Raw genomic sequence first — 55,320 nt, 5'->3', positions numbered from 1 at the left:
CAGATCACCTGCTCGGCGCCCAGGCGCGGTGTGAGCCGTGCCCCGCCGATGTAGCCGAAAGCGCCCGTGGTCATTGCAATGAGGAGATAGATGTTGGCCGCGCCCAGGTACAGCCCCCCTGCACGCCACACCATGAAGCCCAGCACCAGGCCGCTGCCCAGTACCGCGCACGCCCAGAACCCCGCGGAGGGCCGCTGGCGGAACCACAGCGCGCCGAGCACGGCGGTGGACAGGGGCAGCAGCGCCGTGACCACCGCGCCGTGGGTGCTGGGCACGTGGCGCAGCGCCAGCGCGAGGAAGAGCGGAAACCCCACGATCACGCCAAAGGCCGTGATGGCGAGCAGCGGCCACTCCGTGCGGCGCGGCACGTTGAGCCGCCCGCGGCCGTGCTGCCATGCCAGGTAGGCCACGGACAGGAGCCCGGCCACCGCCGCGCGGCCGAAGGTGACGAACCAGGGCGAAAGCTGGGGGGCGTCCACGGGGCCCACCGCCAGGCGGGTCATCGGCAGGGTGGCGGCAAACAAGGTGACGCCCACCAGGCCCCAGACCAGCGCTTCGCGTTCCTGTGCGCGGTTCATAGGGTGAGCATCCACACGGCCGTGGCCACCAGCACCAGGGCCAGCGCGCGGTTGAACCAGAGCAGGCGGCTGCCCTGCGCCAGCCACTGGCGCAGCAGCGAGCCGACCAGCGCATAGACGAAATTGCTCGTGAACGCGAACACCATCATCACGGCGCAGATGATCGCCAGGCGCTCGCCGGGGTTGGCCGCCGGCTGCCCGGCCGCATTCACCACCCAGCCCGCGCTGAGCGTGAGCGCCAGCATCCAGGCCTTGATGTTCACGAACTGCAGGCCCACGCCCTGCCAGAAGGTCACGGAGAGGCGGGTGCTGTCCACTTCGGCCAGCTGGCCTGCGCGGCTGAGCTTCCAGGCCAGCCAGAGCATGTAGGCCACGCCCAGCAGGGTCACCGCCCAGCGCAAGGCCGGCACGCCCGTGATCAGCGCGCCCAGGCCCAGGCCGCTGCCCAGCATCAGCAGCGTCCAGCCCGCCGGAACCGCCAGGCAAAAGCGCAGGGCGCGCCGCAGGCCCAGGTTGGCGGCCAGCGCGGTGGACAAGGTGGTGTTGGGCCCCGGCGAGAAACTCATCGCGGTGCAGAACAGCAGCAGGGCAGTCAGTTCGGGGGCGCTCATGGTGCGGGGATAGGCGGGGCTCAGTGGGGGGAACTTGTCAACGCTGAGGCTTCAATGTAATCTTCCAGCCCAGTACACAACCAATACAGTTCAGCAGCGCAGTTCCTGATCTGTATTGGCCGCGATAACAGTACACAAGGACACCGCCATGCTGATGAAAACCTCCACCCAGTCGCTGACCGAGCAGCTGTCGGCGCGTTTTGGCGAGCGCATCCGCAACCGGCTGCTGGCGCCGGGCGCGCGCCTGCCGTCGGTGCGGCAGTGCGCGCAGCAGCACGGCGTGAGCCCCTCCACCGTGGTGGCCGCCTATGACCAGCTGCTGGCGCAGGGCCTGGTGGAGGCGCGCAAGAACCGGGGTTTCTTCGTGCGGGAGATGGCCACCGCGCTGCTGGAGCGGGCGCCGGAGGACGACGCGGCCGCGCAAGAGGTCGAGCGCGGCATGGGCAACTGGAGCACGGCGCACTGGTTCGCGGCCCGGGGCGCTGGGCGCGGCGCGGCGCGCGGGGCGCCGCCCGTCAATGCCACGGCGCTCATCCGCGGCATGTTCCACAAGGTGAGCGACAAGCCGCAGCCCGGCATGGGCGTGTTTCCGCCCGACTGGCTGGAGTCCACCTTCATGCCCGCCGCCGTGCGCAAGGTGACCAACACGCGCGCGCTGCAGGACTTCTCGCTGCAATACGGCGAGCCGCTGGGCGACACGGGGCTGCGCCGGGTGTTGTCCAAGAAGCTGGCCACGCTCAGCGTGCACGCGGCGCCCGAGAACATCATCACCACCGTGGGCGCCACGCACGCGCTCGACATCGTGAGCCGCACGCTGCTGCGCCCGGGGGACCCGGTGATGGTGGAGGAGCCGGGCTGGGCCGTGGAGTTCGCGCGCCTGGCCGCCCTGGGCATGCACATCCTGCCGGTGCCGCGCCGCGCCGACGGGCCCGACCTGGAGGTCATGGCGAAGTACTGCGAGGTGCACCAGCCCAAGCTCTACGTGAGCGTGAGCGTGTTCCACAACCCCACGGGCTACTGCCTGTCGCCCGGCAGCGCCCACCGCATCCTGCAGCTGGCCAACCAGTACAACTTCCACGTGGTGGAGGATGACACCTACAGCCACATCGCGCCCGAGCATGCCACGCGGCTCACGGCGCTGGACGGGCTGCAGCGCACCATCTACGTGAGCGGCTTCGCCAAGATCCTCGCTCCCAACTGGCGCATCGGCTTCCTCGCAGCGCACCCCTCGTTGATCGAGCAGCTGCTGGACACCAAGCTGCTCGCGACCCTCACCACGCCCGCGCTGCTGGAGAAGGCGCTGGCGCTGTGCATCGAGCAGGGCCAGCTGCGCCGCCACGCCGAGCGCATCCGCACGCGGCTCGACGCGGCACGCGCGCGCAGCGTGAAGCTGGCGCTCGGGGCCGGCTGCACCTTCGCGGCCGAGCCCGTGGGACTGTTCGGCTGGGTGGAGACGGGCGTGGACACCGACGCGCTGGCGCAGCGCATGCTGGACGAGGGCTATCTGCTGGCGCCCGGGGCGCTGTTCCACGCCGAGCGCAAGCCCAGCACCCTCATGCGCATCAACTTCGCCACCACGCAGGAGGCGGCGTTCTGGAAGACTTTCGCGCGCGTGCGCGATGAGCAAGGGCGGTAGGCGGACGCGTCTTCATCGCGCCATCAGCGGCCTCTGCGACCCCCGCGCACCTTCACCCCGGCTGGCCGTTGCGCACAGTGCGCGGCCCCGCCAGCGCCACCGTGGAGCCGGCTTTGCCGGGCCACGGGTGGCGCCCCCTGGGGGGAAGACGCGCAGCGGCTCTGGGGGCTTCCGTTGGAGGTTTACTTCCTGTCGACCACCAAGTCTGACAGCACGCGCAGCAGGGCGCGGTTGACCTCTTCCAGGTCGAGCTCATAGGTCTCGCACAGCTGGCGGATGGCGCTGGCGTCGTCCGTCTCCAGCGCGCAGGCCATCTGCAGGCCTTCGGTGTAGGGCCCGGTGCGCAGCACCGTGGCATCGTAGATGCGCTCGGACAGGGGCAGGCGCCGCAAGATCGTGCCCAGGGATTCACCCAGCAGCTCGTCGATCTGCGAGAGCAGGCCGCACAGGTAGATCTCGCGGCGCAAATCGTTTTCCACGCCCGCGTCCAGCAACTGCGCGGTCAGGCGGGCGCGCATCACCATGGCCTCGCGCACCGGGTGCATGTTGGGGTCCGTGCTCGCGTGGGGCAGCTGGTCGGACAGCCAGCGCTTGATGGAGCCGTAGCCCATCATCACCAGGCCCCGGCGCAGCGAGTCGATTCCGGTGCGCAGGCCGAGCGCGGCCGAGTTGGTGTACACCATGAAGCGGTAGGCCAGCAGCGGGTCCTCGCCCATGATGGCCTCGAAGGTCTCGAGCGATTGCTCGTCGTCGATGGCCTTCATGAGCTTGAAGATCACCGCGTGCGAGGGCTGCTGGGGGTGGTGGCGCAGGCTGTAGAGCACGTCCTCCGACGGCCAGCCGGCCAGCGCCAGCGCGTTGTTCTGGTCCAGGCAATGCTCCATGAGCGCGCGGCTGGCGACGTTTTCGTACATCTGCCCGGCCAGCACCGGGCTGGCGGCGCGCAGCGGCTGCGCGGGCGCGCCGGGACGGGCGGGCGCGGCCTGCAGCGCCGCCACGGCGTCTTCGGGGCGCAGGGTGAGCAGGCTGTTGTCGAAGCACTGGGCTATGTCGGGTTCTGGCAGCTTGCCCAGTTCACCCCGCCACACCAGCTTGAGGCCCCGCTGGTGCGCGGACCTGACGCGCGTGTAGATGGCGGAATCGGCCAGCCAGCCGCCCCGCACCTCGATCCACGGGGTGCCGCGCGGCGCGTGCTCGAGCATGTCGCACAGCAGCTGGCGGCTCTGGGGCGACAGCAGGATCGGCGGGGAACTGGCCGACCAGAGCTCCTGCAGCGTGCGCAGCAGATGGGCGGCATCGACCAGGGCCGTTGCCTCGCTGTGCACGTAGAGCTGGATGCCGGCGAGTTTGCGGGCGCGGCTCCACAAGGGGCGATAGCCCAGAATCAGGCTGCCAAGGACAGATTGGACCATGTGCTCTCAGGCAAATGTACGGGGGCCTGTTCCCGGGTGGGGGCATCCCCTCCACCGCGTGAGCAGGTCCTAGCTAATGAAGTTGAACAGAGACAGCTTCTGGACCTGGGCATAGGACTTGAGCGCAGCCTCATAGCCCACCTGCTGGTTCTGGAAGTCCGAAATTCCCTGGATCATATCGAGATCCTCGGCGCGTGAGCGGTCGCTTTCGAGCTGGATGGAGCGCTTTTCCTGGTCGCCCGTGATGCGGTCCGCGCGGTTGAGCAATTCACCCGCATAGCCGCGCATGTTGTGCATGCGCTCCAGGCCGATGTCCATGTTGCCCAGCGCCTGCCCCACGGCCTGCGCCGCCGCATTGCTGTTGGGTGCGTTTCGGATGCCGTTGATCGCGCTGTCCATGGTGCTGAACATGCTGGGGCTGGGCTGCAGGGTGATGGTGTCCCCGTTGGCCGGATTGCCCTTGATGTCGAAGGTCAGCCCCGGAATGCCGGTGACGGCAATGGTCACCGGCTTGTCCGATGGAAAGTCGGGCACCACCACGGCAGGGGAGACGGCGCCGGTGGTGGTGTTGGTGAGGGTGTAGGTGGCGGTCGTGGTGCCGGGCGTGGCTCCGGGGCCGACGGCGCTGAACGTGATGGTGTAGTTGTCGCCGGTCACCAGGCTCGGGTCCACGGGCGTGATGGCCGTGGTGTTGAGGATGCGCCCGGTGGGAATGGCGCTGATGCCGGCGGTGTAGACGCCGTCGCGCTGCGGATCGAACATGAAGGCGGCTTCGCCGTCCAGCGCGCCGGGAATGGTCACGCCGGAGCTGGCCGCCTGCCCGGGCAGCCCGTCGAAGCTGTAGTCCGGCGAGCTGCTCAGCGGGCCGAGGAACGGCGCGAGCGCGCTGCCCAGCGCGCCCAGCAGCGGAATGCCGTTGGTGTCCTTGCGGTTGGCCACTTCCACCAGCTGTTCGCGCAGGCCCTGCAGCTGGTTGGCGATGGTGGTGCGCTCGTTGGGGGTGAGGGCGGCATTGCCGGCGCTCACCACCAGTTCGCGGAAGTTCTGTACCAGATTCACGGCATCGCCCAGGGCCGATTCGGCCTGCGCGATGGCGTTGCGCTGGGTTTCCAGCGCGCGCTGCTCGGTCTGGATGCGGGCCAGGCGGTTGATGGCGCGCTCGGCCTGCGCGGCCGACACCGGGTCGTCGCTCGCCCGCACCACGCGCTTGCCCGAGGTCAGGTTTTCCTGCAGGTTCGACAGGCTGGTCTGCCGCGTGCCCAGATTGCGCAGGGCGTTGTCATACATGTTGGCGGTGCCAAGGCGGTAGATGCTATTGCTCATGTCGAACTCCTAACTCCTGTCCGCATTCAGCGGCCCAGGCCCTGCAGCAGCGAGTCAAAGATGTTTTGCGCGATCTGGATCATCTTGGAAGATGCCTGGTAGGCCTGCTGGTATTGGATCAGCCTTGCGGCCTCTTCGTCCAGATTCACCCCCGAGATCGCGGTGCGGTCCCGCTCCAGGTTGGACGCGATGGTGGTGGACAGCTCGGCGGCGAACAGCGCGCTCTGCGTGCGGGTGCCCACCTGGGCGATGGCGCCCGCGTAGCCGTCGCTGAGCGTGGAGTCGTCGAACATCTTCACGTCGCGCAGGCTCATGAGGGCGCTGGCGTTGCCCGAGTTGCGGGTGAACGTGTCGCCGTACTGGGGGTCGGCGGCGTTGCCGATGACGACCGTGTCGCCGGTGTTCGGCGAGCCCTGCAGCTTGATCTCCCAGCCGTTGATGGAGATGGCCGCGCCGGGCGTGTAGGGCTGTGCGGCGGCGATCGTCGTGGGGGGCGCCGTGCCGCGGTCCAGCACGTCGTAGGTGGTCGGCGGGCCGGCGGTGAAGCGCAGCTGCACCCCGCCCAGGATCGGCGGCACCGCGGCCGGGTTCGCATTGGCCGGCAGCACCAGCCCCGGCGGGTTGGGCAGGCCCGTGGCCTTGAGCCCCGACAGCTGCAGCGTTCCGCCGTTGGACGTGCCCATGGCCGCGTTGACCGGATTGGCCACCGCCAGGTCGCGTGGCGAGTACACCAGGGACTGGATGTTGGCCGCCGCCGTGCTGAACGGCTTGAACAGCATGCGCTCGCCGGGGTTGCCGGGCGTGGTCAGGTTGAAGTTCAGGCCGTCGATCTGCAGCGTGGCGAGGTTGGCCGCGTCGGTGAAGGGGGTGGACTTGCCGTCCGACAGCCGCACCACCTGCCCGGCCGTGCCGGTGGTGAAGCGGATCTCGTAGTCCGACGCCGCGAACTGCGTGGGGCCGGTGAACGACACCGTGCCGACGCCCGCGCCATTGGTGTGGCCCGGCATGCTGGTGGGTACCGCGAACAGGTCCTTGCCCAGCGCGCCGTCGAGCGTGAGGCCCAGGTTGTGCTGGTCGTTCATGGTCATGCCGATGGCCATCGCCATGCGGCCCAGCAGGTTGCGGCCTTCGCTCAGGTCGTTGTTGTTGAAGCGCAGCAGGCCGGACATCGACCCGCCGCCCAGCACGTTCTCGTCCATTTCCACGGCCGGTGCGCCGGGCCGGTTGAAGAACAGCTTGAGCTGACCGCTGCCGGGAAAGGCCGTCGCATCCCCGACCGACAGGCTGGTCGCCGTGGTGCCCAGCACCAGGGGCTGGCTGCCCGCCACGAACAGGCCCACGGTGCCGTCGTCGGCCGGGATCTGCGTGGTCTGCACGTACTGGTTGATGTCGCGGATGATCTGGTCGCGCTGGTCCAGCAGGTCGTTGGGCGTCTGGCCGTTGCCCTTGGCGCGCGCGATCTGCTCGTTCACGCTGGCCATCTGCTGGGCCAGGCTGTTGACGGCCGTCACGCTGCTCTGCAGCTGTTCGGTGACGGTGTACTGGATCTCGTTGATGCGGTCGGCGGCCGAGCGCATGCGCGAGGCCGTTTCGTCCATGCGCGTGAGCACCACGGTGCGCGCCGTGATGTCGGTGGGGGCGCTCACCACGTCCGAGAACGCATTCATCATGTCGTTGATGGCGGCACCCAGGCCTGCCGTGCCGCCGCTGAAGACCTCCTGCAACTGGCGCAGGCGCTCGGCCCGCACGATGTCGGAAGACTGCACCGAGCCCGCCGTGGCCGACTGGCGCGTGAGCAGCTCGCTCTGGTTGCGCAGGATGGTCTGCACGTCCACGCCCTGGCCGATGTAGCCGCCGCCGGTGAACTGGCCCTGCACGGTCTGCAGCACCACCGTCTGGCGCGAATAGCCAGGCGTATTGACGTTGGCGATGTTGTGGCCCGCCGTCTGCAGGGCCACCTGGTTGGCCAGCAGGGCGCGGGCGCCGACGTTGAGAAGACTCATGGCTTACCTCGGCTTTCTCATCACGCCTGGGCGCGCTGTACGCGCAATGCGCTGTTGATGGCGCCGCTGAGCTTTCGGGCGTATTCGGGGTCGGTGGCGTAGCCCGCCTTTTGCAGTTCGGCCGCGTAGGCCACGGCGGAGCCGCTCTTGGCGGTGGCCTGCGCCTTTTCGTAGCGGGGGTTGTCCGTGATCAGGCGGGCGTAGTCCCGGAACGAATCCTCGTACGAGTCGTAGGCGCGGAATTTGGCCGTCACCTTCTGGGGCTTGCCGTTGATGTACTCGGTGGTGGTGATCTCGGCCACCTTGCCGGTCCAGCCCTTGCCGGCCTTGATGCCGAACAGGTTGAACGAGTTGGAGCCGTCCTTGTTCCGGATCTCGCTCTTGCCCCAGCCGGTTTCATGGCCGGCCTGGCCCAGCATGAAGCTGGCGGGAATGCCGCTGTCCTGGGCCACGCGCTCGGCGGTGCCCGAGAGGTGCTGCACGAAACCCTCGCGGCCCTTGGGGGCCTGCAGGGTGGCCTCCGCGGGGGCTGCCGTGGCCGGCGCGGCGGCGCGGGGCAGCGCCTGCTGCTGCAGGCTCAGGGTGGAGGGCACGGAGAAGTTGGCGTCGGCGCCCCCCATCTGGCGCGACAGCTGGCGGGCGATCGCCTCGGACAGCCCGCCCTGCATGCCGGACATGCTCACGGACAGTTGCTGGTCGAGCATGTCCTGCCCCAGGTTGGCCTGCTCTCCCTCCATGAGACCGGATTTCATCGTGGCGTCGCGCATGCTCTTGATCAGTTCGCGCATGAACAGCGACTCGAACTGCTTGGCCACCTCGCGCGTGGTCTGGGCGCTGCTGGCCGTGCCCGCGTCGTACTTGAGGGAATTGAGCGAGCGGATGTCCACCGCCAGCGCATTGGATGTGCTGGTGGTGCTGGACGAAGGGAGTGTGAGGGCCATGGTCAAGCCTCCTGCGCTGGGCTACCCACAGACAGTGAATTTGGCGCTGCCCAGGCCAGTGCACCCGTGGAACTGGCTTCGCCAGGCCACCGGGTGCGTCCCCCTTTGGGGGAAGGCGCGAAGCGACTCAGGGGGAGCATTTAGATCACTTCCAGCTCGGCGTTGAGCGCGCCGGCAGCCTTGATGGCCTGCAGGATGGCCAGCAGGTCCTGCGGCGTGGCGCCCAGCGTATTGAGCGCCTTCACCACGTCCGCGAGCTGGGGCGAGGGCGGCATCTGGATGATGTTGCCCGGCTCCTGGTTGATGCGGATGTCGCTTTGCTGCGCCACCACGGTCTGCCCTTGCGAGAGAGGGGCAGGCTGGCTGATGATGGGCGTGGAGCTGATGGTGATCGAGAGGTTGCCGTGCGCGATGGCGCAGGGGCCCAGCGTGACCGCCTGGTTGAGCACCACCGAGCCGGTGCGCGCATTGATGACGACCTTGGCCGAGGGCGTGGACGACTCCAGCGCCAGCTCTTCCAGGTCGGCGATGAAGCCCACGCGGGCGCCGGGGTCGAGCGGCGCGCGCACCTGTACCGTGCGGCCGTCCAGCGCCGTGGCCAGGCCGCTGCCCAGCTTGGTGTTGATGGCCTGCGCCACGCGCCGCGCGGTCTGGAAGTCGGAGGCGTTGAGCCCGAGGTTGATGGTGTCGCCCTCGTTGAGCGGCGTGGGCACGGCGCGCTCGACCTGCGCGCCCTGGGGAATGCGGCCCGCGCTCAGGTGGTTGATCTGGACCTTGCTGCCGCCGGCCGAGGCACCCGCGCCGCCCACCACCACGTTGCCCTGGGCGAGTGCGTAGATCTCGCCATCGGCGCCGCGCAGCGGCGTGACGATCAGCGTGCCGCCCTTGAGCGACTTGGCGTTGCCCATGGAAGAGACGTTGATGTCGATCATCTGGCCGGGCTGGGCGAACGCGGGCAACTGCGCCGTGACGATCACGGCCGCCACGTTCTTGAGCTGCAGCTGATTGGCCGAGCCGGGTGGCAGGCTGATGCCCATCTGCTGCAGGTAGTTGGACATGGCCTGCGTGGTGTAGGGCATCTGCGTGGTCTGGTCGCCCGTCCCGTCCAGTCCCACCACCAGGCCGTAGCCCGTGAGCTGGTTGGTGCGCACGCCCTGCACCGCCGCCACTTCCTTGATGCGCAACGCGTGCACGGGCATGGCCAGGCAGGCGGCCACGAGGGCCAGCAGCAGCCACAGCGCGCGCGCGGAGCGTGGCAGGAGGGAATGGGACAAGGCTTTCATGGCATCCATTGTGGGCGGCCCCGCCAGGAACTAAAACCCAAAAAGAAGCGGGTTCACCGGCTTATTGCATGGGTTCCCGGGCGGGTGGGGAACGGCCAGTGGTGCGCGGAAAACCAGGCAGGCGCTGGTGCCGCGCTACCGGAGAAAGTATGAATGAAAACAGCCTCTACCGCTTTATGGGTAAGCGCTAGAAGCTATAAATTATGTAGCAAACTGGGGCGAGGATTTTTCACAACGGTCAGACATCCCGAAGCCTCAAAACCCCAGGCTTTGTGCCCCCGGCGCATCCAGAAACCACACCCGTAAAAACTGGCGCGGCCAAAGGCCAGCGCCACCGCGGATCCGGCTTTGCCGGGCCGGGGGTGGCGTTCCCCCTCAGGGGGGAAGGCGTGCAGCGACTCAGGGGGAATCTAGAACGGCGTGATGGTATTGAAGAACCGCCCCATCCAGCCCATGGCCTGGGCCTCGCCCTGCGCGCCACGGCCACGGGATTCCACCCGCACGTTGGCCACCTGGGTCGAGTTGACGATGCTGCCCGGCTGCAGCGCGCGCGGATCGATGGTGCCCGAGAAGCGCAGCACGTCCACGTTCTGGTTGACGCCGATCTGCTTCTCGCCCGTCACGACCAGGTGGCCGTTGGGCAGCACGTCCACCACCGTGGTGGTGATCGACCCCGTGAAGGTATTGGCGCTTTCGGTGCCGCCCTTGCCGGAGAAGGTGTTTTCCGAGGCCGCGCCCAGCGTGGTGCGGTCGGCCAGCGATTTCTTCACGAAGGGCAGGTTGGTGATGCCGGCCGAGGCCTCGGAGGTGCGGTCCACCGTGGAGGAGGATTTCTGGCTGGCCGTCACGTTCTCGACGATCATGACCGTCACGTTGTCGCCCACCATGCGCGCGCGGCGGTCTTCGAAGGCGGGGCGGTAGCTGGCCTGGTGGAACAGGCCGCCCGTGACCGGTGGCGGCGTGCGCGGGGCGGCGGCCAGCGGAGGGGGCGTGGTGGGAAGGATGTCCACCGGCGGGGGCGGCGACATGGTGGCGCAGCCCGTGAGCAGCAGGGCGCCCGCGGCGGCGGCGGCCAGGGCTGGGAGGCGTGTGGAGTGCAGCATGGCGAAAGGTCCTGTCGTCGTCACAGCTGGCTGAGCTTGGCCAGCATCTGGTCCGAGGTCTGGATGGCCTTGGAATTCATTTCGTAGGCGCGCTGGGTCTGGATCATGGTGACCAGCTCTTCCACCACGTTGACGTTCGAGGCTTCCAGGAAGCCCTGCTTGAGAATGCCCAGCCCGTTGGTGCCCGGCGTGCCCTGCTGCGGCTGGCCGGAGGCTGCCGATTCCTTGAACAGGTTCTGTCCGATGGGCTCCAGGCCAGCCGGGTTCACGAAGGCCGACATGGCCAGGTTCCCCAGCGGCTGGGGCTGGGTGTTGCCCTGCACCGTGGCGGACACCACGCCGTCGGCGCTGATGCTCACGCTCGTGGCGTTGGGAGGCACGGTGATGCCGTTGGCCACAGGCAGGCCGCTGGAGGTGACGAGGCGGCCCTGCGCATCCACCTGGAACGAGCCATCGCGTGTGTAGCCCAGGGTGCCGTCCGGCATGGTCACTTCAAAGAAGCCGTTGCCGTTGATGGCCACGTCCAGGTTGTTCTTGGACTCCTGCAGGCTGCCCTGCACGAAGTTGCGGCTGGTGGCCACCGTGCGCACGCCCAGGCCCAGGTGCAGGCCGGTGGGCAACTGGTTCTGTTCGGTGGTGTTGGCGCCCACCTGGCGCAGGTTCTGGTAGATCAGGTCCTCGAACACCGCGTTGTTGCGCTTGTAGCCGGTGGTGGAGACGTTGGCCAGGTTGTGCGAGATGACGTCAAGCTGGGTCTGCTGGGCAGACATGCCGGTCTTGGCGATCCAGAGGGAGTTGATCATGGTGTGCTTCCTTCCTTAGGCGACGCGGGCGTGGGTGGTGCCGCGTCAACCGTTCATGCCCAGCAGCTGGCTGGCGGTCTTGTCATTGGTCTCGGCCGTCTGCAGCAGGCGCATCTGCTGCTCGAACTGGCGCGATGCGGCGATCATCCCGACCATGCTCTCGACCGGGTTCACGTTGGAGCCTTCGACGGCCCCCGCGAGCATGCGGGCGTTGGCATCGTTCGCGATGGGATCGCCGGACGTGGTGCGAAACAGGCCGTCATCGCCGCGCTTGAGCGGGTCTTCCAGCGTGGGGGTGGCGAGCTTGAGCCGGCCGATGGCCTGCGCGGGCTGGCCCGCGGCCTTGGCGGTGACCGTGCCGTCCGAGCCCAGCGTGACCTCGGCGCCCGGCGGGACGTCAATGGGCGCTCCGCCATCGGAGAGCACCGGCAGCCCGGTGGGCGTGAGCAGCTGGCCCGTGGCCGACAGCTCGAAGGTGCCCGCGCGGGTGTAGGCCTCGGTGCCGTCCAGGCCCTGCACGGCAAACCAGGCGTTGCCCGCGGCCATGGCATCGAGATTGCGGCCGGTGCGCTGCACGGGCCCGGGCGTGTTCACATGGCCGGAGGTGGCTTCGAGCGCGAACACGCGGGTCTTGGAGCCGTCGCCCTGCAGCGGCACCGAGCGGAAGGTGGAAAGCTCCGCGCGAAACCCCTGGGTGGACGCGTTGGCGAGGTTGTTGGACAGCACGGCCTGCCGGTGGGCGGCGGCGTTCGCGCCCGTCATCGAGGTGTAGATGATGCGGTCCATGGTGCGATGCTCCTTTCAGTACCCTGCAGTGCTGCGTGCCGTGCGCAGCGTGTGCAACCGGCGCGGCCCAGGCGCGGGCAGCCGCGCAAGGGCCGCCCCGCCGCGCTGGCTGCGTCCCCCTTCCGGAGCGCACAGCGCGCCGAGAGAGGGGGAAGGCGCGAAGCGACTCAGGGGGTGTTTCATCTCAGGTTCACCAGGGTGGACATCACCTGGTCTTGCGTCTTGATCGTCTGGGCGTTGGCCTGGTAGGCACGCTGCGCGGTCATCATGTTCACGAGTTCGGCCGTGAGATCGACGTTGGAGTCTTCCAGGGCGCCCGAGCGCAGGGCGCCGAAGTTGCCGTCCGTCGCGGTGCCCACCACGGGCTGGCCGGATTCAAAGGTGGCCACCCAGTTGTTGCCGCCCACCGATGCCAGGCCCTGCGTGTTGCGGAAGCTCGACAGCGCGAGCTGCCCTTCCGCGCGGGTCACGCCGTTGGAGTAACGGGTCATGATCATCCCGTTGTTCTCGATGTTGATGCCGGTGAGCTCGCCCGTCGTGTAGCCGTCCTGGCTCAGGTTCGAGACCGCGAACTTGCTGCCGCTCTGGGAGACCTTGTCCAGGCTCACGTCAACGGTGAACGTGGGCAGGTTGTTCGGGTTGGGCGGCGTCGGATTGACGGTGAGCGGCAGCGAAAAGCCCGTGGCGGGTGGCGTGGCGGTGGGGCCGGTGATGACGCCGTTGTTGTCGAACGTGATCTGGCCGATGGGGGTGGCCACCACGGGCGGGGTGGCCGTGGGATCGTCGAGCGCGTCGTACACGTCCCAGGTGTTGTCCGTCGCGGTCTTCTGGAAGTACAGGCTCACCGGCTTGGCCACGCCCTGGCTGTCGAACACGTTGATGGAGGTGCCGTAGGTGGCGCGCGGCGTGGCCGGGATGGGTGGCGTGGCGGCGGGGTCGCCTGCCGCGTCGGTGGCGGTGGCGGGCAGGTTGAAGGCCGCGGTGATCTTCGTCGTCTGCTTGGCCGGGATCGGCTCGGAGGTGGGGAAGACCATGGGGATGGGGTCGGTGCCCGAGCGCAGGCCGGTCACGGGGTCCACGGGGTAGCCCATCACGTTCGCGTTGTCGTTCGTGATCATGTTGCCCTCCTTGTCCAGCTTGAAGTTGCCGGAGCGGGTGTAGGCGGGCGTGCCGTCGGGCAGGGTCAGCGTGAAGAAGCCATTGCCGTTGATGGCCACGTCCAGGCTGTTGCCCGTGATCGTGAGGTTGCCCTGGGTGAACTGCTGCGAGACGGCGCCGACCTCGACGCCGATGCCCGCGTTGGTGCCGCCGGCCGAGCCGATGGCGGAAGCGACCATTTCAGCGAATTCCGCCCGTGAGGCCTTGAACCCGACGGTGTTGGAGTTGGCAATGTTGTGTCCGATGACGTCGAGGTTCTTGCTGGCGGCATTCAAGCCCGAGAGGCCTTGCTGAAAACTCATGGTGTTCTCCTGATAGAGGCGAAGAAAGGGTTTGGGCCGGCGTTAGACCAGGGCCTTGATCTGGCTGTAGCTGATGGTCTTGCCGTTCGCGAGCGTCAGCTTGAGCTGGCCGTCCTCGGCGCCCGCGGCGGTGACCTTGGACAGGGACAGCGGCGTGCTCGACAGCTTGGCCGAGCCGTTGACGGCGCTGACGCGGAACTGCAGCGCATCGGTGGCGCCGGTGTATTTGCTGGCGTCCCACTCGAACGTGTGGCGGCCCGCGGCCTTGGCGCCCAGGTCGATGGTGTCCACCACCTGGCCGCCCGCGGTGGTGACCTCGATCTTCACGTTCGTGGCGGCCGAGGGCAGCTCGAAGCCGCCCTTGCCGACCTTGTCGGCCACGGCGACGCTCGAGCCTTCGGTCATCACGTTGCGGCCGATCAGCGCCGTGCCCTGCATCACCTGCAGCGAGTTGAACTGCTCGGACATGCTCTGCATGGTCTGGTTGAGCTGCTGGATGCCGGTCACCGTGTTGATCTGCGCGATCTGCGAGGTCATCTGCGCGTTGTCCAGCGGGTTCATCGGGTCCTGGTTGTTCAGCTGCGCGACGAGCAGCTTCAGGAACCGGTCCTGCGCGGCGGCGGGGTCGGTGGCGGCGTTGGCTTTCGTGCCGGTCGCATCCGTCACGGAAGGGGCGTTGGTGGCGCTGAGGATCATGGTGGGGTCTCCCGGAAATTACTGGCCCATCTGCAGGGTCTTGAGAAGCAGCGACTTGGCCGTGTTCATGACTTCGACGTTGTTCTGGTACGAACGGGAGGCGGAAATCATGTTGACCATTTCCTCCACGGCGTTGACGTTGGAGTGCGTCACGTAGCCCTGCTCGTCGGCCGAGGGGTGGGCGGGGTCGTGCACGCGGCGCCCGGGGGTGTTGCTTTCGCTGATGGCGCTCACCCGCACGCCGGCCGAGCTGTCGGCGCCCATCGGCGCGGTCTGGAACACCACCTGGCGCGCCTTGTACGCCTGGCCGTCGGGGCCGGCCACCGCATCGACGTTGGCCAGATTGCTGGCCACCACGTTGAGCCGCTGCGACTGCGCGCTGACGGCGCTGCCCGACACGCTGAAGATGGAGAACATGGACATGGGGTGACTCGCTTTCTGCGCTGCAATGCGGTGGGCTTTACTGGCCCTGGATCGCGCTGAGCATGGTTTTGGCGTTGCCGTTGATGAAGCGCAGCGTGGCTTCGTAGCGCACCGCGTTGTCGACAAAGTTCGCGCGTTCCCGGTCCAGGTCCACCGTGTTGTTGTCCAGGCTCGGCTGCGCCTGCACGGAATAGCCCAGTGCGCCGGGTGCGCCAGTGCCCGTGCTGGCCGCGGGCAGTGGAATGTGGCGGGGGTCCGTGGCGCCCTTGGCCCCCAGGTTGCCCGTGGTGCCCACGGAGCCTGCGGTGGCGAGGCGGGTTACGCCCGATCCGGACCCCGTGGCTTCGCGCATCGCGTCGCCAAAGCTGAAATCGCGCGCCACGTAGCCCGGGGTGTCGGCGTTGGCGATGTTGCTGGCGATGGCGCGCTGGCGCTCGGCACGCAGCATCAGCGCGTTGCCGTGAAAGTCCAGCCGGTTGGTCATCTTGTCAAGCATGGTTGCCTCACACCCTGGGTTGCAATGGCGCCGGGCAGGGGGCTTTCCGGCGTGGCTTGATTATGGAAACCGTGGCTTTTTTCTAAAGCGCGAAGAACGAGGAAATGGGCGCGCAGTTTCGGGTTTTGCGCTGTGCCCGGCTGCCTATAGTTCCAGTCGTGAAATAGTCTTTGCCGCCCTGCGCGGGAAGACGCGCGACGCCCAGGAGGCCCCATGCCATCGATCTTTTCTTCCCGTTTCGTCCGAGCCTGCGCGCAGGCTGTGTCCTTGCGCGGGCAGATGGCCGCGCACCGCGCCCTGGCGGGCGTGGCGCTGGCGGCCGCTGTGGCCGGCGGCAGCGGTGCCGCGTTCGCGCAGGCCGCCGCCGATCCCGCGGCCGACCTGGGGCCGCTGACCCAGCGCTGGCTGGACGATGCGATGTCGCGCAACCAGCCTGCGGGGCTCCCCTTGCGGATGGAAGTGAGCGTTGGCTCACTGGATTCCAGACTGCGGCTAGCGCCGTGTGCGCGGGTTGAGCCCTATCTGCCAGCCGGCGCGCGGCTGTGGGGGCGTACGCGCCTGGGACTGCGCTGCGTGGAGGGGCAGACCGCATGGAACGTGTATCTTCCGGTGACCGTCAAGGCCTTTGGCCCCGCCTGGGTGCTGATCAACCCCGTGGCTCCTGGCGCCATCCTCACGGCCAACGATGCGACGCAGGCCGAGGTGGACTGGGCCGAGGAGTCGGCGGCCGTCATGGCCAATCCGGAGCTGTGGGTCGGGCAGGTGGCCGCCCGCCAGCTGGTCGCCGGGCAAACTTTGCGCCAGACCATGGTGCGGGCCCCGCATCTTTTCCGGGCAGGGGCCCAGGTCAAGGTGGTCGCGCAGGGGCCGGGCTATGCCGTGACATCGGCCGGCCAGGCAATGTCGGCAGGGGCAGCGGGGCAGATTGTTCGCATCCGCATGGACAATGGCCGCGTTGTCAGTGGAACTGTGAATGAGACTGGGACAGTGGTCGTGGCTCTTTGATGACGCTGTGGCGATAAATGGCTAAAGTCCGGGACAAAAGGGTCGAAAACATTGCTACTGTGCCCCACATCAAGCGGGGTGGTGGAGAGAGCGATGAAGATTGGTCAAAAACCGGAACTCCCGGGCGCCTTGGCGCAGACGGGGCCTGCCAAGCAGGCCAAAAGTCCTGCCAGCGCTGCTGAAGGAGCCGCCAAGGACGCAGCGGCCGTGTCAACCGCCGGTGTGCCCGTCACGGTGTCCACCGCAGCCCGCGCACTGGACCAGACGGCCCGTTCCACGGGCGATTTCGATGCTGGCAAGGTCAAGGCCGTGCGCACGGCCATCGAAAAAGGCACGTTCTCGGTGGATGCCGAGGCCATTGCCGACAAGATGCTCACCAACGCCCAGGAAATCCTCTCCCGCTCCCGCGGCTGATCCCACAGCTCGCTTGGCAGCCAGATGCCATCCAGCGCACAATGGGCCATGTCGCTGGAAGAATCCCTCTCGGCTGTTGAACAGCTGATCGAAAAAGTCTCCGCCGCCCTTCTTGCGGCAGATCCCCCATCCCTTGAGAAAAACAGCATGGCCCTGCGGGATGCTGCGGCCCAGTTCGCGCGCGTCCTGGAGCAGGCGGCGGCCCGGGGCCTGCCTTTGCCCGCGCAGTTGCAAAAGAGGGTGGATGCCATCGGCGACATGCTCGCCAATCACCGCGAGGGCCTCGCCCGCCTGTCCGCCAACGCCGACCGCCAGGTTGCCAGCCTGCTGCCCCAGGCCGGCTCCCCCGCCACCTATGGCGACGGCCGCGGCGCCCAGCCCGGCAAGCCCGGCGTGGCACGGATCTACAAGTCGGCGGGCTGAGTCGAGTCGCAACTCAAAAAAGATAGCTACCAGCGCTTGAGCTACCTGCGTTTGAATGGCCAAACCGGCTTGATCCAACGCAAGTCAAGCGCAAGCAGCTATCCCATCGATAGCGAACCGGGGTCAGTACGTCGGAGTTCGGCCTTGCGCAATGGCCGTCGAAACGGTCGCAGCCCAATACCAGTGCCACCGTGGATCTGGCTTCGCCAGTCCAGGGGTGGCGTCCCCCTCAGGGGGAAGGCGCCGCAGGCGACTCAGGGGGAGCCATGGCCTCAGGGAGCCCTAATGCGCCCGCATCTTGGCACGCAAGCGGGCGATGGACTGGCTATGCAGCTGGCACACCCGTGACTCGGTAACCCCCAGCACGGCCGCGATCTCTTTGAGATTCATGTCGTGCTCGTAGTACATGCCCATGATGTGCTGCTCGCGCTCGGGCAGGCTCTTGATGGCGTTGACCAGGGACATCTTGAGCCGCTGGTCGCGCAGCAATTCCATGGGGTCGGCATCGCCGTCGGCAACATGGCGGTCCAGGAAACCGTCGTCGTCCTCGTTGCCGTGTGTCATGTCTTCCAGGTACACCAGCTGCGTGCCCCGCACCTTGCCCAGCAGGTTCTGGTAGTCCGCCAGGTTCATGCCCATTTCACTGGCGATCTCGGATTCGAGCGGGCTGCGACCGAGTTTCTGCTCCAGCCGTTGCACGGCGTGCTCGATGTCTTTCTGGCTCTTGCGCGAGCTGCGGGACATCCAGTCGCCCTCGCGCAACTCGTCGAGCATGGCGCCGCGGATGCGCTGGGTCGCGAAGGTCTCGAACTGCACGCCCTGGGCGGCTTCGTAGCGCGAGAGTGCTTCCGCCAGGCCCATCATGCCGACCTGGATCAAATCGTCCAGCTCCACGTTGGGCGGCAGCTTGGCGATCATGTGGTGCGCAATCCTTCGCACCAGCGGGACGTGCTGGCGGATCAGCGCATCACGATCGAGCTGGCCTTTGGCGGTGTACATCAGATCAGTGGCTCCGGACAAAATGCGCAGGCATGCCTGTCAAGTTGCTGGGTGGCAGCGCAGTCAGCGATTCACTGATAGTGCCCGCATTTTCCAGTAGTTGCAAGGCCAGGCGCTGGAGGTCCTGGGGGTTCTGCGTGGCGATGGTGGTCGTGCGCACCGGGCCACCCAGGTGGCGCTCCGCGCAGTCCTGCAGGGTCAGCAGCGCGTGCTGTGTCTTGCGCCGTTCGGCGGCGGTGTCGCCGCGCAGCAAGGCCGCCACCATGCAGGGCAGGGTCGTGTGCAGGGCGATCTGCTTGAGGCTCTTGTAGCTGGTCAGCACGCCGGCCGATCCGTCGCCCATCACCACCAGCGGTATGGTGGACGTGTGCGTCAGCAGCGGCCCGAGCGTGGCCGCAGGCGCGTGCAGCACGATCAACCCGTAGGTCCGGAAGTAGGGCAGCAGGCTGGGCAGGGGTGCCGTTTCATTGCGGCTGGCTTCCCGGCTGATGCGCAGAAGGCCCTTGGCTGCCGGAATCACCGCCAGCGAGGAGGCCATGGCCCCCATGTTCAGGCTGACACCCTCGTTCCAGGGCGCCTGTTGCAGCAGGTGCAGCAGCCCCGGGCTGTCGTCCGTCTCCTGGGCGGTGCCGTCGAGCACCACCACCGGGTAGCCCAGGCGCTGCAGGCTCGCGCAGATCTGCCACAGCGTCTCCAGCCCGGTGCCCGCGTTGTCCTGGCTGGCGACCGCCACCACCCGCAGTTCCGACTGCGGGGTGAAGCTGTGCAGGCCTGCCGCCTGGTGAAAGCCGATATCAAGCATCGACCAGCCCCCGTTCGTTCATGGTGTCGGGCGAATGCGAGAAGAAGAAGTTCAGGTCGGTTGCCTTGGGGTCGAAAGCCGACTTGGCGGGAGCGCGCATGGAGGTGCTGATGAGCTTGTGCGCATCGGCACGCTCCCAGTCTTCCGGCACGCGCTGGCCGTTGGTCACGCCGCGCAGCACCATCTGGTGGCGGATCAGTGCGTCGATGGCCGGGCCGAGTTTCACGGCTTCGTCCACCTTGGACAGGATGGCCTGCTGGGAGCCTTCGGTCTTGAACGCCGTGAGCACATCGTCGAGCGTGTCGCCATGGCAGCCCGCGTTGAGCACCAGCAGGCGGTTCACATGGGGCAGGTCCAGCACGTCGAGCATGTCGCGCTTGCGCGGGTCGCGCGGGGCCACGCCCGTGGTGTCGATCAGCACCATCTTCTTGCCGCTGAGCAGGCCCAGCAGGTCCTGCAGCGCGGCGCGGTCGTGGGCCAGGTGGGCGACGATGCCCAGCATGCGGCCGTAGGTGCGCAGCTGCTCGTGGGCTCCCACACGGTAGGTGTCCAGCGTGATCAGGCCCACGCTGCCCGGGCCGTGGATGCGCGCGCACATCGCGGCCAGCTTGGCGGTGGTGGTGGTCTTGCCGACGCCGGTGGAGCCCACCAGCGCGAAGATGCCGCCTTGTTCGTACAGCGGGGGTTCGGCCAGGTCGGTCCTGAGGTTGCGCTCCAGCACCTCCATGAGCCAGCGCACGGATTCGGCGGCCGACAGCTCCTCGGGCATGCGCTCCAGCACGGCACGGGCGAGGGAAGGGGAGTAGCCTGCGCGGATCATCTTGAGCATGAGGTTGGACTGGATGGGGTTCTGCCGCGCCTGCCCCAGCCACGCCAGGGTGTTGAAACGGTCCTCGATCAGTTCCTTCATCGCGTGCAGCTCGCTCATCACGCTCTGCTGGTTGGCGGCCGATTGCACGGCGCTGCTCACGGCGGGCTCCTGCCGGCGGCGTGGCGGCTCGGGCGGAATGTCCATGGGGATGGTGCGCAGCGGGTTGTGGCGCGCCACGGCGGGCGCGGGCATGCGTTCGCGCTCCGGTTCCTGGTCGCGGCTGCGCTCCGACAGGGTTTGCGGTTCGGCCGGGCCATTGAGCGCCTCGTGGCGGCGGCGCAGCATGCGCTCGCGCACATAGTCCTGGAACGACAGCGTGCTCATCGCCAGCTGCTCGGTGTCTTCCTCCACCGCGTTGCGGCCCAGGGTGCTGGCGGCGGCGGCTGCTGCTGCCTGGCTTGCGCGCTGGGGCGCGCTGCGCGCCGGTGTGGGGGCCAGCAAGGGCGGGTTGGCGGACGGGCCCGCGCCACCACCGTCCAGCGCCGAGAGCGTGTCCTCGGCCGTGGCCACGACTTCGACGCCGTTGGCCGTGGGGCGGTTGGACAGGATCAATGTGCCGTCGCCAAAGGCCATGCGCGCTTTGGCCAGAGCCTCCCGGGATGTGGGAGCGTGGAAGCGTTTGATGTTCATGCTGATGCACCTCTAAGGATCGGCCCAATGCGGATGGTGTGGGTCTCGGGGATTTCACTGTGGGCAAGCACCTGCAGCCGGGGCGCGACGCGGCGCACCAGGCGGGAGATGGCATTGCGGATCTGGTCTGGCACCAGCAGGCAGGCGGGCAGGCCCATCTCTTCCTGCTTGAGGGCCACCTCGGCGGCCTTTTGCGTGAGGATGTCGGCCACGCCAGGGTCCAGGGCGGGGCCGGCCGTGTTGCCCAGCGCCTGCACCAGCAGGCGTTCGAGGCCTGGTTCGATGGCGATGACGTTGAGTTCGCGGGTGGGGCCGTAGATCTGTTGCACGATGGCGGGCGACAGCGCGATGCGCACGCGGCGGGCCAGCTCGACCGGGTCGGAGATGCCGCCGGCAAACTCGGCCAGCGTTTCGATGATGGTGCGGATATCGCGGATGTGCACAGACTCTTCCAGCAGCAGCTGGAGGACTTTCTGGAACGTTGCGATGGAGACCATTTTCGGGACCACTTCTTCGATGAGCTTGGGAGCCAGCTTGGCCACGTGCTCCACGAGTTGCTGCGTTTCCGTGCGACTGAGGAGCTTGGCGGCTTGCACTTGCATCAAGTGTGACAAATGGGTGGCCATCACGGTTTCGGAATCAACGACCGTAAAACCCGCCATTTGTGCGGCTTCCTTCTGGCGGTCGTCGATCCAGTGTGCTGGGAGGCCGAACGCGGGGTCGGTGGTGGGGGTGCCGATCAGGGGCGTGGTGATGCCGCCCGGGTTGATGGCCAGGAACATGCCGGGGAAGGCTTCGCCTTCGCCCACCACCACGCCACGCAGCGTGATGCGGTAGCCGCTGGGCTTCAATTCGAGGTTGTCGCGCACGTGCACGGCGGGCGGCAGAAAGCCGACTTCCTGCGCGAACTTGCGGCGCACGCCCTTGATGCGCGTGAGCAGGTCGCCCTGGCGGCTCTTGTCCACCAGGCTGATCAGGCGGTAGCCCAGCTCCAGGCCCAGCAGGTCCACGGGCTGCAGGTCGTCCCAGGTGGCTTCGCCGTCGCTCACGGGGGCGGGCGGGGCCTCGACTTCGGGCGGCACCTTCTGCCGTTCGTGCAGCACCCAGGCGCCATAGGCGAGCAGGCCACCCATGGTCAGAAACACCACGTGGGGCATGCCCGGAATCAGGCCCAGCAGCAGCAGGATGCCGGCGGTCACGCCCAGCACGCGGGGCGACATGAAGAGCTGCTGCACGATCTGGCGGCCCATGTCGTGGTCCTTGCCCACGCGCGAGATCACCATGGCCGCAGCCACCGAGATCAGCAGGCCGGGAATCTGCGCCACCAGCGCATCACCAATGGCCAGCAGGATGTAGCTGTCAGCCGCCTGCTTGGCCGACAGGTCGTGCTGCAAGACCCCGATGGCGAAGCCGCCGATGATGTTGATCAGCAGAATCAGGATGCCGGCGACCGCATCGCCGCGCACGAACTTGGAGGCACCGTCCATGGACCCGAAGAAGTTCGCTTCTTCCGCCACTTCGGCGCGGCGGCGCTTGGCTTCCTTCTCGTCGATCAGGCCGGCGTTCAGGTCGGCATCCACCGCCATCTGCTTGCCGGGCATGGCGTCCAGCGTGAAGCGGGCCGACACTTCGGCAATGCGCTCGGCGCCCTTGGTGATCACCACGAAGTTGATCACCACCAGGATCGCGAACACGATCAGCCCGACGGCAAAGTTGCCACCGATCAGGAAGTGGCCGAAGGCCTCGATCACCGCGCCGGCGGCGCCCGGGCCCGTGTGGCCTTCCAGCAGCACCACGCGGGTGGAGGCCACGTTCAGCGACAGGCGCATGAGGGTGGTCAGCAGCAGCACCGAGGGAAAGGCCGCGAAATCCAGGGGGCGCAGCATGTAGGCCGCCACCATCATCACCATCAGGGCCACGGCGATGTTCAGCGTGAAGAACGCGTCGAGCAGCCACGGCGGGATGGGCAGCACCATGAGCGCCAGGATGGCCACCACGAGCAACGGGGCCGACAGCCCCTGGAGGGCGTTGGCATTGCTGCCCGCCCATTGCTGCAAAGATTTCACGGAGGTGTTCATGCGGCGGCACCTTGCACGGGCGTGCGGTTCAGCGGATCGAGTTCAGGGGGCACAAACGGCTCCACCAGGCTGTCGGGCATGCGGCCTTCGCCGCGCAGGGCGGCCTTGAGGCGGTAGACGTAGGCCAGCACCTGGGCCACGGCGGTGTAGAGCGTGGCGGGAATGGCCTGGTCCAGCTCGGCATGGGCATACAGCGCCCGGGCCAGCATGGGCGACTGCAGCACGGGCACGTTGTGCTCCTTGGCCACGTCGCGGATCTTGAGCGCGATGAGGTCGGTGCCGCGCGAGATGACCTGCGGCGCGCTCATGGTCTTCTCGTCGTACTTGAGCGCCACGGCGTAGTGGGTGGGGTTCATGACCACGAAGTCGGCCTTGGGAACGGCGCCCACGCTGGCACGGTCGGCGATCTCGCGCTGCTTCTGGCGGATGCGGCCCTTGGTGTGGGGGTTGCCGTCGGATTCCTTGTGCTCCTGCTTGATTTCCTCGTGCGACATCTTCAGGCGCGCCTTGAAGAAGTAGGCCTGCAGGGGCACGTCCACCAGCGCCGCCAGGAACACCACCAGGAGCAGCAGGCTCATGCCGGACGTGAGCCAGTCGGCCAGCTGGCGGATGGCCATGGGGGAGGGCTGCAGCACCAGCATGGCCACGGTGTCGATGCTGTTGCCCATGAACTTCCAGGCCACGTAGCTCAGGACCGCGGTCATCAGCACCATCTTGGCCACGTTGGCCATCTGCTGCTTGGAAAACAGGTTGGCGAGCCCCGAGATCGGATTGAGCCGGTTGAACTGGGGCGAGATGGGCTTGAGGCTCAGAATCCAGCCGCCGGCGCCGATGGCGCTGATCAGGGCCGCGGCGCCGGTGAGGATGGCGAACACCGCGCTGGCCACCAGGCCCACGACGACCATGTCCTGCAGGCGCTTGAGCATGGTGCCGGGCGCCATGACGGTGGTGGCGTCAAACGCGAGCTGCTGGCTCATCGCCCGCTGCATGTGGTCCATCAGCTGGGGGGCCAGAATGAGCAGGCAGGCCGCGCCCGCGCCCAGGATCGCCAGGTGGGAAAGATCGCGCGAGCGTGCTCCCTGGCCGTCTTCGCGCGCTTTCTGCAGCTTGCGCTCTGACGCGGGTAGGCTTTTTTCTTGGCTGGATTCCATGGTGGCATGACGGCTCGTGTCATGCCATTGTCGTGAGCGACCCGGAAATCTAAAGGCCGATAAGGAGGCTGCAGCCCCCTCTTTTCAGAGACGTAACAGGCGCCGGCGTGGCGCCTGCGGCCGCCGCAGGGCCGCGGGCGGCGTTGCGTGGCCGCAGCCTCAGAAGCCGAGGCTGGCCAGCAGGTCGTCCACCTGGGACTGGTCGGTCACCACGTCGGGAGTGTGCTCGGGGTCCACCACGGGGCCCTGCAGGTGCTGGGTGCGGGGCGGTTCGGCCACGGCGGCCACCTGTGCATTGGGGGGGGCGGTCTGGATCAGCAGCTGCACCAGCTGGTCCTCGATGGTGGCGGCGAGATTGACCACCCGGGCGATCACCTGCCCGGTCAGGTCGTGGAAGTCCTGCGCCATCATGATTTCGGTGAGGTGCGTGTCGGCTTCCTTCGTCACCCGCTCGACATCGGTGAGGAAATTCATGATTTCCCCCTTGGCCACGGCCGCCACCGGGTCCTTGACCAGGGACGTCACCACACGGCGCGTCTCGGCGGCGATGTAGTCGTGCTGCGCCTTGGCCTGCTCGACGCGGTTGAGCACTTTCTCGGCGGCTTCCCCGGTCAGCCGGGCGATGTACGACAGGCGGCTCTGGGCGTCGGGCAGCTCGCCCATGGAGCCGCGCAGCTTGTCGGCGTAGCCCAGCTCGTTGAGCGAGTCGTGCAGCTGGCGTGTCAGCAGGCCGATCTTGTGGTGTACATCCGCAGGCGGCTGGCTGTTGTCCGGTATGTCGTCCATGGTGTCATAGCCCCATCTTTTTCAGGATCAAGGTCACTTTCTCTTCGAGTGTTGCCTTGGTGAAGGGTTTGACGATGTAGCCGGCGGCCCCGCCCTGCGCGGCGGCCACGATGTCTTCCTTGCGGGCTTCCGCGGTGACCATCAGGACGGGCAGGTGCTTGAGCTTGTCGTCCTTCTTGATTTCCGCCAGCAGCTGGAAGCCGTTCATGTTGGGCATGTTGATGTCGGTCACCACGAAGTCGAACTTGCTGTTGCGCAGCTTGTTCAGGGCGGCCACGCCATCTTCGGCCTCGTCGGCATCGGCAAAGCCGCTTTCCTTGAGCAGATTGCGCACGATGCGCCGCATGGTGGAGAAGTCGTCAACGATCAAAAAACGAAGGGCTGTGGTCACGTGGGACCCTTTCGGTCGGAAATGGCTGTAAGTATTGTCATGGGTGGCAGGGTTGGTGACAAGTCGTAACGTTTACCTGCCGAGGGGGGGATTTTCCCGCTTTTCATTCAACAGTTCTGTCGAAGTGATTTCGGGAATCCCCTTGCCCATGAGTCGTTCTTCGGCCTCCCGGGTCAGCACCGTGATGGTGATGCGCCGGTTGGCGGGTGCGCGCGGGTTCTTTGGCTCCAGCAGATCGCTGGCCGCCAGGCCCACCACACGTCCCAGTTTAGCGTCTGGCATGCCGGCCGAGACAAGCTCCCGGCGCGAGGCGTTGGCGCGGTCGGCCGAAAGCTCCCAGTTGCTGTAGCCCCGGTCGCTGTTTCCGTAGGGGACTGCATCGGTATGGCCAGCTAGGCTGATGCGGTTTTCCACCCCGCCGAGGGCGGCGCCGATCTCACGCAGGATGTCGCGCATGTAGGGTTTCACCAACGCGCTGCCGCTGTCGAACATGGGGCGGTTCTGGTCGTCGATGATCTGGATCTGCAACCCGTCGGGCGTGATGTCGATGCGGATCTGCGACTTGTATTCATTCAGGCGCGGGTTTTCCGTGATGAGCGCATCGATCTTGGCTTCCAGCGCCTTGATGCGGTCCAGGTCCTGCTTGGCCTGCTCGGCCCGGGCTGCGTCGATGCTCATGCGGCGCTGCTTGGCGGCCTCCACGTCGGAGCGCCGCACCTGGCCGTGCACCTTGGACAGGTCGTTCCCCCCGCCGGGAATCACGCTGGAACTGTTGCCGGCACCGTCGCCGCCGGTCATGGCCACCTTGAGCGGCGACGCGAAATAGGCTGCAATCCCCTGCAGCTCGCCCTTGGCGGTGGAACCCAGCAGCCACATCAGCAGGAAGAACGCCATCATCGCCGTCACGAAGTCGGCATACGCGATCTTCCAGGCGCCGCCATGCACCGCATGGCCGCCTTTCTTGATGCGCTTGATGATGATGGGCTGGAGCTTCTTTTCTGCCATGGTCAGCTATCCCGTCGGCTCCCCATGGCGCTGCGCACCACCCGCAGCCTTTGATGCCGGCTTGTCCCAAGCCAGGGCAGCAAGCCAAGGTCCGCCCCGCAGCGCCGCGAGCGCGGAGGGAAGGCGCGTGGCGCACCAGCGCGGTGTCTCATTTCTTCCCCTTCACATGCCCCTCCAGCTCGGTGAAGCTGGGGCGGACGCTGGAGAAAAGCACCTTGCGGCCAAACTCGATGGCCGTGGCCGGGTTGTAGCCCTGCATGCTGGCCAGCAGGGTGGACTTGATGCACTGCAGCTCCTTGGCGGCATCTTCGGTCTTTTGCTCGACCAGGCCGCCCAGGGGCTCGACCACGCCGTAGGCCAGCAAGATCCCGAGGAACGTGCCCACCAGCGCCGAGCCGATCATGCCGCCCAGCACCGAGGGCGGCTGGCCCACCGAGCCCATGGTGTTCACCACGCCCAGCACGGCGGCCACGATCCCGAACGCGGGCAGGGCGCCGGCCAGGCGCGCCAGCGCGGCCACGGGCGCGTGGGCCTCCTGGTGGTGGGTGTCGATCTCGCTGTCCATCAACGCCTCTATCTCGTGCGAGTTGAGGTTGCCCGACACCATCATGCGCAGGTAGTCGGTGGTGAACTCGATCACGTGGTGGTCGCTGCCCACCGTGGGGTATTTCTTGAAGATCTCGGATTCGTGGGGTGCTTCCACATCCTTTTCGATCGCCATCAGCCCCTCCTTGCGGGCCTTCTGCAGGATGTCATAGAGCATCGCCATGAGCTCCATGTAGCGCGCCTTGGTGTACTTGGATCCCTTGAGCGCCATCGGGATGGCCGCCATGGTGGCCTTGATCACCTTGGGCTGGTTGTTCACCACGAAGGCGCCCAGCGCGCCCCCCAGGATGGTGATGATCTCGAAGGGCAGGGCCTTCAGGATCACGCTGATATTTCCCCCGTGCACGATGTACACGCCGAAGATGCAGCCTAGGCAAACGACGTAACCGATGATGACAAACATGCTTTGTGCGTGATGAGTTGCGGCGAGCGGGCAAACGATGCGGCGGATTCAGGGGGGGCAGACAACGCGGGCGCTGTGTTCTCAAATGTATCGGATTGCAGGGGCCAGACCAACGAACGGGTTGCCTGGGACGACCTGGCGGCCGGCGTGCCGCGCAATGACGTTAGCACAATACGGCGCAAAAAAAGAGGCCAAATTGGCCTCTAGTGGTTGTGTGGTAAGCGGTAGATGCTCCTGTTTTTGAGACTTTTCGCCCACCCAGGCCTGCGTGCCACCACTACTTGAGCAAGGCCAGCACGCCCTGCGGAATCTGGTTGGCCTGGGCCACCATGGCCGTGCCAGCCTGCTGCAGGATCTGGGCGCGCGACAGGTTGGCGGTTTCTGCGGCAAAGTCGGCGTCCTGGATGCGGCCACGCGAGGCAGACATGTTTTCCGAGGACAGCTGCAGGTTCGAGATGGTGGTCTCGAATCGCGCCTGCAAGGCACCAAAGCTTGCACGCTGGCCGTTCACTGCCGCCAGGGCCGAATCGATGATCTTCAGGGCCTTGGTCGAGCCGTCGACGGTGGACACGTCGATGACGTTGACGGCGTTCAACGTGGATGCCGTCGCCGTGACCGGGGGCGTGCCCGTCAGATTGGTAATGGCGAAGCCCTTGTCCGAGCTCATCTCCAGGTACCCGGTGGCCGTCGCAAAGCCGCCGGCGGGCGCAGCGGCGACACCCGCGACAAAGGTGGGGGTGCCGGTGGAGGCCGACGTCGCGGCATCGTAGGCGCCCACGGCAATGGTGTTGCCCGCCAGGGAGTTGTTCTGAATCTGGATGTTGGCACCCGACTCATTGATGAGCACTATGCCGTCGCCGGCGTCGTTGAGTTTGGCGGTGATGCCGGTTTGCGACGACACGTCGTTGAAACCCTTGATGGCTTCCGCCAGTCCGCCCGCGGTCGCGCCGGCGGCGGATACGCTGAAAGTCACGTTGGCGGCGGTCGCGTTGTCTCCCTTCACCGCCAGAGAATAGGAGCCGCCAGCCACGAAGGTGGTCAGGTTGACCTGGTTGCGTGCAGACGCGGAGACACCGGTGGATTCGGAGAGCGCGTTGATTTTGGCGGCCGCGGTGGCCATCGTGTCGGTGGCGGTGAGCGTGACCGTCTTGGTTTGCAACCCGGCGATGTCGAACGTGCCGGTCAGCGCCGTGGGGGCCGCCGCCGCCGTCACCACCACGGGCGCCGACTGCTTGAGCTGTGCTCCGTACGTCGTCGTGCGGAAGTTGCCGGTGGTCGCCGTGATGGTCTGGTTGGCGTTGGCGCCCACCTGGAAGGTGGCGGAGCCGAACGAGCCGTCCAGCAGCTTCTGGCCGTTGAACTCGGTGGTGACGGAAATACGGTCCAGCTCGGACAGCAGCTGGCCGACTTCGGCCTGAATGGCCTTGCGGTCGCCGGCGGAGTTGGAGGCATTGGCGGATTGCACGGACAATTCGCGCACACGCTGCAGAATGTTGCTGGCGCCCGCCAGGGCTCCTTCAGCGACCTGGGCCAGGGAAATACCATCGTTGGCATTGCGCACCGCCTGGTTCAGGCCCCGGATCTGGGTGGTGAAGCGCTCGGAAATGGCCAGGCCGGCGGCGTCGTCCTTGGCGCTGTTGATGCGCAGGCCCGACGACAGGCGCTGGATGGAGGTGCTGAGCGATGCCTGGCTCATGCCCAGATTGCGCTGGGCGGTCAGGGAGCTGACGTTGGTATTGATAGTGGCTGCCATGGATATGCTCCTTAAAGGCTTGAAAAACCAAATCTGCGCCGGTAGAAGCCCCACCGTCCGGCAGACAAGACGGGAACGATGGGTGAATTGTGAAAGTCGAGCGCGGTGCGCAGTGGTGCGATAAAGCGCACAAAAACCCTGCAACTTGTGCGTTTCGCCCTAAAGTTTTCGCCGCAGCTTCCGAAAACATTTGCAACGGGACGTAAATGCCCGCCGTTCTACAGAAGGCCATGCTGGCGCTGTGAACCGTATGGCCGGGTGCCTTGCCTGGCACCAGGTTGGCGGCAACGCCATGTTCAGTCAGTTCTTTTCAGGAGATTTGCAAATGGCAGCTACCATCAACACCAACGTCAGTTCCTTGACCGCCCAGCGCAATCTGGGTATGAGCCAACTGTCGCTCAACACCTCCATCCAGCGCCTGTCGTCGGGCCTGCGCATCAACAGCGCCAAGGACGACGCCGCCGGCCTGGCCATTTCCGAGCGCTTCACCTCGCAGATCCGCGGCCTGAACCAGGCAGTGCGCAATGCCAACGACGGCATTTCGCTGGCGCAAACCGCTGAAGGCGCGCTCAAGGCCTCTGGCGACATCCTGCAACGTGTGCGTGAACTGTCCGTGCAGTCCGCCAATGCCACCAACTCCGCCGGCGACCGCAAGGCCATTCAGGCTGAAGTCGGCCAGCTGCTGTCCGAACTGGACCGCATCTCCACCACGACCGAATTCAATGGCCAGAAGCTGCTGGACGGCTCGTTCGGCTCCGCCACCTTCCAGGTGGGCGCCAACGCCAACCAGACCATCACGGCGACCACCGGCAACTTCCGCACGACCACCTATGGTGCGCAGCTGAAGGCCTCGGCCAGCGTTCCTGCGGCTGCCGCCGCCCCCGCCGCCGCCGCCGCGACCGTTATCGTGAACGGCCTGCAAAGCAAGACGGTGAACGTCGACGCTGCCGACACGGCTTCGAAAATTGCCGCAGCGGTCAACGCAGCGGCCGAGACCACCGGCGTGACGGCTTCGGCTCGCAATCTGTCCGAGTTCAAGATCACCACGGCAGGTGCCGTGTCCCTGGCGATCAAGGGTGACAACACCACGACCGCCGCCAACATCACCTTCAGCGCGACCTCGGCAACCGACTTGGGCGAAGCCGTCAAGGCATTCAATGACGTGGCATCGCAGACCGGCATCACCGCCAAGCTCAACAGCGCCGGCGATGGCATCCTGCTGACCAATGATGCGGGCTCGGACATCAATATCGTCAACAACTCGACGGTGGCCGTGACCACCCTCGCATCGCAAAACGCGACGGCCGCTACGCTGACCTTCTCTGCCGCGCAGTCCATGGCAGTCGCTGGCGGCACGGCCAACTCGCGTGGCACGGTGGAGTTCAGCTCCGACAAGGGCTTCTCTCTGGGCGGCACCTCCGCGTACGTGGCAGCCGGTGCTTCGACCCTGAATTCCGTCAACACCATCGACGTGTCGACTGTCGACGGTTCGACCAAGGCCCTGAAGATCATCGATTCGGCCCTGTCCGCCGTCAACGGCCAGCGCGCCAGCTTCGGTGCCCTGCAGTCGCGCTTCGAGACCACGGTGAACAACCTGCAAAGCACGTCCGAAAACATGTCTGCCTCGCGTGGCCGCATCCAGGACGCCGACTTTGCCGCAGAAACCGCCAACCTGTCGCGCGCCCAGATCCTGCAGCAGGCTGGCACGGCCATGGTGGCCCAGGCCAACCAGCTGCCACAAGGTGTTCTGGCCCTGCTGCGCTGATCATCTTTGGCAGAGGGTTGAACAGGCGGGGCGGGTTTGTGAAACAAGCCCGCTCCTCACAAGGCGGAGGCGACCTGGTCGCCGCCGCTTTCCGCTTTTTGCCAATCGGGCTGCAACGCGGTAGATTGGTGGCTTTCTTGGGTGCTTATCGGCTGGATGCAACAAGCCAAAGGCCTGGATAATTTCTGGCGATTCAACCCGACACGGATTCAGGAGGTGGGATATGGCTAGCTTTTCATCGATAGGCATCGGCCTGGGCGGCAACGTGGACGTCAATGGGCTGATCAAGGCTTCGGTCGACGCCGTGAAGATCCCCATCACCAAGACCAACGGCCTGAACCAGCAGGCGGCCATCACGAATGCGAAGGTGTCTGCCTTCGGACAGTTCAAATCCCTGGTCTCCACGCTGGCCGATGCCGCCAGCAAGCTCGCCAGCGTCACGGGCTGGAACGGGGTGAGCGCGACCTCCGCCAAGCCGGAAGCCGTGTCGGTCTCCGCCGTGGGCGGCGCCGCGGCGACGTCATTCAATGTGCAGGTGCAGAACCTGGCCAAGGCGCAGTCCTCCATCTCCGTGGCGTTGTCGCCCGTCAAGCAGGCCGTCGGGGCGGGCACGCTGACCTTTGAAACGGGCAAGTGGTCCGGCGAGCCCAAGGTCTTCACGATGGGCAGCGCGGGCGCGGTCAATGTGGAAGTCAGCGCCACGGATACGCTGGCGGACGTCGCCAGCAAGATCAATGGCTCGAAGGCCGGCGTGACGGCCACCGTGCTGAGCGATGCCTCCGGCGAGCGCCTGATGCTGCGCAGCAAGACAACGGGCGAGGATGCCGGCTACCGGATGAGCGCGGCGGACGCCGACGGCAACCTGGCGGACGGTGCGGGCTTGTCGCGGCTCGTGGTGGGCGGCGTGACGGAGTATGCGGCGAACGCGAACGCGACCGTCAACGGCGTTGCCGTCACTTCGGCAACGAATGCCTTTGCCGATACCGTGTCGGGCGTGACGTTCACGGCGCTGCAGGTCACCACGGGCGACGTGGCGGTGACGGTGGCCAAGGACAACTCTGCCGTGAAGAAGAACATCGAGGCCTTCGTGAGCGCATACAACGCCATCAATCAGGCGTTGAATGAGGTCACCAAGTACGACCAGGGCACCAAAACGGCGGGGTTGCTGCAGGGGGATAGCGCGGCGGTGACCTTGCAAAACACCTTGCGCATGGCGCTGCAGTCCGTGAACAGCTCGGGCGCGCTGCGCAATCTGTCTGCCGTGGGAGTGGTCTCGGAGGGCGGGCTCGGCAACGTGGCGCCCACCGGCAACCTGACGCTCGACGCGACCAAGTTCAACAAGGCCATGGAAAACGCCGACGACGTCAAGGCTTTCTTCCGGGGGCCGGAGGGCGGCAGCGTGGAGGACGGGTTCGCCGGAAAATTCAAGGCGGTCACGACCAAGCTGCTCGCAAACGACGGGTTCTTCGCCAGCAAGGCAAAAATCTACGAGCAATCCCTCAAGCTCAATGCCAAGGACGTGGAGACGATCAACGATCGTGCGGACCGCCTGGAAAAGAGCCTGACGGCGCGCTACACCGCCCTTGATACAAAGATGTCGAGCCTGAATGCGCTCAATGCGTATATCTCGCAGCAGGTGACCACCTGGAATAAATCCTCGGGCTGACCGCTTCAGTTTTTCTGGCTGTAGCCGATAACTAAAGTAATACATCGCAAGGATTGCCAGCATGTTCAGCGCCTATAGCCCCCGTGCAGCCAACGCTTATCAGCGTATCAATGTAGAAACCAGCATGCACACGATGGACCAGCACCAGCTGGTCAGCCTGCTGTATGAAGGTGTCCTGAACTCCATCGCCACGGCGCGGGGTGCCATGGCGCGCGGCGACGTGCTGGGCAAGGTCAACAATATCTCCAAGGCCGTCCGCATCATTGAAGAGGGGCTGAGCACGGCGCTCGACAAGGTGGATGGCGGGGAGCTGGCCCAGAACCTGGGAGCCTTGTATGACTACTGCCTGCACCGCCTGATCCTGGCGAATGCCCGCAACGACGATGCCATGATGCAGGAGGTCATGCGCCTGATCGAGCCGGTGGCGCAGGGCTGGAGCCAGATCAAGCAATCGGGCGCCGTCGCGGAGGCCGCCACCCCGGGGCAGCCAGCACTGGTGGAGGCCTGAACCATGTCCCACATGCTGATTGACTACTACAAGGCGATCGAAGACAGCAGCGCCAAGATGCTGGAGGCCGCCAGGCTCAAGGACTGGGATGGCGTGGTGCGCTATGAAGGAGCCTGTGCCGTGCTGATCGAGCAACTGCGCTTCAAGTCGCAGGAACACGAACTGCTGCCAGAGCACCGGCGCGAAAAGACCCGCATCATGCAGCGCATCCTGCGCAACGATGCCCAGATCCGTTGCCTGGCCGAGCCCTGGCTGGCGCAGTTCGAACACCTGTTCGAAGGCCAGCCGCAGATGATGCATTGAGGCATGCGCCAAGCCCCAGACAAAGCCGACCCCGCGAGGTCGGCTTTTTCATGGATGAAATACGGCGCTACCGCTTGTCCATCAGGCGCAAGCAGCTATTAAGTTGAGAGCAGCTGATTCCTGACGCTTGTCACGAAGCTGCCACGGCCAGCGATGCGTCGCGGAGCTCCCTGTGCTGAGAGTGTGGCGTGTCTTTTACGGAATAAAAAGTGCCTGTAGCGCTTATCCATAAAGCGCAAGCAGCTACAAAATCAGGAGTAAGCGCAGACCTGCGCTGCCAGATACCGGCGCGCCCCCGCGAGGGATGTCCAGCAAGGGCCGCCCCGCAGCGAGGGCATCGTCCCCTTGCCCACAGCGCGCAGCGCTGTGAGAGCGAGGGGAAGGCGCGCAGCGCCTCAGGGGAGCGCCCCTGCTATACCTGCATGTTCATGATGTCGGTATAGGCCTGCACCATCCGGTTGCGCACGTGCAGCGTGGCCTGGAATCCGATCTGGGCCTTCTGGATCGCCACCATGGTTTCCTCGAGGCTGACGGAGGGGTTCTCCATCTGGACTTCCGTCTGCAGGTCGCTGGCACGGTTCTGGGCCGCACTGACCGACTGGAGCGCGCCTTTGAGCGCCCCTGAAAAACCCACTTCATTGGCGTCGTTTTGCGGCGCCGCAGCACGGCGCGCCACGCCAGCGCCCGTGAGCGGGGCGGTAGAGCTTGAGATGCGAAGGTCCATGGCGGTGTCCGTGGGAATGGGGGTATGCTGCGTATCCTAGCCATCGCGCCCCCGCCCATCGCTCTGAATTGATGGCCAAACGCGCGGCTTATCCAGCGAACATTTTGAGGGCGTGGCCGAATAATCGACCCCACGCTTTGGTCCTTGTCGGGCCTGCCCTACTGGAAAGCAAGATGTCTGCAGTTGCTGAAGTTCCTCTCACTCCCCCTGCCGGCCCGAACTGGCTGCAGCGGCTGTCTGCCCTGGACAGGGCGCAGCGCATGCGGCTGGGCGTGGGTGCGGCGCTCCTGGTGGCGGCGGCCATTGCGGCCATCGTGCTGGGGCGCCAGCCCGACTACCGGGTGCTGTTCGCCAACCTGAACGACAAGGATGGCGGTGCCATCGTCGCCCAGCTGTCGCAGATGAACGTGCCCTACAAGCATGCCGATGGCGGCGGTGCGATCCTGATCCCCGCGGACCGCGTGCATGACGTGCGCCTGCGCCTGGCCACCCAGGGCCTGCCCAAGGGTTCCGTGGCGGGCTTCGAGCTGATGGAGTCCAGCAAATTCGGAATGACGCAGTTTCAGGAACGCCTGAACTTCCAGCGGGGCCTGGAGGGTGAACTCACCCGCTCCATCCAGGCGCTGTCGTCCGTGCAGGGCGCGCGCGTGCACCTGGCGCTTCCCAATCAGAATGGCTTTTTCCGGGAGCAGCAAAAACCCTCGGCCTCCGTGCTGGTGAGCCTGCATCCCGGCCGCGTGCTCGACCGTGCCCAGCTGGCGGGCATCGTGCACCTGGTCGCCTCCAGCGTGCCGGAACTGGCGCCCTCCGCCGTGAGCGTGCTGGACGACACGGGCAAGCTGCTGTCCCAATCGCCCGATGGCGCCGCCGGAACCGGGGTCGACGCGCAGCAACTGCTGTATGTGCAGCAGATCGAGCAGCAGTACACCCGCCGGATCCTGGACATCCTGGAACCCGTGGTGGGCCGCAACAACGTCAAGGCGCAGGTGACGGCCGAGGTGGACTTCACCCAGACCGAATCCACGTCCGAGCAGCACCGCCCCAACCTCGCCACCGATGCCAGCGCCATCCGCAGCCAGCAGATCGTGGAAAGCTCCGGTCCGCAGGGCAATCCGCTGCCCACGGGCGTGCCTGGCGCCACGACCAACCAGCCTCCCGCTCCTGCTGCGGCGCCCATCAACGGCGCCAATCCGGCACCCACGGCGGCGGGCCAGCAGGCCCAGGGTGCGCAGGCAGCGGCGAGCAAGCGCGAATCCATCACCAATTACGAAGTGGACAAGACCGTGCGCGTGACGCGTGGCGGCAGCGGCGCCCTCAAGCGGGTGAGTGCGGCGGTGGTCGTGAACTACCAGTCCGCCGAGGACAAGGGCAAGACGGTATCCAAGGCGCTCACGCCAGAGCAGCTCGAGCAGATGACCGCCCTGGTGCGCGAAACCATTGGCTTCAACCGGGATCGTGGCGACTCGGTCAACCTCATGAACACCCCGTTCCAGGTGGACGCGACGCCTGCCAACGACGTTCCGCTGTGGAAACAGCCTGAAGTGATCGAACTGGCCAAGACCTTCGCCTGGCCAGTGGGTGCGGTTCTGTTCGCGGCCCTGGTGCTGCTGGGCCTGGTGCGGCCGGCGCTCAAGGGCGGCGCCGCTGCCAAGCCCCGCGCCATCCCGGTGGCCGGCGGCCAGCTCGACGCCGTGGAGTCCGAAACACCCGAGCGCCCCGCGCTGCCTGCGCCCGCCGCGAAGAACGAAGTGCTTCCCGCCACGCCGGAGCAGCTGCGCCTGGAAGAGGCGCGGGTGCTGGCCAAGGAGAACCCTGTGGCCGTGGCCAATATCCTGAAGACCTGGCTCAACGGCGAGCCAGTCTGACCGCCGACATCACGGACGACGACCACCATGGACGACCAAGGACTCAACGACGCAGCCATCATGCTGATGTCCCTCGGCGAGGAAGAGGCGGCCGAAGTGTTCAAGCATTTCTCGCCCAAGGAAGTGCAGAAGCTCGGCGAAACCATTGCGCGCATGCGCTCGGTGTCGCGCGACAAGGTGGACGAGGTCATCAACAAGTTCTCCAACGCGGCGGCGGCGCAGAGCCTTCTGGTGTCGGATACCGGCAACTACGTGCGCGCCGTGCTGCGGCGTGCGCTGGGGGATGACAAGGCCGGGCTGCTCATCGACCGCATCCTGCAGGGGGGCGACGTCTCGGGCATCGAAAGCCTGAAGTGGATGGACCCGCTGTCCGTGGCCGAGTTGCTGCGCAACGAACATCCCCAGATCGTCGCGGCCATCCTGGTGCACCTGGACAGCGACCAGGCATCGGGCATCCTGATGCACCTCACGGACCGCCAGCGCAGTGAAATTCTGTTGCGCGTGGCCACGCTCGAAGGCATACAGCCGACGGCGCTCAAGGACCTCAACGAGGTGCTGTTCAAGGTGCTGGCCGGCGGCGACAAGATCCGCAAGAGCTCGCTCGGCGGCGTCAAGGCAGCGGCCGAGATCATCAACCTGCTGGGCGGCAACATGGATGCCGTGGTGCTGGAGTCCATCCGCGGCTACGACCCCGACCTGGCCCAGAAGATCATGGACAAGATGTTCGTGTTCGAGGACGTGCTCAAGCTCGACGACAAGGCGATCCAGACCGTGCTCAAGGAAGTGGCTTCCGAAACGCTCATCGTTGCGCTCAAGGGAGCGGTGCCGGAGTTGCGCGAGAAGTTCCTCTCGAACATGTCCTCGCGTGCTTCCGAAGCGCTGCGCGAAGACCTCGAATCGCGCGGCCCGATGCGGCTGTCCGAAGTCGAGGCCCAGCAGAAGGAAATTCTCAAGACCGTGCGTCGCCTGTCCGACGAGGGTCAGATCGTGATTGGATCCGGCGGTGATGATGCCTTCGTCTAGCCAGCGTTCGTACTCGCGCTTCATCCCCAGCGAGGAAGTCGGCGATTTCACACAGTGGAAGTTTGGCGCCGTGGATGGCTCCGACCTCGTCGAGCCAGAACCAGAGCCCGTGGCCGAGATTCCGGTCGAAATAGACGAGGCCGCGCAGCAGGCGCTGGTCCAGCAGGCGTGTGACGACGCGTATGCCGAGGGCTTTGCCCAGGGCCAGGCCCAAACGGCACTGGAGTGGCAGCGCCGCATGGATGACTACATCGCGCAGCAAGGGAACGAAGCCGCCCTGCGCCTTCAGGGTGTGATGCAGACGCTGGACGCGAGCCTGATCGACATGCAGCAGCAGATGGCCCAGCAGCTGCTGGAACTGGCGTGCGACATCGCACGCCAGGTGGTGCGCCAGGAGCTGTCCGTCAACCCCAATGCCCTGCAGCCCGTGGTGCGGGAGGCCGTGGGCATGCTGGTGACCGAAGGCCGGCCCGCGATGGTCCGGTTGAACCCCGCCGACATGGAGGCGATGGCCCAGCCCCTGCGCGAGGAGATGGATGCGCCGGGGGTGCAGTGGATGGCCGATGCCGCAGTACCGCCAGGCGGCTGTCTGGTCGAGTCTGCGGGCACCGTGGTGGATGGCAGCCTGGACAAGCGCTGGCAGCGCGCCATCGCGGCGCTGGGCCTCCAGTCGCCCTGGCAGGAGGAGGGCGGCGATGAGCGTTGAGGCCCCCGCCGCCTGGACACGCCTCATCGAGGATGCGCGCGAGCGTGTTGCCGAGGGCGCTCCGCTGGAAACACGCGGCACCCTGACACGGCTGACAGGCCTGGTGCTGGAGGCCGTGGGCATCCGCGTGCCGGTGGGCTCGCAGTGCATGGTCCAGATGCCGGGCCATGCCCCGGTGCTGGCCGAGGTGGTGGGGTTCTCCGCCGATCGCGCGTTTCTGATGCCGGCGGGAGACATCCACGGGCTGTCCAGCGGCGCGAGCGTGGTGCCGGCGGCGCCCTACGTTCCCATGCCGCGCCTGGGCGAGCCCGCGCGGGCCATCCAGCGCGCCGGTGTGCTGCGCTTGCCCATGGGCGAGGGCCTGCTCGGACGGGTGGTGGACGCGCAGGGCCTGCCGCTGGACCATGGCGGGCCGGTGCAGGACGTGGTGTCCGAGCCCATGGGGCGCCGCCAGATCAATGCCATGGACCGCGATCCCGTGCGCGAATCGCTGGACACCGGCGTGCGCGCCATCAACGCCCTGCTCACGGTGGGGCGCGGCCAGCGCCTGGGCCTGTTCGCAGGCTCTGGGGTGGGCAAGAGCGTCCTGCTGGGCATGATGGCCCGCTACACCCGCGCCGACGTGATCGTGGTGGGGCTGATTGGCGAGCGGGGGCGCGAAGTCAAGGAATTCGTCGAGGACATCCTGGGCGAAGACGGCCGCGCGCGCTCGGTCGTGGTGGCCGCTCCGGCGGACTCACCTCCCCTGCTGCGCATGCAGGGCGCGGCCTATGCCACGGCCGTGGCCGAGCATTTCCGCGACAAGGGAAAGCATGTGCTGCTGCTCATGGATTCATTGACCCGCTATGCGATGGCCCAGCGCGAAATCGCGCTGGCCATTGGCGAACCCCCTGCCACCAAGGGCTATCCGCCCTCCTGTTTCGCCAAGCTCCCTCAACTCGTGGAGCGCAGCGGCAACGGACTGCATGGCGTCGGGTCCATCACGGCCTTCTATACAGTGCTCTCGGAAGGGGATGACCAGCAGGACCCCATCGCCGACGCGGCGCGCGCCATCCTGGATGGCCACATCGTGCTCTCGCGCGCGCTGGCCGAGACGGGCCATTTCCCCGCCATCGACATCGAGCAATCCGCGTCGCGCGTGATGCACAACGTGGTGTCGCGCGGGCATTTCGACCTGGCGCGGCGCTTTCGGGCGGTGTATTCGCGCTACCAGAAAAGCCGCGATCTGGTGCAGGTGGGCGCCTATATGAGCGGCTCCGATCCGGCGCTGGACGAGGCCATCCGCCTGCAGCCGCAGATGGCGGGGTTCCTGCAGCAGGACATGTTCGAGGCGGCCTCCATGGACCAGAGCGTCGCGGGCATGGCGGCGGTGCTGGACCACTGAACACAGCGGGTCGCCAGCCATGTCCAGCCTCAATTCCCTGTCCGTCGCCGTCGAGGTGGCGTCCCGCAAGCGGGACGACGCGCGCAAGGTGCTGCAGGACACGCAGGCAGCGCAGCAGGCGGCACGCGCCCAGCTCGACCAGCTCGAAGACTATGCCCGTGAAACGCAAGCGCGGTGGGGCATGAAGGCCGACACCACGATGAAGCCCGAGGTGATGTACCACCACTACCAGTTCATGGACCGTTTGGGACATGCGGCGGGTGTCCAGACCGGGGTGGTGGGAGACCATGCCAACCGGGTGGAGGCGGCCCGGCGCAGCCTGCTCGAGGCGGAACTGCGGCTGGCCAGCCTGCGCAAGGTCATGGAGAAGCGGCGCCACGACCTGGAGCGGGCTGAAATGCGAAGAGATCAGAAACAAACCGATGAACGGGCTGCCCTGCAGTACCGAAGTGCGATGCAAGGCTCTGCGGGCCGGGAGTAGTGACAATGGAACAAGTAAGAATTTCTTCTCCCCAGGGCACCCAGCCGGCCCACGCCGCGCGGACCCGGTCCACGGCGCAGGCGCCGGACGACGCCCACAGTGCCGCCCCCAGCGGCTTTCTGGCCCTGCTGGCAGCGCTCGGGGATGCTGCTGCCCCGGGGGACGCCGGGCCGCTGGACCTGCCGTCCGCCGGCGCGGCGCCGGCCGATGGGTTGCCCGCCGATGCCGCGAAGGATGCCCTGGATGCTTCGGCCCTGGCGGCATGGCAGGGATTGCTGGCGCCCGACGCCGCTGTGCGGGGCGATGCCGCCGGGGCGGCGGCGGGGCAGGGCACCGGCCTTCGCATTGCAGTGCAAGATGGAACGGCGGCAGGCTCGGGGATGCCCGGCGTGGGCGCCCAGGCAGGGGCGAACCCGTTGGCGGCTGGTGTGCCGGGCGTGGACGGCCTGCCACAGGGCATGGTGGCCGAAACGGCCATGCTCGACGCTTCCGCGGACCTCAAGGGCGGGGCACCACAGGCCGGTGCCGCAGCGTTCGGCCGGGCTTTCTCGCGCATGCAAACTGCATTGGCCCAAAGGGCGGATTCCGCAGAAATGTCCCTGGGCCGGGCCCGGGCGGGCGATGTGGCGCTGCCGACGCAAGGGCACCACATGGCGGCCGTGGCGACGGTGCAGGCCGCCAGCGAGCGCATGGCGGCGGGCCTGCCGGTTGCGGGCGCCGCCGATCGGAGCGCGGCTGCCGGGGCCGGCGACCTGGTGGCCAACGGCGCAGCGATGGCGGGCGACCTGCTGGCGGCTGCAGCGCCCGCACGGGGTGGGGAGGCCGCCGGCAATGGCGGCCGCCCTGGCGAAGGGCGGGGGGATGCCGGCGCATGGTTCGACAATGGCGGGGGCGTGGCGCCCGTGGAGCCAGGGGCGGCCGTCGATGGCGCCGCGGCGTTTGGCGATCCTGCCCAGGCCGGCATGGAGGACCAGGTCGCCGAGCAGGTGACGTACTGGATCAACCAGAAGACTCAGAATGCGGAGCTGACGCTCAACCGCGACGGGCAGCCCGTCGAGGTGTCGGTTTCGCTGTCGGGCAATGAGGCCCATGTGACTTTCCGCAGCGACCAGCCGCAGACCCGCGACATGCTGGACCGGAGCATGGCGCAATTGAGCGAGTTGCTGCGCAGCGAGGGGCTGGTGCTCTCGGGCATGTCGGTCGGCACGTCGGCCGGACAACGTGAAAATGCGGCCGACCCCGAACGGCAGGGCCGCCGCGATGGGTCACGCCAGGCGCAGGTGGTGGCCGCCACGCCGGTGGGCATGGCCTCGCCGCTGCGCGGCGGTGGCGGCGCGCCAGACCGTGCCGTGGACATCTTTGTGTGAGTCCGCATGGCGGCGGGAACCTTCGGCCCGCCCCGCATGCGCCGCGCCGTGGGCGCATTGCCGGGTCACGGCTCCTGGCGGGTGACCTGCAATCGGGATAGCGCTGCGAATGCCATGGTTTTGGGCTTTTATTCTGGCTATTATTGGTCGCAGCATCGCCCAATAATGGGCCATCCGGTCTTGTCCGCCCATTGATTGCGTGGGTACGGCCCGTCTCCCACCAAGGAATCCGCATCGTGTCAGCCAATACCCCCGCAGCGGCTCCGGCCAAAAGCAAGAAGATGCTCATCATCATCATCGGCGTTGTGGCGGTGCTGGTGATTGGCGGCGGGGTGGCGGCCTGGCTGATTTCCAGCCGCTCCCACGCCGAAGACGAGGAAGGGGCTGCGCCGGCCCGCAAGGAGGCCCCCAAGGTGGCTCCCACCTTCCTGCCCATGGAGAACATGGTGGTGAACCTGGCGGACCCCGGTGGCGACCGGTTTGCACAGATCGGCATCACCCTGGAGCTGGAAGATGCCAAGACGGCGGAACAGGTGAAGCTGTACCTGCCCACCATCCGCAGTGGCATCCTGATGCTGATTTCCCAGCGGACCTCCGCCGAATTGCTGCAAAGGGAAGGCAAGGAAAAACTGGCCTCCGATATCCTGCGCGAAGTCTCGCGTCCCCTGGGCTATCCGGTTGCCACAGAACGCGACCGCGCGCGTGCCGCGGCGGCCGACAAGGACGGCGACGAAGATGAACGCCCCGCGCGCCGGCGCACGGAGCGCAACCCGGTGCACCGGGTGCTTTTCTCCAGCTTCATCATCCAGTGACCCGGGCAAGGACCAGTCATGAGTGATTCATTTCTTTCGCAGGAAGAGGTCGATGCCCTTCTCGAAGGGGTTACTGGCGAGAGCCAGAAATCGGTCGAGGAAGTGGCGGAGGCGGGTTCCGTACGCAACTACGACATTTCCAGCCAGGAGCGCATCGTCCGTGGACGGATGCCGACGATGGAAATCGTCAATGAGCGGTTCGCGCGCAACTTCCGCATCGGCCTGTTCAATTTCATCCGCCGCAGCCCCGAGATCTCGGTGGGCACCGTGTCCGTGCAGCGCTACAGCGCCTTCCTGCGGGAGCTTGCGGTCCCCACGAATTTCAACATCGTGGCCATCCGTCCGCTGCGCGGCAGCGGGCTGATCGTGTGCGAACCCTCGCTCGTGTTCGGCATCATCGACACGCTGTACGGCGGCGTGGGCAAGTTCCAGACTCGGATCGAGGGGCGGGACTTCTCGCCCACGGAGCAACGGGTCATCAACCGCCTGGTGGATGTGATCTGCGCCGAATACAAGAAGGCGTGGCAGGGGATCTACCCCCTGGAGCTCGAATACCAGCGCTCGGAAATGCAGCCGCAGTTCGCCAACATCGCCACGCCCAGCGAAATCGTCGTGTCCACGGCCTTTCAGCTGGAAATCGGCGACCTTTCGGGGGCGATCCATATCTGCATGCCCTACGCGACGCTGGAGCCCATCCGCGACGTGCTGTATTCGTCCACACAGGGCGATTCCATCGAGGTGGATCGCCGCTGGGTGCGCGTGCTGACCCGGGAAATCCAGGCCGCCGAAGTGACGCTGGTGGCTGAACTGGCCCGCGCCGATGCCACGGTGGAGCAATTGCTGGCCATGAAGCCTGGCGATTTCATCGAGCTCGACCGCGAGCCCCGCATCCGCGCGTCGATCGGGGGCGTGCCTATTTTTGAATGCCAGTACGGAACGCACAATTCCAAGTACGCCATTCGTATCGAAGAATGCCTGCGCAATGCCGACATGAGCTGGCTGGGAGAAAAAGATGTCAACTGAAGAAGATAACAAGGACGGCGCGGCGGATGACCCCTTTGCGGGTTGGGCCGAGGCGCTCGAGGAGCAAAAGCGGACCGAGGACAAGCCCGGCGATGCCGAGCAGGGCGGCCCGCTCTCCGGCGACCCCGTGCGCCCTTTCTCTGGCGGCGGGGATGGCACGGTCAACGACATCAACATGGTGCTGGACATTCCGGTCCAGCTGTCGGTGGAGCTCGGGCGCACCAAGGTGCCGATCAAGTACATCCTTCAGCTGGCCCAAGGCTCGGTGGTGGAGCTCGACGCGCTCGCGGGCGAGCCCATGGACGTCCTGGTGAATGGCTATCTCATCGCGCAGGGCGAGGTCGTCGTGGTCAATGACAAGTTCGGTATCCGCCTCACGGACGTGGTGACCCCTTCCGAGCGCCTTCGGCGGGTCAGCCGTGGATAGTGGCAGCATGACCCAGACGCTGGTGGTGGTCGTCCTTTTCGTGGGCGCCATGGCGTTGCTGCCCTGGCTGGTCCGCCGGCTGCAGCAGCGCCACGCCACCGCCGGCCTGGGGGCTGGAGCGGCTTCCCGCGTGCTCTCCGCCGTGGCCGTGGGTCCCCAGCAGCGCGTGGTCACCGTGGAGGTGGGGCCGGAACACGCGCGGACCTGGCTGGTTCTTGGCGTGACCGCGCAGCAGGTGAGCTGCCTGCACGTGCTGCCGGCCGTTGCCGCCAGCACGCCTTCCGCGGCGCCCAAGGCGGAACCATCTTTCGCGCACGCGGTTGCGTCGGCCGTCAACGCGCCTGGAAGTCCTTCCCATGGCTGAGGCTTCACGGGTGCGTCATGTGCTGCTGCTGGCTGCGGTGGCCGCCCTGGGCGCCATGGTGCATGGCACGGCCGCCGCGCAGGCCTCCGCGGGCGCACTGCCATTGGTGGTGGGCAGCGGCCCTTCGGGCAACAGCTATTCGGTGCCCATCCAGACCCTGCTGTTCTTCACGGCCCTGTCCTTCCTGCCGGCGGTGCTGCTCATGATGACGGGCTTCACGCGCATCGTGATCGTTTTGTCTCTCCTGCGCCAGGCGCTGGGTACCCAGTCGGCGCCGCCCAACCAGGTCATCATCGGACTGTCGCTGTTTCTCACCTTCTTCGTGATGGGCCCCACCCTGGACCGGGTGTACCAGGACGCCTATGTGCCTTACACCAACAACACCATCAGCTTCGAACAGGCCCTGGTCAAGGCCGAGGCGCCGATGCGCAGCTTCATGCTCAAGCAGACCCGGCAATCCGATTTCGCCCTCTTTTCCCGGCTGGCGCGCCTGGATGCGAGCGTGACGGCGGAAACCGCGCCGCTGCGGGTGCTGGTGCCAGCCTTTGTCACCAGCGAACTGAAATCGGCATTTCAGATCGGCTTCATGATCTTCATCCCGTTTCTGGTGATCGACATGGTGGTGTCGAGCATCCTCATGTCCTTGGGCATGATGATGCTGTCTCCGGTGCTGGTGGCACTGCCGTTCAAGCTCATGCTGTTTGTGCTGGCGGACGGCTGGAATTTGCTGATCGGCTCGCTGGCTGCCAGTTTTGTTCCCTGAAGGAGTGGGCGATGACTTCGCAAATGGTGCTGACCATCGGGCGCGACGCCTTGACGCTGCTGCTGATGATTTCGATGCCGGTGCTCGGTGCCGTGATGGCGGTGGGTCTGATCGTGAGCATCTTCCAGGCGGTCACGCAGATCCATGAGGCGACACTGGCCTTTGTTCCCAAGCTGATCGCCGCGATGGTGGTTTTTGCGATCGCGGGGCCCTGGATGCTCAGTACCCTGGTGGACTTTATCCGCCGGACGATCGAGTCCATTCCGTCGATGATCGGCTAGTGCGGGGCACGGCCTTGCGCTTCGCGCCGCACCCTTTGTTCGCCAGCCCCATTTCTTGCTGCCCATCGGGGATCGCGTGATCACTTTCTCCGAAGCCCAGCTGATGGCCTGGCTGTCTCCCATCCTGTGGCCATTCTTGCGCGTGCTCGCCGTCTTCTCGGTCGCGCCAGTGTTTTCCATGCGGACGATACCCATGCGCGTCAAGATCGGACTGGCGTTCCTGGTGGCGCTGTGCGCCCAGGGCGTGCTGGTGAATCAACCGGTCATCAGCGTCAACGGGCGCGAGGCATTCGGAGCCGTGGCCCAGCAAGTGGCCGTGGGGCTTGCGATCGGGTTTTCCGTCCGGCTGGTGTTTGCGGCCGTGGAGCTGGCGGGCGAAATCATCGGGTTGCAGATGGGGTTGAATTTCGCATCATTTTTCGACCCCTCGTCGAATGCGCAGATCAGTGCGGTAGCCCGCTTTTTTGGACACATGTCCATGCTGCTCTTTGTGGTGATCAATGGCCATCTGCTGATCTTGATGGCCGTGGTGAAGAGTTTTGACCGCTTTCCGGTCGATGGCAACTTCCTGCAGGCCCTTGGGCAGATGCGCATTTACGAGCTGGGTTCGTCCCTGTTTTCCAGTGCGCTGTGGATCGCGCTGCCCATGATCGCGCTCCTGCTGTTCGTCAACTTGACGCTGGGCATCATTTCGCGGGTGGCGCCGCAGATGAACATCTATGCCGTAGGATTCCCGGTGACGTTGACCGTGGGCATGCTGGGCATCGTGGCCACGCTTCCGCTGCTGGAGCAACCGGTGCTGGCGCTGATGCAGCAGGCGGTCGATCTCTTTGCCACGCAGCGATAGTGGGGAAAGAGGGGGGTGTGCAGGCCGTCTCAGACCAGCTGGTTGCGGATGGCGTAGACGGTGAGTTCCGCGTTGTTCGAGAGCTTCAGCTTCTCCAGCACGCGCGAACGGTACACGCTCACGGTCTTGGGGCTGAGCATCAACTCCTCGGCGATGTCCGACAGCCTGCGGCCGGAGGCAATCTTGACCAGTGTCTGCAGCTCCCGCTCGGACAGCGCCGCATGCGGCGCCTCCGGCGTGGGCTGTGCCAGGCTGTCCGCCAGCATCTGGGCAACCTCTGCCGTGAGGTACTTGCGCCCCTGCATGACGGTGCGCACGGCCGCAATCAATTCGACCGGATCCCCTGCCTTGTTGGCGTATCCCTGGGCGCCGGCCTTCAGGCAGCGCAGGGCGTACTGGTCTTCCGGGTACATGGACACCACCAGCACCTTAATGGCGGAGTGCGTCTCGCGCAGGCTGGCCAGTACCTCAAGGCCGCTGCGCCCCGGCATGTTCAGGTCCAGCAGCAGCACATCGCAGGCTGCCGAGCGCAGCACCTCGCGCAGCTCGGAATATCCCCCGGCCTCTCCAGTCACCTGGATATCGGGGGCGTCGGCCAGCGTGTCGCGTATTCCGCGCCGCAGAACGGCATGGTCATCGCACAGGACCACATGAATCACTGCACATCTCCTGGGGCTGGTGATGGGTGCGATGTTAGCGGTATGGAAAGGATCACGGAGGTGCCCTGGCCGGGCCGGCTGCTGATATCCAGCCACCCCCCGACAGTCCGGGCGCGTTCATGCAAGCCCTTGAGCCCGAAGGCCTTGGGCTTGTCGAGCATTTGCGGATCGATGCCCCGGCCGTCGTCGGTGACCTCCAGCGTCAGGACGCCCTCCTTGTCGGAGAGATCGATACGCACAGTGCCTGGATGAGCATGTTTGGAAATATTGGTCAGCGCTTCCTGCGCGGTGCGGTAGGCCGCCAGCTGGATGTCCGGCGGAGCGTGGATGGTCTCGCTGCTGGTCACGACCGGAGCCGGTATGCCCGAGCGGCGCTCGAAGCCGGCGGCAAGCCACTGAACGGCTGCCACCAGCCCCTGTTCGAGGATCGGCGGGCGCAGGTTCATCATGATCCGCTGGCTCGCCTCGATGGCGTGCTGCAGCATCTCGGCCGCTGACGCCGCGTGTTCCTGCATCGCCGGGGCCGTGCTGTGGCGTCCGATCCATGCCACATCGAACCGCACGGCCGTCAATGCGCCGCCGATGTCGTCATGAATTTCTCGGGCGATGGATGCACGTTCCTGCTCGATCGATGTTTGCAGGTGTTCTGTCAGTTCCGCCAGCCGGCGTTCGGACGCCTCCAGCTGCGCCACGGCCTGTTCGCGCGCCTTGCGGGCGTCGTGGACCTCCAGAGCGCGTGCGATCACATGGGGCAGGCGCTGCAGGTCGTCCTTGAGCAGGTAGTCTGCGATGCCCAGGCGGATGGCGTCCACGGCGGCTGCCTCGCCGATGGCGCCGGACAGCAGCACAAAAGGGGGGTGCTGCGGCTTTTGCGCCACATGCGTCCATGCGTCCAGCGCGGTAAAGCCTGGCAGGCGGTAATCTGCCAGGATGATGTCAAAAGCCTGGGTATCGGTCAGCCGCTGGAAGTCGGCAAGCGAGTCGACCTGATGGAGATGGCAATGGAGCCCGGACCGCCGCAGGGTCAAGGCGGTCAGCTCATGGTCCGCCAGTGAATCTTCAAGATGCAGGATGCTGAGGGTCTGGTCTGGTGCTATGGTGACCATAGGAGCGCTATCATAGGATACAAATTGGAACAAACAAGGGTGTTTGTCCGATTGGGATGGTTTCAGCGTCAGCGTCCAATGGATGCCGACACCATGGTGCGCATGCCTTTGCTTTGGGCTTTTGTGCAGATATCGTAGTCCTGGGATTTTTGCGTGCTTTGCTGCTGCGTGCTGCGATGGAGAAACGATGCAATCTACGCTAACAACGTCTGGAGGACCTGCTGTCCAGGTTCCCGTCATGGTGGCGGCAGAGCTGCAGGATTCGTTGCTGGTCGTGATGCATGACCTGCATCGCCTGGAAGGCCTGCTCAGCCATGCCACCGACAACCTGCTGGAACGTTTTGGAGAGGCCAATGCCGTGCTGACGGACGCGGCTGTGGCCGATTCTCCGGAGCTGGTGGCCGCTCGGGCCGCGCTGCGCAGCGCCGTGACCGAATTGCAGTTCCAGGATATGGCGTCCCAGTTGATCTGGCACACGACCAAGGTGCTTCAAGGATGCGCTTTCCGCTTGGCCTCCGAGGCCATGGGCAATGAAGATGGTGAAGAAGCAGCGCCATTTGCAGAGATGGCGCCGGACCGGCCCAACCCCGTCACGCAAAGCGAGATGGATGCCGGTTCCGTGGACCTGTTCTGATCTTCACGTCACTGGTTAACCTATATATTCAAGTCAGTTGGAGCCTTACATGCAATCGATCCTAGCCGTAGATGATTCACCGTCCATGCGGAAAATGGTGTCGTTCACTCTCACGGGTGCCGGCTACCACGTTGTGGAGGCGGTGGATGGGCAGGATGCCCTTGAGAAGGCCGAGAGCCATGAAATTGATCTGGTCCTGGCCGACCAGAACATGCCGCGCCTGGACGGTATCGGATTGACGCGCAAACTGCGCGAGAACCCCAAATTCAAGACCATCCCGATCCTGATCCTCACCACCGAGTCGAGCGATCAGATGAAGCAGGCCGGGCGCACGGCCGGGGCGACGGGCTGGCTGGTCAAGCCTTTTGATCCCAATCGCCTGATCGAAGTCATCCAGAAAGTGATCCGCTGAGCCGGATTGGATTGGCCCGGACCACCAAGTACACAGGAGCCCACGATGGCGGAAACCTACCAAGAAGGATCGGGAGCAGGCGCTGACTTCGACCTGAGCCAGTTCTATCAGATCTTTTTCGAGGAAGCGGGCGAAAACCTGGACCAGATGGAGCAGATGCTCCTGGATCTGGATCTGAGCAGCGCCAATGATGAAGAGCTCAACGGCATCTTCCGGTGCGCCCATTCCATCAAGGGTGGCTCGGCCACCTTTGGTTTTTCGGACGTGGCGGAGCTGACGCACCAGATGGAGTCCTTGCTGGACCGGTTGCGCCGCCATGAGCTGCAACCCGTTCCCCAGATGGTGGACGTGCTGCTGGAGTCCGCCGATGCATCCCGCAGCTTGCTGGCCCGCCATCAGGCCGGAGGCCAGGGAGAGGCTGTCTCCACCACGTCGCTGGTGCGCCGCATCAGTGAGCTTGCTGCGGGGCTCGTCCCCAGCGACGCGCCCGCCGTGGCACCACCACCACCTGCGCCAGCCCCGCAGGTAGCGGCTCCGGCGCCCAAGGTGGTGACGCCCGCAGTCGCCGGACAGGCGCGTGCACTGGAAATCCAGATCGGCCCGCTGGAGCGGCCGCAGCAGGCCGATGCCATCAAGGAACTGTTCCGGGATATTCCCGGGCTCGGTGCCATCCGGGACATGGAAAGCACCCAGCCCAACACGCGGCTGTTCGCGGTGGAGACCACCTCCACCAACGATGATCTGCTCGACCTGTTCGCCTTCCATGTGTCCAAGGAGCAGGTCCTCATCCGTGAGGCCGCTGCAGCAGCGGCTGCAGCCCCCGAGGACGCGGACGACGATGTCGTGGTCGCCGCGGATGCCGCCGGAGGCGAGGCGTACGGCTTCTTCAGCGATGCGCCGGGTGCTCCCGGTACCGATGCGCCCCGGGCGGCAGCGCAGGCCCCCGCACAAGCGCCCAAGGCTGCGGCCCCCAAGGCTGCGGAGCCCAAGGTCGCCATGCAGGCGCAGATGGAGTCCACGACGATTCGCGTGGACGTGAAAAAGGTCGACCAGCTCATCAACCTGGTGGGTGAACTTGTGATCACCCAGGCGATGCTCGCGCAGAACAGCCGGGGGCTGGATGCAGGCGCCTACCAGCAGCTGCTGGCGGGGCTGGCCGACCTGGATCGCAACACGCGCGACCTGCAGGAATCGGTCATGTCGATCCGCATGATTCCGATGTCCATCGTCTTCAGCCGCTTCCCCCGCATGCTGCGGGACTTGGCGAACAAGCTGGGCAAGAAGGTCGAACTGGTGACGCTGGGCGAGGCCACCGAACTGGACAAGGGGCTGGTCGAGAAGATCACCGATCCGCTGACACACCTGGTGCGCAACAGCTGCGACCATGGGATCGAGATGCCGGCGGACCGCTTGGCCAAGGGCAAGTCGGAACACGGGACCATCACGCTGTCGGCCTCGCACCAGGGCGGATCGATCGTGATCGAGGTGCGCGACGATGGCCGTGGCCTCTCGCGCGAGAAGATCCTCAGCAAGGCGCAGGAGCGCGGCATCGAAGTGTCCGAGCAGATGAGCGATGCGGAAGTCTGGCAGCTGATCTTTGCACCAGGCTTTTCCACCGCCGACGAGGTGACCGACGTGTCCGGGCGTGGCGTGGGCATGGACGTTGTCAAGCGCAATATCGCGGCGCTCAACGGGTCGGTGGAGATTGACTCGGCCGAGGGTTACGGAATGAAGGTTTCCGTGCGCCTGCCGTTGACGCTGGCCATCATGGATGGCATGTCCGTGGGGGTGAGCGACGAGGTCTACATCCTGCCGCTGTCTTCCGTCGTGGAGTCCTTCCAGGTCAACGCGGACGATGTGAGCACCGTGGCACAGGGATCGCAACTGGTGAAGGTGCGCGACGAATACATGCCGGTGATCGCGCTGGAAAAGATCTTCCAGGTGCCGCGTTTTGACCCCAACAAGTCCAGCAACATCATGGTGGTCGTGGAAGCGGATGGCAGCCGTGTTGCGCTGCTGGTGGATGAGCTGCTGGGCCAGCACCAGGTGGTGGTCAAGAACCTGGAATCGAACTACCGCAAGGTCCCCAACGTGTCGGGCGCCACCATTCTGGGCGACGGCACGGTGGCGCTCATCCTGGATACGGGCGGGCTGGTGCGGCGGGCGCGCCACTAGATTTGAGCAGCCGTGCCCGAAGGGCAGGGCGCTGTCACGAAAGGAGAATTCACCATGAGTGTGATGGGTAAAACCGCAGAGGCGGTGCCAACGGGCACCCGCGAATATCTGACGTTCCGCCTCGACCAGGAAGAGTACGGCATCGATATCCTGAAAGTGCAGGAGATCCGTGGCTATGAGCCACCGACACGGATTGCGAACGCCCCCAGTTTCATCAAGGGCGTCGTGAACCTGCGTGGCACGATCGTGCCCATTGTCGACATGCGCCTCAAGTTCAACTGCGCGCAGGCGGACTACAACAGCTTCACGGTGGTCATCATCTTGAACCTCCGCAACCGGGTGGTCGGAATCGTGGTGGACTCCGTCAGCGATGTGATGGAACTGACGCCCGAGAGCATTCGCTCTGCACCGGATATTGAAAGCGCCATCGACAACAGCTGCATCCTCGGGCTCGGGTCGGTGGGTGAGCGCATGCTGATTCTGCTGGACATCGAGAAACTCATGTCCGGCGTGGACATGGGGCTGGTGACCGCCAACGAATAGGGTGAATAGGGCGCAACCGTCACACCAGTGGTGGATCCAGCACCTGCCAGCAGAGGGCGGGTGTGGCTAGCAGGTCTCTTGGAGCGAACAGGATTTCCCGTCGGACGATCAATATGGCCCAACCCACCAGTGCATTCCCCACGGCCCGGCCCACCACCGCCAGGGTGGATCCGGCCTATGCCGCCGCGGCTGCCCCCTCGGGGCCGCTGGCCCAGGGGCGCGAGTTTGTCTGGACCAATGCGGATTTCGCGCGGGTGCAGGCGCTGATCTATCAGCGCGCGGGCATCAGCTTGCACGACGGCAAGCACGCCATGGTGTACAGCCGCCTTTCGCGCCGTTTGCGTGACACGGGGCACAACAGTTTTCACGACTATCTCGGATGGCTTGAGACGCATGATGGCCCGGAGTGGCAGGAGTTCATCAATGCGCTCACCACCAACCTCACGGCCTTCTTCCGCGAACAGCACCATTTCGAGATCTTCGCCTCGCATCTGCGCAGCAAGCCATCGACTGGCTGGCGGGTCTGGTGCAATGCCGCCTCTACCGGAGAAGAACCCTATTCCATCGTGATGACGGCATTCGAGGCGCTGGGGGCCAACGCGTCTTTCAAGCTGACCGCCAGCGACATCGATTCCCGCGTGCTGGCGACGGCAGCGCAGGGGGTGTACCGCCTCGACAGCCTCAAAGGCCTGAGCCCGGAGCGCCTGCAGAAGTTCTTTCTGCGGGGCAAGGGGGCCAATCTGGGCATGGTGCGGGCCAAGCCGGAACTGCGGCGTGCCATTGATTTCATGAGTGTGAACCTCATCCGGGACGACTGGCCGTTCAAAGAGCCCTTCGATGTGGTTTTTTGCCGCAACGTGATGATCTACTTTGATGCACCCACGCAGCGGCGGGTGCTGGAGAGGATCCACAGGGTCCTCAAGCCCGGCGGCATGCTGTTTGTAGGGCATGCCGAGAACTTCAGCGAGTCCAGGGACCTGTTTACGCTGCGCGGCAAAACGGTGTACGAGCGTCGCTGACCCGCCATGTTGCCTAGCACCGAGCACACATGACCACCACTCCATCAGGCTCATCCCCTTCTTCGGCCGTTGCCGCGCCTGGCATGTCCGAGCGGCGCCGTGCTCCCCGCATCGCCCCCCTGAGCGCGGACATCTATGCCGCCGGGTCAGGGCCGGCCCGGGAGTCTTCGCTGCAGGAGCTCAAGGCGCACAGCCGCAAACCCGGGGAGGCTTCCTTCTTTTATCTGGACCATCACTTTCAGCACAATGCCGTGAAGGTCCTTCCGGGCGAATATTTTGTCGCCGACGAGAACATGGTCATCATGACCGTGCTGGGGTCATGCATTGCCGCCTGCCTGTGGGACAGCCGTGCGCGCATAGGAGGCATGAATCATTTCATGCTGCCCGATGGTGATGTGGGGGATGCCTCGGGGCGCTATGGCTCGTACGCCATGGAATTGCTGATCAACGAGATGCTCAAGCTCGGAGCCCGCCGCGAAACCATGCAGGCCAAGATTTTTGGCGGGGCGCAGGTCATGCACAACTTCACGACCATGAATGTCGGTGAGCGCAACACCAATTTTGTTTTGAACTACCTTCACACGGAGCGTATTCCCATCGTCTCCGAGGATGTGCTGGATATCTATCCGCGCAAGGTGGTTTTTTTCCCCATCACAGGGAAAGCCATGGTCAAGCGGTTGGCGCACGCACATCCCGAGGCCCTGGTGGCCCAGGAAGTGCGCGGCAATGCCGCCACCGTGGCCAAGACCACCTCGGGCGGTTCTGTCGATCTGTTTTGAGGAAGGCGTGAGTTAATGAGCAGGAAAATCCGGGTGATCGTGGTGGACGATTCGGCGTTGGTCCGCAGTCTGCTGTCCGAGATCATCAACCGGCAGCGGGACATGGAGTGCATCGGCACGGCCAATGATCCCTTGGTGGCGCGCGAGATGATCCGCGAGCTCAATCCCGATGTCATCACACTGGATGTCGAGATGCCGCGCATGGACGGCATCGACTTCCTGGGGCGGCTGATGCGCTTGCGACCGATGCCGGTGGTGATGATTTCCACGCTGACGGAGCGGGGCGCTGAAGTGACGATGAAGGCGCTGGAACTGGGCGCGGTGGATTTTGTGGCCAAGCCCCGTGTCGGCCTGGCCAGCGGCCTCAACGATCTGGCCACCCAGATCGTGGACAAGATCCGCGTGGCCGCGGTGGCGCAGGTTCGCCGCGCGCCCGCTCGCGAAACCACCGCCGCTGGCGGTGCGGGGAGTGGTGCAGGTGCAGCGCCTGCCATGCCCGCGTCGGCGCTCCTGGGGCGTCTGTCCACCGAAAAGCTGATCTGCATCGGAGCATCCACCGGCGGTACCGAGGCCATCAAGGAGGTGCTGGTGCAGATGCCGGCGGATTCGCCCGCCATTGTCATCACCCAGCATATGCCCCCGGGTTTCACCACCAGCTTCGCGGCCCGCCTCAATGGCTTGTGCCAGATCACGGTCAAGGAAGCCGTGAACGGGGAACGCATCCTGCCTGGCCATGCCTACATCGCTCCGGGGGGAACCCAGTTCCACGTGGCCCGCAGTGGTGCCAACTATGTTGCCGTGGTGGATGATGGCCCGCCGGTGAATCGCCACAAGCCCTCGGTCGAGGTGCTGTTCAAGTCGGCCGCTGCCGTGGTGGGGCGCAATGCCTTCGGCATCATGCTCACTGGAATGGGCAACGATGGCGCGGCCGCGATGAAAGAGATGAAGGAGGCCGGCAGCTACAACTACGTGCAGGATGAAGCCAGCTGCATCGTATTTGGCATGCCGCGCGAAGCCATTGCCCACGGTGCCGCGGATGAGGTTCTGCCGCTGGGGCAGATCGCCTCCGCATTGATTACGCGTTTGCGGGGCGCGACGGATCGGCTGCACCACCGGATCTGATGGCCGGGCACGGCCTGCGTTGCAGGCCGCGCATTTTGGCGACAGAGCAGCGCGGTCCTGCTTGTGCCCGGTGCCTTGGTGCCTCAGGCGGACAGGGCCGTCCAGCGTTCCAGTGCAGCCATCAACTCTTCCTCGATGGCCCCGGCCCGCGTGGTCATGGCGGCGGCCCTTGCGGGGTCTGCGCTGTACAGGGTGCCGTCCGCCAGGGCATCCTGCAGTTCCTGCTGCTCTGCTTCGAGTGCGGCGATCTGTGCAGGCAACTGGTCGAGCTCACGCTGTTCCCTGTAGCTAAGCTTCTTTTTTGATAGCGGCTCGCGCTTGCTGGATGAGGCCTGAGCTGGGTTTTCGCTCAAATTCTCTCGGCCGGCCTTCTGGCCGGGCGCGGGGGATGCCTGGAGTGCCCGGCTGCGCTTGGATTGCAGCAACCAGTCCTGCACGCCACCTTCATATTCCCGCCAAAGGCCGTCGCCCTCGAAGGCGATGGTGCTGGTGACCACGTTGTCGAGAAAAGTCCGGTCATGGCTGACGAGGAACACGGTACCTTCGTAGTTTTCCAGCAGCTCCTCCAGAAGATCGAGGGTGTCGATGTCCAGGTCATTGGTGGGCTCATCCAGTACCAGGACATTCGCGGGACGCGCGAACAGCCGGGCCAGCAGCAGCCGGTTGCGCTCGCCGCCCGACAGCGAGCGGACAGGGGAATGCGCGCGGGCCGGAGAGAACAGGAAGTCGCTCAGGTAGCTCTTGACATGCTTGCGCTGGTTGCCGATTTCGATCCATTCGCTGCCTGGGCTGATGAAGTCCTCCAGCGTGGCATCCAGGTTGACGGCATGGCGCATCTGGTCGAAATAAGCGACCTGCAGATTGGCGCCTTGGCGGATGGTGCCTTCGTCGGGTGCCAGCTCCCCGAGAATCATCTTGAGCAAGGTGGTTTTGCCTGCGCCGTTGGGTCCTATCAAGCCCACCTTGTCGCCGCGCAGGATCGTTCCGGTGAAGTTGCGCACAATGGTCTTGTCGCCGAAGGATTTGCCCACACCGTTGAGCTCCGCGACGATCTTGCCTTGATACCCGCTGGAACTGCCGGTCGCCACGTCCATGCGAACGCTGCCCACCACTTCCCGGCGGGCCTCGCGGCGCGCGCGCAGGTGCTCCAGGCGGCTGATGCGGCTCTGACTGCGGGTGCGGCGCGCCTCGACGCCGCGGCGAATCCAGACTTCCTCCTGGGCGAGGAGTTTGTCGGCCTTGGCGGAAATGACGGCTTCCTGGGCCAGCTGATCCTCCTTTTGTATCTGGTATTGCGCGAAGTTGCCGGGGTAGGAGCGCAACTGCCCACGATCAAGCTCCACGATGCGGGTGGCAACGCGGTCCAGGAACGACCGGTCATGGGTGATGGTGACCACACTGCCTGGAAAATCAAGCAGAAGGTCTTCAAGCCATTCGATGGAGTCGAGGTCCAGATGGTTGGTGGGCTCATCCAGCAACAGGACGTCCGGGCGGGCTACCAGCGCTTGTGCGAGTGCCACACGCTTCTTGGTCCCCCCTGACAACGTGCCCACAACGGCATCCGGATCCAGATGCAGGCGCTGCAGTGTTTCCTCTACCCGCTGTTCCCAGTTCCAGGCGTCGTAGGCTTCAATTTCGGATTGCAGGGCGTCGAGGTCCAGGCCTTCCGCACCCGACAGGTACTGGTCACG

At 65.8% G+C, this 55,320-nt stretch carries 56 protein-coding genes (2 of these 56 cut by a window edge); 28 read left to right on the top strand and 28 right to left on the bottom strand.

Annotated features, from left to right (window positions below):
* Positions 1-578, bottom strand: the 5' portion of a protein-coding gene (locus tag AC3RCE_RS22610; RefSeq protein ID WP_492254006.1) for a DMT family transporter. The gene continues 337 nt to the left of window position 1, outside the view; only the first 578 of its 915 coding nucleotides appear in the window; its start codon is at positions 576-578; the stop codon falls past the left edge of the window.
* Complete coding sequence (locus AC3RCE_RS22605) at positions 575-1,189, bottom strand: LysE family translocator (protein ID WP_369643505.1); 615 nt, start codon at positions 1,187-1,189, stop codon at positions 575-577. Before AC3RCE_RS22605 ends, AC3RCE_RS22610 begins: the two co-directional genes overlap by 4 nt.
* A 148-nt stretch (positions 1,190-1,337) precedes the next feature.
* On the opposite strand from AC3RCE_RS22605, the gene AC3RCE_RS22600 reads away from it, so the two are divergent.
* Positions 1,338-2,825, top strand: coding sequence for an aminotransferase-like domain-containing protein (locus tag AC3RCE_RS22600; RefSeq protein ID WP_218296941.1), 1,488 nt, complete (start codon positions 1,338-1,340; stop codon positions 2,823-2,825).
* Positions 2,826-3,007: 182 nt separating this feature from the next.
* On the opposite strand, the gene AC3RCE_RS22595 is transcribed toward AC3RCE_RS22600, so the two are convergent.
* The 12 genes from AC3RCE_RS22595 to flgB form a co-directional block, all read right to left on the bottom strand.
* Positions 3,008-4,237 carry an HDOD domain-containing protein gene (locus AC3RCE_RS22595; protein ID WP_218296942.1) on the bottom strand — a complete coding sequence of 410 codons (1,230 nt, stop codon included), beginning with the start codon at positions 4,235-4,237 and terminating at the stop codon, positions 3,008-3,010.
* Positions 4,238-4,306: 69 nt separating this feature from the next.
* Positions 4,307-5,560 carry a flagellar hook-associated protein FlgL gene (flgL, locus tag AC3RCE_RS22590; RefSeq protein WP_218296943.1) on the bottom strand — a complete coding sequence of 418 codons (1,254 nt, stop codon included), beginning with the start codon at positions 5,558-5,560 and terminating at the stop codon, positions 4,307-4,309.
* Positions 5,561-5,586: 26 nt separating this feature from the next.
* The gene (flgK, locus tag AC3RCE_RS22585) at positions 5,587-7,563 is read right to left on the bottom strand and encodes a flagellar hook-associated protein FlgK (protein ID WP_492254005.1); all 1,977 of its coding nucleotides are present in this window, start codon (positions 7,561-7,563) and stop codon (positions 5,587-5,589) included.
* Between the two features lie 20 nt (positions 7,564-7,583).
* The gene (gene flgJ / locus AC3RCE_RS22580; RefSeq protein WP_218296945.1) at positions 7,584-8,504 is read right to left on the bottom strand and encodes a flagellar assembly peptidoglycan hydrolase FlgJ; all 921 of its coding nucleotides are present in this window, start codon (positions 8,502-8,504) and stop codon (positions 7,584-7,586) included.
* Between the two features lie 140 nt (positions 8,505-8,644).
* Entirely contained in the window at positions 8,645-9,787 is a 1,143-nt protein-coding gene (locus AC3RCE_RS22575; protein WP_218341819.1) for a flagellar basal body P-ring protein FlgI, read from the bottom strand.
* A gap of 410 nt (positions 9,788-10,197) precedes the next feature.
* Positions 10,198-10,890 (bottom strand): flagellar basal body L-ring protein FlgH, encoded by a 693-nt coding sequence (locus AC3RCE_RS22570; protein WP_369643501.1) that lies wholly within the window; start codon positions 10,888-10,890, stop codon positions 10,198-10,200.
* 20 nt (positions 10,891-10,910) lie between these two features.
* A complete protein-coding gene (gene flgG / locus AC3RCE_RS22565; protein ID WP_218296948.1) occupies positions 10,911-11,693 on the bottom strand; it encodes a flagellar basal-body rod protein FlgG in 783 nt (260 codons plus the stop codon).
* A 45-nt stretch (positions 11,694-11,738) separates the two neighbouring features.
* A complete protein-coding gene (flgF, locus tag AC3RCE_RS22560) occupies positions 11,739-12,479 on the bottom strand; it encodes a flagellar basal-body rod protein FlgF (protein ID WP_218296949.1) in 741 nt (246 codons plus the stop codon).
* 179 nt (positions 12,480-12,658) lie between these two features.
* Positions 12,659-13,939, bottom strand: coding sequence for a flagellar hook protein FlgE (gene flgE / locus AC3RCE_RS22555; RefSeq protein WP_218296950.1), 1,281 nt, complete (start codon positions 13,937-13,939; stop codon positions 12,659-12,661).
* A 42-nt stretch (positions 13,940-13,981) separates the two neighbouring features.
* Positions 13,982-14,635, bottom strand: a complete 654-nt coding sequence (locus tag AC3RCE_RS22550; protein ID WP_218296951.1) for a flagellar hook assembly protein FlgD — start codon at positions 14,633-14,635, stop codon at positions 13,982-13,984.
* An 18-nt stretch (positions 14,636-14,653) separates the two neighbouring features.
* Complete coding sequence (gene flgC / locus AC3RCE_RS22545) at positions 14,654-15,058, bottom strand: flagellar basal body rod protein FlgC (protein WP_218296952.1); 405 nt, start codon at positions 15,056-15,058, stop codon at positions 14,654-14,656.
* A 37-nt stretch (positions 15,059-15,095) separates the two neighbouring features.
* Positions 15,096-15,554, bottom strand: a complete 459-nt coding sequence (gene flgB / locus AC3RCE_RS22540) for a flagellar basal body rod protein FlgB (RefSeq protein ID WP_492254004.1) — start codon at positions 15,552-15,554, stop codon at positions 15,096-15,098.
* A gap of 279 nt (positions 15,555-15,833) precedes the next feature.
* Between flgB and flgA the strand changes: the two genes are divergently transcribed.
* From flgA to AC3RCE_RS22525, 3 genes are all read left to right on the top strand, one after another.
* Positions 15,834-16,559: a flagellar basal body P-ring formation chaperone FlgA gene (gene flgA / locus AC3RCE_RS22535; protein ID WP_492255424.1), complete on the top strand. Its 726-nt coding sequence runs from the start codon at positions 15,834-15,836 to the stop codon at positions 16,557-16,559.
* A 93-nt stretch (positions 16,560-16,652) separates the two neighbouring features.
* Positions 16,653-16,973: a flagellar biosynthesis anti-sigma factor FlgM gene (flgM, locus tag AC3RCE_RS22530; RefSeq protein WP_218341822.1), complete on the top strand. Its 321-nt coding sequence runs from the start codon at positions 16,653-16,655 to the stop codon at positions 16,971-16,973.
* Between the two features lie 147 nt (positions 16,974-17,120).
* Entirely contained in the window at positions 17,121-17,396 is a 276-nt protein-coding gene (locus AC3RCE_RS22525; protein WP_255591934.1) for a hypothetical protein, read from the top strand.
* 282 nt (positions 17,397-17,678) lie between these two features.
* On the opposite strand, the gene AC3RCE_RS22520 is transcribed toward AC3RCE_RS22525, so the two are convergent.
* From AC3RCE_RS22520 to AC3RCE_RS22475, 10 genes are all read right to left on the bottom strand, one after another.
* Positions 17,679-18,395 (bottom strand): RNA polymerase sigma factor FliA, encoded by a 717-nt coding sequence (locus tag AC3RCE_RS22520; RefSeq protein WP_218296956.1) that lies wholly within the window; start codon positions 18,393-18,395, stop codon positions 17,679-17,681.
* A gap of 4 nt (positions 18,396-18,399) precedes the next feature.
* A complete protein-coding gene (locus AC3RCE_RS22515; RefSeq protein WP_218341823.1) occupies positions 18,400-19,197 on the bottom strand; it encodes a hypothetical protein in 798 nt (265 codons plus the stop codon).
* Positions 19,190-20,698, bottom strand: coding sequence for a flagellar biosynthesis GTPase FlhF (flhF, locus tag AC3RCE_RS22510; protein WP_218296958.1), 1,509 nt, complete (start codon positions 20,696-20,698; stop codon positions 19,190-19,192). Before flhF ends, AC3RCE_RS22515 begins: the two co-directional genes overlap by 8 nt.
* Positions 20,695-22,776 (bottom strand): flagellar biosynthesis protein FlhA, encoded by a 2,082-nt coding sequence (flhA, locus tag AC3RCE_RS22505; RefSeq protein ID WP_218296959.1) that lies wholly within the window; start codon positions 22,774-22,776, stop codon positions 20,695-20,697. The genes flhF and flhA overlap by 4 nt, the downstream gene beginning before the upstream one ends.
* On the bottom strand, positions 22,773-23,927 hold the full coding sequence (locus AC3RCE_RS22500; protein ID WP_218341825.1) for an EscU/YscU/HrcU family type III secretion system export apparatus switch protein: 1,155 nt from the start codon (positions 23,925-23,927) through the stop codon (positions 22,773-22,775). Before AC3RCE_RS22500 ends, flhA begins: the two co-directional genes overlap by 4 nt.
* A gap of 159 nt (positions 23,928-24,086) precedes the next feature.
* Positions 24,087-24,713, bottom strand: a complete 627-nt coding sequence (locus AC3RCE_RS22495; RefSeq protein ID WP_218296961.1) for a protein phosphatase CheZ — start codon at positions 24,711-24,713, stop codon at positions 24,087-24,089.
* Between the two features lie 4 nt (positions 24,714-24,717).
* Complete coding sequence (gene cheY / locus AC3RCE_RS22490; protein ID WP_010466076.1) at positions 24,718-25,104, bottom strand: chemotaxis response regulator CheY; 387 nt, start codon at positions 25,102-25,104, stop codon at positions 24,718-24,720.
* 72 nt (positions 25,105-25,176) lie between these two features.
* Entirely contained in the window at positions 25,177-26,109 is a 933-nt protein-coding gene (gene motB, locus AC3RCE_RS22485; RefSeq protein ID WP_369643498.1) for a flagellar motor protein MotB, read from the bottom strand.
* 148 nt (positions 26,110-26,257) lie between these two features.
* Complete coding sequence (gene motA, locus AC3RCE_RS22480) at positions 26,258-27,118, bottom strand: flagellar motor stator protein MotA (protein ID WP_218296963.1); 861 nt, start codon at positions 27,116-27,118, stop codon at positions 26,258-26,260.
* Positions 27,119-27,395: 277 nt separating this feature from the next.
* Positions 27,396-28,871: a flagellin N-terminal helical domain-containing protein gene (locus tag AC3RCE_RS22475; RefSeq protein WP_369643497.1), complete on the bottom strand. Its 1,476-nt coding sequence runs from the start codon at positions 28,869-28,871 to the stop codon at positions 27,396-27,398.
* A gap of 325 nt (positions 28,872-29,196) precedes the next feature.
* Here AC3RCE_RS22475 and AC3RCE_RS22470 point away from each other — a divergent pair, with 325 nt between their 5' ends.
* The 4 genes from AC3RCE_RS22470 to AC3RCE_RS22455 all read left to right on the top strand — a co-directional run bounded on the left by AC3RCE_RS22470 (position 29,197) and on the right by AC3RCE_RS22455 (position 33,113).
* Complete coding sequence (locus AC3RCE_RS22470) at positions 29,197-30,636, top strand: flagellin N-terminal helical domain-containing protein (protein ID WP_218296965.1); 1,440 nt, start codon at positions 29,197-29,199, stop codon at positions 30,634-30,636.
* Between the two features lie 223 nt (positions 30,637-30,859).
* The gene (gene fliD, locus AC3RCE_RS22465; RefSeq protein ID WP_218296966.1) at positions 30,860-32,302 is read left to right on the top strand and encodes a flagellar filament capping protein FliD; all 1,443 of its coding nucleotides are present in this window, start codon (positions 30,860-30,862) and stop codon (positions 32,300-32,302) included.
* A 61-nt stretch (positions 32,303-32,363) separates the two neighbouring features.
* Complete coding sequence (fliS, locus tag AC3RCE_RS22460) at positions 32,364-32,810, top strand: flagellar export chaperone FliS (protein ID WP_218296967.1); 447 nt, start codon at positions 32,364-32,366, stop codon at positions 32,808-32,810.
* Between the two features lie 3 nt (positions 32,811-32,813).
* The gene (locus AC3RCE_RS22455) at positions 32,814-33,113 is read left to right on the top strand and encodes a flagellar protein FliT (RefSeq protein WP_063461658.1); all 300 of its coding nucleotides are present in this window, start codon (positions 32,814-32,816) and stop codon (positions 33,111-33,113) included.
* 412 nt (positions 33,114-33,525) lie between these two features.
* Here AC3RCE_RS22455 and fliE read toward each other — a convergent pair whose 3' ends face one another.
* A complete protein-coding gene (fliE, locus tag AC3RCE_RS22450) occupies positions 33,526-33,837 on the bottom strand; it encodes a flagellar hook-basal body complex protein FliE (RefSeq protein WP_218296968.1) in 312 nt (103 codons plus the stop codon).
* A 173-nt stretch (positions 33,838-34,010) separates the two neighbouring features.
* Here fliE and fliF point away from each other — a divergent pair, with 173 nt between their 5' ends.
* The 13 genes from fliF (at position 34,011) to fliR (ending at position 45,180) form a co-directional block, all read left to right on the top strand.
* A complete protein-coding gene (gene fliF / locus AC3RCE_RS22445) occupies positions 34,011-35,702 on the top strand; it encodes a flagellar basal-body MS-ring/collar protein FliF (protein WP_218341828.1) in 1,692 nt (563 codons plus the stop codon).
* 27 nt (positions 35,703-35,729) lie between these two features.
* Complete coding sequence (gene fliG / locus AC3RCE_RS22440; protein WP_218296970.1) at positions 35,730-36,725, top strand: flagellar motor switch protein FliG; 996 nt, start codon at positions 35,730-35,732, stop codon at positions 36,723-36,725.
* The gene (locus tag AC3RCE_RS22435; protein ID WP_492245118.1) at positions 36,709-37,431 is read left to right on the top strand and encodes a FliH/SctL family protein; all 723 of its coding nucleotides are present in this window, start codon (positions 36,709-36,711) and stop codon (positions 37,429-37,431) included. Before fliG ends, AC3RCE_RS22435 begins: the two co-directional genes overlap by 17 nt.
* On the top strand, positions 37,421-38,815 hold the full coding sequence (fliI, locus tag AC3RCE_RS22430; protein ID WP_492254003.1) for a flagellar protein export ATPase FliI: 1,395 nt from the start codon (positions 37,421-37,423) through the stop codon (positions 38,813-38,815). The genes AC3RCE_RS22435 and fliI overlap by 11 nt, the downstream gene beginning before the upstream one ends.
* A gap of 19 nt (positions 38,816-38,834) precedes the next feature.
* Positions 38,835-39,296 (top strand): flagellar export protein FliJ, encoded by a 462-nt coding sequence (gene fliJ / locus AC3RCE_RS22425; protein WP_218296973.1) that lies wholly within the window; start codon positions 38,835-38,837, stop codon positions 39,294-39,296.
* Positions 39,297-39,301: 5 nt separating this feature from the next.
* A complete protein-coding gene (locus AC3RCE_RS22420) occupies positions 39,302-40,663 on the top strand; it encodes a flagellar hook-length control protein FliK (RefSeq protein WP_492254002.1) in 1,362 nt (453 codons plus the stop codon).
* Positions 40,664-40,899: 236 nt separating this feature from the next.
* Positions 40,900-41,475, top strand: coding sequence for a flagellar basal body-associated FliL family protein (locus tag AC3RCE_RS22415; RefSeq protein ID WP_218296974.1), 576 nt, complete (start codon positions 40,900-40,902; stop codon positions 41,473-41,475).
* A gap of 18 nt (positions 41,476-41,493) precedes the next feature.
* On the top strand, positions 41,494-42,498 hold the full coding sequence (fliM, locus tag AC3RCE_RS22410; RefSeq protein ID WP_010466026.1) for a flagellar motor switch protein FliM: 1,005 nt from the start codon (positions 41,494-41,496) through the stop codon (positions 42,496-42,498).
* Positions 42,488-42,925: a flagellar motor switch protein FliN gene (fliN, locus tag AC3RCE_RS22405; RefSeq protein WP_218296975.1), complete on the top strand. Its 438-nt coding sequence runs from the start codon at positions 42,488-42,490 to the stop codon at positions 42,923-42,925. The genes fliM and fliN overlap by 11 nt, the downstream gene beginning before the upstream one ends.
* Positions 42,926-42,932: 7 nt before the next feature.
* Entirely contained in the window at positions 42,933-43,289 is a 357-nt protein-coding gene (locus AC3RCE_RS22400) for a FliO/MopB family protein (protein WP_369643493.1), read from the top strand.
* Positions 43,282-44,052, top strand: a complete 771-nt coding sequence (fliP, locus tag AC3RCE_RS22395; RefSeq protein ID WP_369643492.1) for a flagellar type III secretion system pore protein FliP — start codon at positions 43,282-43,284, stop codon at positions 44,050-44,052. The genes AC3RCE_RS22400 and fliP overlap by 8 nt, the downstream gene beginning before the upstream one ends.
* A gap of 11 nt (positions 44,053-44,063) precedes the next feature.
* The gene (gene fliQ, locus AC3RCE_RS22390) at positions 44,064-44,333 is read left to right on the top strand and encodes a flagellar biosynthesis protein FliQ (RefSeq protein ID WP_218296978.1); all 270 of its coding nucleotides are present in this window, start codon (positions 44,064-44,066) and stop codon (positions 44,331-44,333) included.
* A gap of 76 nt (positions 44,334-44,409) precedes the next feature.
* A complete protein-coding gene (fliR, locus tag AC3RCE_RS22385; protein WP_218296979.1) occupies positions 44,410-45,180 on the top strand; it encodes a flagellar biosynthetic protein FliR in 771 nt (256 codons plus the stop codon).
* A gap of 29 nt (positions 45,181-45,209) precedes the next feature.
* Here the strand turns inward: fliR and AC3RCE_RS22380 are convergent, their stop codons facing one another.
* A complete protein-coding gene (locus tag AC3RCE_RS22380) occupies positions 45,210-45,839 on the bottom strand; it encodes a response regulator (protein ID WP_218296980.1) in 630 nt (209 codons plus the stop codon).
* Positions 45,836-46,945, bottom strand: coding sequence for a hybrid sensor histidine kinase/response regulator (locus AC3RCE_RS22375; protein WP_218296981.1), 1,110 nt, complete (start codon positions 46,943-46,945; stop codon positions 45,836-45,838). Before AC3RCE_RS22375 ends, AC3RCE_RS22380 begins: the two co-directional genes overlap by 4 nt.
* A 187-nt stretch (positions 46,946-47,132) precedes the next feature.
* Here AC3RCE_RS22375 and AC3RCE_RS22370 point away from each other — a divergent pair, with 187 nt between their 5' ends.
* From AC3RCE_RS22370 to AC3RCE_RS22340, 7 genes are all read left to right on the top strand, one after another.
* Positions 47,133-47,579, top strand: coding sequence for a hypothetical protein (locus AC3RCE_RS22370; protein WP_218296982.1), 447 nt, complete (start codon positions 47,133-47,135; stop codon positions 47,577-47,579).
* A 49-nt stretch (positions 47,580-47,628) separates the two neighbouring features.
* A complete protein-coding gene (locus AC3RCE_RS22365; protein ID WP_492254001.1) occupies positions 47,629-47,991 on the top strand; it encodes a response regulator in 363 nt (120 codons plus the stop codon).
* Between the two features lie 45 nt (positions 47,992-48,036).
* Positions 48,037-50,166: a chemotaxis protein CheA gene (locus tag AC3RCE_RS22360; protein WP_492254000.1), complete on the top strand. Its 2,130-nt coding sequence runs from the start codon at positions 48,037-48,039 to the stop codon at positions 50,164-50,166.
* A gap of 54 nt (positions 50,167-50,220) precedes the next feature.
* Positions 50,221-50,709, top strand: coding sequence for a chemotaxis protein CheW (locus AC3RCE_RS22355; RefSeq protein WP_218296984.1), 489 nt, complete (start codon positions 50,221-50,223; stop codon positions 50,707-50,709).
* A gap of 113 nt (positions 50,710-50,822) precedes the next feature.
* Positions 50,823-51,728: a CheR family methyltransferase gene (locus AC3RCE_RS22350; protein ID WP_369643490.1), complete on the top strand. Its 906-nt coding sequence runs from the start codon at positions 50,823-50,825 to the stop codon at positions 51,726-51,728.
* A 29-nt stretch (positions 51,729-51,757) separates the two neighbouring features.
* Complete coding sequence (cheD, locus tag AC3RCE_RS22345) at positions 51,758-52,507, top strand: chemoreceptor glutamine deamidase CheD (RefSeq protein WP_218296985.1); 750 nt, start codon at positions 51,758-51,760, stop codon at positions 52,505-52,507.
* Between the two features lie 15 nt (positions 52,508-52,522).
* Positions 52,523-53,629: a protein-glutamate methylesterase/protein-glutamine glutaminase gene (locus AC3RCE_RS22340; RefSeq protein ID WP_492253999.1), complete on the top strand. Its 1,107-nt coding sequence runs from the start codon at positions 52,523-52,525 to the stop codon at positions 53,627-53,629.
* A gap of 83 nt (positions 53,630-53,712) precedes the next feature.
* On the opposite strand, the gene AC3RCE_RS22335 is transcribed toward AC3RCE_RS22340, so the two are convergent.
* A protein-coding gene (locus AC3RCE_RS22335) for an ATP-binding cassette domain-containing protein (protein ID WP_492253998.1) crosses the window boundary here: on the bottom strand, positions 53,713-55,320 show its 3' portion. Its footprint extends 291 nt past the window's final position; the window shows 1,608 of its 1,899 coding nt (coding positions 292-1,899); its start codon lies beyond the right edge, outside the window; its stop codon occupies positions 53,713-53,715.

Source organism: Acidovorax sp. GW823-FHT05D11 (assembly GCF_058795695.1).
Note: the sequence above shows the minus strand (reverse complement) of the source record. Positions and strands in the feature narration are given on the sequence as shown.

Bases quoted from the DNA above. Each gene is read 5' to 3' on its own strand.
- fliJ (WP_218296973.1), top strand. From the start codon at position 38,835: ATGTCCAGCCTCAATTCCCTGTCCGTCGCCGTCGAGGTGGCGTCCCGC.
- flgB (WP_492254004.1), bottom strand. From the start codon at position 15,554: ATGCTTGACAAGATGACCAACCGGCTGGACTTTCACGGCAACGCGCTG.
- flhF (WP_218296958.1), bottom strand. From the start codon at position 20,698: ATGAACATCAAACGCTTCCACGCTCCCACATCCCGGGAGGCTCTGGCC.
- flgE (WP_218296950.1), bottom strand. From the start codon at position 13,939: ATGAGTTTTCAGCAAGGCCTCTCGGGCTTGAATGCCGCCAGCAAGAAC.
- fliQ (WP_218296978.1), top strand. From the start codon at position 44,064: ATGACTTCGCAAATGGTGCTGACCATCGGGCGCGACGCCTTGACGCTG.
- AC3RCE_RS22515 (WP_218341823.1), bottom strand. From the start codon at position 19,197: ATGCTTGATATCGGCTTTCACCAGGCGGCAGGCCTGCACAGCTTCACC.
- flgA (WP_492255424.1), top strand. From the start codon at position 15,834: ATGGCCGCGCACCGCGCCCTGGCGGGCGTGGCGCTGGCGGCCGCTGTG.
- flgJ (WP_218296945.1), bottom strand. From the start codon at position 8,504: ATGGCCCTCACACTCCCTTCGTCCAGCACCACCAGCACATCCAATGCG.
- fliF (WP_218341828.1), top strand. From the start codon at position 34,011: ATGTCTGCAGTTGCTGAAGTTCCTCTCACTCCCCCTGCCGGCCCGAAC.
- flgL (WP_218296943.1), bottom strand. From the start codon at position 5,560: ATGAGCAATAGCATCTACCGCCTTGGCACCGCCAACATGTATGACAAC.
- motA (WP_218296963.1), bottom strand. From the start codon at position 27,118: ATGTTTGTCATCATCGGTTACGTCGTTTGCCTAGGCTGCATCTTCGGC.
- AC3RCE_RS22520 (WP_218296956.1), bottom strand. From the start codon at position 18,395: ATGTACACCGCCAAAGGCCAGCTCGATCGTGATGCGCTGATCCGCCAG.
- AC3RCE_RS22495 (WP_218296961.1), bottom strand. From the start codon at position 24,713: ATGGACGACATACCGGACAACAGCCAGCCGCCTGCGGATGTACACCAC.
- AC3RCE_RS22360 (WP_492254000.1), top strand. From the start codon at position 48,037: ATGGCGGAAACCTACCAAGAAGGATCGGGAGCAGGCGCTGACTTCGAC.
- fliD (WP_218296966.1), top strand. From the start codon at position 30,860: ATGGCTAGCTTTTCATCGATAGGCATCGGCCTGGGCGGCAACGTGGAC.
- AC3RCE_RS22365 (WP_492254001.1), top strand. From the start codon at position 47,629: ATGCAATCGATCCTAGCCGTAGATGATTCACCGTCCATGCGGAAAATG.
- fliN (WP_218296975.1), top strand. From the start codon at position 42,488: ATGTCAACTGAAGAAGATAACAAGGACGGCGCGGCGGATGACCCCTTT.
- motB (WP_369643498.1), bottom strand. From the start codon at position 26,109: ATGGCAGAAAAGAAGCTCCAGCCCATCATCATCAAGCGCATCAAGAAA.
- AC3RCE_RS22355 (WP_218296984.1), top strand. From the start codon at position 50,221: ATGAGTGTGATGGGTAAAACCGCAGAGGCGGTGCCAACGGGCACCCGC.
- AC3RCE_RS22375 (WP_218296981.1), bottom strand. From the start codon at position 46,945: ATGGTCACCATAGCACCAGACCAGACCCTCAGCATCCTGCATCTTGAA.
- flgK (WP_492254005.1), bottom strand. From the start codon at position 7,563: ATGAGTCTTCTCAACGTCGGCGCCCGCGCCCTGCTGGCCAACCAGGTG.
- flgM (WP_218341822.1), top strand. From the start codon at position 16,653: ATGAAGATTGGTCAAAAACCGGAACTCCCGGGCGCCTTGGCGCAGACG.
- AC3RCE_RS22435 (WP_492245118.1), top strand. From the start codon at position 36,709: ATGATGCCTTCGTCTAGCCAGCGTTCGTACTCGCGCTTCATCCCCAGC.
- AC3RCE_RS22370 (WP_218296982.1), top strand. From the start codon at position 47,133: ATGCAATCTACGCTAACAACGTCTGGAGGACCTGCTGTCCAGGTTCCC.
- cheD (WP_218296985.1), top strand. From the start codon at position 51,758: ATGACCACCACTCCATCAGGCTCATCCCCTTCTTCGGCCGTTGCCGCG.
- AC3RCE_RS22605 (WP_369643505.1), bottom strand. From the start codon at position 1,189: ATGAGCGCCCCCGAACTGACTGCCCTGCTGCTGTTCTGCACCGCGATG.
- AC3RCE_RS22550 (WP_218296951.1), bottom strand. From the start codon at position 14,635: ATGATCCTCAGCGCCACCAACGCCCCTTCCGTGACGGATGCGACCGGC.
- AC3RCE_RS22470 (WP_218296965.1), top strand. From the start codon at position 29,197: ATGGCAGCTACCATCAACACCAACGTCAGTTCCTTGACCGCCCAGCGC.
- fliP (WP_369643492.1), top strand. From the start codon at position 43,282: ATGGCTGAGGCTTCACGGGTGCGTCATGTGCTGCTGCTGGCTGCGGTG.
- AC3RCE_RS22340 (WP_492253999.1), top strand. From the start codon at position 52,523: ATGAGCAGGAAAATCCGGGTGATCGTGGTGGACGATTCGGCGTTGGTC.
- flhA (WP_218296959.1), bottom strand. From the start codon at position 22,776: ATGAACACCTCCGTGAAATCTTTGCAGCAATGGGCGGGCAGCAATGCC.
- AC3RCE_RS22575 (WP_218341819.1), bottom strand. From the start codon at position 9,787: ATGAAAGCCTTGTCCCATTCCCTCCTGCCACGCTCCGCGCGCGCGCTG.
- fliI (WP_492254003.1), top strand. From the start codon at position 37,421: ATGAGCGTTGAGGCCCCCGCCGCCTGGACACGCCTCATCGAGGATGCG.
- fliS (WP_218296967.1), top strand. From the start codon at position 32,364: ATGTTCAGCGCCTATAGCCCCCGTGCAGCCAACGCTTATCAGCGTATC.
- fliM (WP_010466026.1), top strand. From the start codon at position 41,494: ATGAGTGATTCATTTCTTTCGCAGGAAGAGGTCGATGCCCTTCTCGAA.
- flgC (WP_218296952.1), bottom strand. From the start codon at position 15,058: ATGTCCATGTTCTCCATCTTCAGCGTGTCGGGCAGCGCCGTCAGCGCG.
- AC3RCE_RS22500 (WP_218341825.1), bottom strand. From the start codon at position 23,927: ATGGAATCCAGCCAAGAAAAAAGCCTACCCGCGTCAGAGCGCAAGCTG.
- AC3RCE_RS22600 (WP_218296941.1), top strand. From the start codon at position 1,338: ATGCTGATGAAAACCTCCACCCAGTCGCTGACCGAGCAGCTGTCGGCG.
- AC3RCE_RS22570 (WP_369643501.1), bottom strand. From the start codon at position 10,890: ATGCTGCACTCCACACGCCTCCCAGCCCTGGCCGCCGCCGCCGCGGGC.
- flgF (WP_218296949.1), bottom strand. From the start codon at position 12,479: ATGGACCGCATCATCTACACCTCGATGACGGGCGCGAACGCCGCCGCC.
- AC3RCE_RS22420 (WP_492254002.1), top strand. From the start codon at position 39,302: ATGGAACAAGTAAGAATTTCTTCTCCCCAGGGCACCCAGCCGGCCCAC.
- AC3RCE_RS22400 (WP_369643493.1), top strand. From the start codon at position 42,933: ATGACCCAGACGCTGGTGGTGGTCGTCCTTTTCGTGGGCGCCATGGCG.
- AC3RCE_RS22595 (WP_218296942.1), bottom strand. From the start codon at position 4,237: ATGGTCCAATCTGTCCTTGGCAGCCTGATTCTGGGCTATCGCCCCTTG.
- flgG (WP_218296948.1), bottom strand. From the start codon at position 11,693: ATGATCAACTCCCTCTGGATCGCCAAGACCGGCATGTCTGCCCAGCAG.
- fliE (WP_218296968.1), bottom strand. From the start codon at position 33,837: ATGGACCTTCGCATCTCAAGCTCTACCGCCCCGCTCACGGGCGCTGGC.
- AC3RCE_RS22475 (WP_369643497.1), bottom strand. From the start codon at position 28,871: ATGGCAGCCACTATCAATACCAACGTCAGCTCCCTGACCGCCCAGCGC.
- AC3RCE_RS22350 (WP_369643490.1), top strand. From the start codon at position 50,823: ATGGCCCAACCCACCAGTGCATTCCCCACGGCCCGGCCCACCACCGCC.
- AC3RCE_RS22525 (WP_255591934.1), top strand. From the start codon at position 17,121: ATGGCCCTGCGGGATGCTGCGGCCCAGTTCGCGCGCGTCCTGGAGCAG.
- fliG (WP_218296970.1), top strand. From the start codon at position 35,730: ATGGACGACCAAGGACTCAACGACGCAGCCATCATGCTGATGTCCCTC.
- AC3RCE_RS22455 (WP_063461658.1), top strand. From the start codon at position 32,814: ATGTCCCACATGCTGATTGACTACTACAAGGCGATCGAAGACAGCAGC.